Annotated in this window: 51 protein-coding genes (2 of these 51 running past the window's edge); 29 read left to right on the forward strand and 22 right to left on the reverse strand. The window is 70.3% G+C overall.

The annotated features are described in order from the left end of the window. Positions 1 to 303: the 3' portion of a hypothetical protein gene (locus AB0L91_RS26250; RefSeq protein ID WP_365014431.1), read on the forward strand. The gene continues 9 nt to the left of window position 1, outside the view; 303 of the gene's 312 nt are visible here — the last part of the coding sequence; the start codon falls outside the window, past its left edge; it ends in the stop codon at positions 301 to 303. Positions 304 to 308: 5 nt separating this feature from the next. On the opposite strand, the gene AB0L91_RS26255 is transcribed toward AB0L91_RS26250, so the two are convergent. Beyond that, positions 309 to 779 (reverse strand): NUDIX domain-containing protein, encoded by a 471-nt coding sequence (locus AB0L91_RS26255; RefSeq protein ID WP_365014434.1) that lies wholly within the window; start codon positions 777 to 779, stop codon positions 309 to 311. A gap of 4 nt (positions 780 to 783) precedes the next feature. Beyond that, on the reverse strand, positions 784 to 1,524 hold the full coding sequence (locus AB0L91_RS26260) for an XRE family transcriptional regulator (RefSeq protein ID WP_365014435.1): 741 nt from the start codon (positions 1,522 to 1,524) through the stop codon (positions 784 to 786). 484 nt (positions 1,525 to 2,008) lie between these two features. On the opposite strand from AB0L91_RS26260, the gene AB0L91_RS26265 reads away from it, so the two are divergent. Then, complete coding sequence (locus AB0L91_RS26265) at positions 2,009 to 2,353, forward strand: hypothetical protein (RefSeq protein ID WP_365014438.1); 345 nt, start codon at positions 2,009 to 2,011, stop codon at positions 2,351 to 2,353. 136 nt (positions 2,354 to 2,489) lie between these two features. On the opposite strand, the gene ilvD is transcribed toward AB0L91_RS26265, so the two are convergent. After that, positions 2,490 to 4,172 carry a dihydroxy-acid dehydratase gene (gene ilvD / locus AB0L91_RS26270; protein WP_365014440.1) on the reverse strand — a complete coding sequence of 561 codons (1,683 nt, stop codon included), beginning with the start codon at positions 4,170 to 4,172 and terminating at the stop codon, positions 2,490 to 2,492. A gap of 217 nt (positions 4,173 to 4,389) precedes the next feature. Here ilvD and AB0L91_RS26275 point away from each other — a divergent pair, with 217 nt between their 5' ends. The 3 genes from AB0L91_RS26275 to AB0L91_RS26285 all read left to right on the forward strand — a co-directional run bounded on the left by AB0L91_RS26275 (position 4,390) and on the right by AB0L91_RS26285 (position 11,877). Beyond that, positions 4,390 to 5,331, forward strand: coding sequence for a methionyl-tRNA formyltransferase (locus AB0L91_RS26275; protein ID WP_365014443.1), 942 nt, complete (start codon positions 4,390 to 4,392; stop codon positions 5,329 to 5,331). Positions 5,332 to 5,407: 76 nt separating this feature from the next. Beyond that, a complete protein-coding gene (locus AB0L91_RS26280; protein WP_365014446.1) occupies positions 5,408 to 11,335 on the forward strand; it encodes an amino acid adenylation domain-containing protein in 5,928 nt (1,975 codons plus the stop codon). Positions 11,336 to 11,475: 140 nt separating this feature from the next. Then, positions 11,476 to 11,877 (forward strand): hypothetical protein, encoded by a 402-nt coding sequence (locus AB0L91_RS26285; protein WP_355279641.1) that lies wholly within the window; start codon positions 11,476 to 11,478, stop codon positions 11,875 to 11,877. 54 nt (positions 11,878 to 11,931) lie between these two features. Here AB0L91_RS26285 and AB0L91_RS26290 read toward each other — a convergent pair whose 3' ends face one another. Both AB0L91_RS26290 and AB0L91_RS26295 read right to left on the reverse strand, forming a co-directional pair. Continuing rightward, positions 11,932 to 12,555 (reverse strand): hypothetical protein, encoded by a 624-nt coding sequence (locus tag AB0L91_RS26290; RefSeq protein WP_365014448.1) that lies wholly within the window; start codon positions 12,553 to 12,555, stop codon positions 11,932 to 11,934. Beyond that, the gene (locus AB0L91_RS26295) at positions 12,545 to 13,114 is read right to left on the reverse strand and encodes a TetR/AcrR family transcriptional regulator (protein WP_365014449.1); all 570 of its coding nucleotides are present in this window, start codon (positions 13,112 to 13,114) and stop codon (positions 12,545 to 12,547) included. The genes AB0L91_RS26290 and AB0L91_RS26295 overlap by 11 nt, the downstream gene beginning before the upstream one ends. A 116-nt stretch (positions 13,115 to 13,230) precedes the next feature. Here AB0L91_RS26295 and AB0L91_RS26300 point away from each other — a divergent pair, with 116 nt between their 5' ends. Then, on the forward strand, positions 13,231 to 14,631 hold the full coding sequence (locus tag AB0L91_RS26300; protein WP_365014452.1) for an MFS transporter: 1,401 nt from the start codon (positions 13,231 to 13,233) through the stop codon (positions 14,629 to 14,631). A gap of 46 nt (positions 14,632 to 14,677) precedes the next feature. Here AB0L91_RS26300 and AB0L91_RS26305 read toward each other — a convergent pair whose 3' ends face one another. Continuing rightward, positions 14,678 to 16,483: an ABC transporter ATP-binding protein gene (locus AB0L91_RS26305; protein ID WP_365015287.1), complete on the reverse strand. Its 1,806-nt coding sequence runs from the start codon at positions 16,481 to 16,483 to the stop codon at positions 14,678 to 14,680. A gap of 95 nt (positions 16,484 to 16,578) precedes the next feature. Here AB0L91_RS26305 and AB0L91_RS26310 point away from each other — a divergent pair, with 95 nt between their 5' ends. After that, positions 16,579 to 17,028, forward strand: coding sequence for a MarR family transcriptional regulator (locus tag AB0L91_RS26310; protein ID WP_365014455.1), 450 nt, complete (start codon positions 16,579 to 16,581; stop codon positions 17,026 to 17,028). Here the strand turns inward: AB0L91_RS26310 and AB0L91_RS26315 are convergent. Beyond that, the gene (locus AB0L91_RS26315) at positions 17,022 to 17,795 is read right to left on the reverse strand and encodes a GTP-binding protein (protein WP_365014458.1); all 774 of its coding nucleotides are present in this window, start codon (positions 17,793 to 17,795) and stop codon (positions 17,022 to 17,024) included. The genes AB0L91_RS26310 and AB0L91_RS26315 overlap by 7 nt on opposite strands. 102 nt (positions 17,796 to 17,897) lie before the next feature. On the opposite strand from AB0L91_RS26315, the gene AB0L91_RS26320 reads away from it, so the two are divergent. Both AB0L91_RS26320 and AB0L91_RS26325 read left to right on the forward strand, forming a co-directional pair. Next, positions 17,898 to 18,353 carry an OB-fold domain-containing protein gene (locus tag AB0L91_RS26320; RefSeq protein ID WP_355279626.1) on the forward strand — a complete coding sequence of 152 codons (456 nt, stop codon included), beginning with the start codon at positions 17,898 to 17,900 and terminating at the stop codon, positions 18,351 to 18,353. After that, entirely contained in the window at positions 18,337 to 19,539 is a 1,203-nt protein-coding gene (locus AB0L91_RS26325; RefSeq protein ID WP_365014461.1) for a lipid-transfer protein, read from the forward strand. The genes AB0L91_RS26320 and AB0L91_RS26325 overlap by 17 nt, the downstream gene beginning before the upstream one ends. A 48-nt stretch (positions 19,540 to 19,587) precedes the next feature. On the opposite strand, the gene AB0L91_RS26330 is transcribed toward AB0L91_RS26325, so the two are convergent. Both AB0L91_RS26330 and AB0L91_RS26335 read right to left on the reverse strand, forming a co-directional pair. After that, positions 19,588 to 21,099 (reverse strand): aldehyde dehydrogenase family protein, encoded by a 1,512-nt coding sequence (locus AB0L91_RS26330; RefSeq protein WP_365014464.1) that lies wholly within the window; start codon positions 21,097 to 21,099, stop codon positions 19,588 to 19,590. Between the two features lie 14 nt (positions 21,100 to 21,113). Then, positions 21,114 to 22,229 (reverse strand): NDMA-dependent alcohol dehydrogenase, encoded by a 1,116-nt coding sequence (locus tag AB0L91_RS26335; protein ID WP_365014467.1) that lies wholly within the window; start codon positions 22,227 to 22,229, stop codon positions 21,114 to 21,116. A gap of 131 nt (positions 22,230 to 22,360) precedes the next feature. On the opposite strand from AB0L91_RS26335, the gene AB0L91_RS26340 reads away from it, so the two are divergent. Beyond that, complete coding sequence (locus tag AB0L91_RS26340) at positions 22,361 to 23,962, forward strand: helix-turn-helix domain-containing protein (protein ID WP_365014469.1); 1,602 nt, start codon at positions 22,361 to 22,363, stop codon at positions 23,960 to 23,962. A 3-nt stretch (positions 23,963 to 23,965) separates the two neighbouring features. Here the strand turns inward: AB0L91_RS26340 and AB0L91_RS26345 are convergent, their stop codons facing one another. Genes AB0L91_RS26345 through AB0L91_RS26355 form a run of 3 tightly spaced genes read right to left on the reverse strand, consistent with a single transcriptional unit; the run spans position 23,966 to position 27,020 of the window. Beyond that, the gene (locus tag AB0L91_RS26345; RefSeq protein ID WP_365014471.1) at positions 23,966 to 25,528 is read right to left on the reverse strand and encodes a multicopper oxidase domain-containing protein; all 1,563 of its coding nucleotides are present in this window, start codon (positions 25,526 to 25,528) and stop codon (positions 23,966 to 23,968) included. Further along, positions 25,525 to 25,905 carry a hypothetical protein gene (locus tag AB0L91_RS26350; RefSeq protein WP_365014474.1) on the reverse strand — a complete coding sequence of 127 codons (381 nt, stop codon included), beginning with the start codon at positions 25,903 to 25,905 and terminating at the stop codon, positions 25,525 to 25,527. Before AB0L91_RS26350 ends, AB0L91_RS26345 begins: the two co-directional genes overlap by 4 nt. Beyond that, positions 25,902 to 27,020, reverse strand: a complete 1,119-nt coding sequence (locus AB0L91_RS26355) for an amidohydrolase family protein (protein ID WP_365014476.1) — start codon at positions 27,018 to 27,020, stop codon at positions 25,902 to 25,904. Before AB0L91_RS26355 ends, AB0L91_RS26350 begins: the two co-directional genes overlap by 4 nt. Before the next feature lie 182 nt (positions 27,021 to 27,202). Between AB0L91_RS26355 and AB0L91_RS26360 the strand changes: the two genes are divergently transcribed. Together AB0L91_RS26360 and AB0L91_RS26365 are read left to right on the forward strand one after the other, a co-directional pair. Next, positions 27,203 to 28,114 carry a sigma-70 family RNA polymerase sigma factor gene (locus tag AB0L91_RS26360; RefSeq protein ID WP_365014479.1) on the forward strand — a complete coding sequence of 304 codons (912 nt, stop codon included), beginning with the start codon at positions 27,203 to 27,205 and terminating at the stop codon, positions 28,112 to 28,114. Between the two features lie 104 nt (positions 28,115 to 28,218). Continuing rightward, the gene (locus tag AB0L91_RS26365) at positions 28,219 to 28,755 is read left to right on the forward strand and encodes a DUF732 domain-containing protein (RefSeq protein ID WP_365014482.1); all 537 of its coding nucleotides are present in this window, start codon (positions 28,219 to 28,221) and stop codon (positions 28,753 to 28,755) included. Positions 28,756 to 28,798: 43 nt separating this feature from the next. On the opposite strand, the gene AB0L91_RS26370 is transcribed toward AB0L91_RS26365, so the two are convergent. Continuing rightward, positions 28,799 to 29,422 (reverse strand): carbonic anhydrase, encoded by a 624-nt coding sequence (locus AB0L91_RS26370; protein WP_355279583.1) that lies wholly within the window; start codon positions 29,420 to 29,422, stop codon positions 28,799 to 28,801. A 180-nt stretch (positions 29,423 to 29,602) separates the two neighbouring features. Here AB0L91_RS26370 and AB0L91_RS26375 point away from each other — a divergent pair, with 180 nt between their 5' ends. The 5 genes from AB0L91_RS26375 (at position 29,603) to AB0L91_RS26395 (ending at position 34,040) form a co-directional block, all read left to right on the forward strand. Next, a complete protein-coding gene (locus AB0L91_RS26375; RefSeq protein WP_365014486.1) occupies positions 29,603 to 30,244 on the forward strand; it encodes a fasciclin domain-containing protein in 642 nt (213 codons plus the stop codon). A 122-nt stretch (positions 30,245 to 30,366) separates the two neighbouring features. After that, complete coding sequence (gene sigK / locus AB0L91_RS26380; protein WP_355279578.1) at positions 30,367 to 31,014, forward strand: ECF RNA polymerase sigma factor SigK; 648 nt, start codon at positions 30,367 to 30,369, stop codon at positions 31,012 to 31,014. After that, entirely contained in the window at positions 31,011 to 31,745 is a 735-nt protein-coding gene (locus AB0L91_RS26385; protein ID WP_365014490.1) for an anti-sigma factor, read from the forward strand. The genes sigK and AB0L91_RS26385 overlap by 4 nt, the downstream gene beginning before the upstream one ends. Positions 31,746 to 31,794: 49 nt before the next feature. Further along, positions 31,795 to 33,336, forward strand: a complete 1,542-nt coding sequence (locus AB0L91_RS26390) for a molybdopterin-dependent oxidoreductase (protein ID WP_365014492.1) — start codon at positions 31,795 to 31,797, stop codon at positions 33,334 to 33,336. Between the two features lie 128 nt (positions 33,337 to 33,464). Further along, positions 33,465 to 34,040 carry a hypothetical protein gene (locus AB0L91_RS26395; RefSeq protein ID WP_365014493.1) on the forward strand — a complete coding sequence of 192 codons (576 nt, stop codon included), beginning with the start codon at positions 33,465 to 33,467 and terminating at the stop codon, positions 34,038 to 34,040. A 22-nt stretch (positions 34,041 to 34,062) separates the two neighbouring features. Here AB0L91_RS26395 and AB0L91_RS26400 read toward each other — a convergent pair whose 3' ends face one another. From AB0L91_RS26400 to AB0L91_RS26420, 5 genes are all read right to left on the reverse strand, one after another. Beyond that, positions 34,063 to 35,358 carry a cyclopropane-fatty-acyl-phospholipid synthase family protein gene (locus AB0L91_RS26400; protein WP_365014496.1) on the reverse strand — a complete coding sequence of 432 codons (1,296 nt, stop codon included), beginning with the start codon at positions 35,356 to 35,358 and terminating at the stop codon, positions 34,063 to 34,065. A gap of 54 nt (positions 35,359 to 35,412) precedes the next feature. Continuing rightward, a complete protein-coding gene (locus tag AB0L91_RS26405; protein WP_365014498.1) occupies positions 35,413 to 36,726 on the reverse strand; it encodes a DUF1254 domain-containing protein in 1,314 nt (437 codons plus the stop codon). 105 nt (positions 36,727 to 36,831) lie between these two features. Continuing rightward, on the reverse strand, positions 36,832 to 37,569 hold the full coding sequence (locus AB0L91_RS26410; protein WP_365014501.1) for a VOC family protein: 738 nt from the start codon (positions 37,567 to 37,569) through the stop codon (positions 36,832 to 36,834). Between the two features lie 34 nt (positions 37,570 to 37,603). Beyond that, positions 37,604 to 40,651, reverse strand: coding sequence for a protein kinase (locus tag AB0L91_RS26415; protein WP_365014504.1), 3,048 nt, complete (start codon positions 40,649 to 40,651; stop codon positions 37,604 to 37,606). A gap of 152 nt (positions 40,652 to 40,803) precedes the next feature. Then, complete coding sequence (locus AB0L91_RS26420; protein WP_365014507.1) at positions 40,804 to 41,412, reverse strand: hypothetical protein; 609 nt, start codon at positions 41,410 to 41,412, stop codon at positions 40,804 to 40,806. 269 nt (positions 41,413 to 41,681) lie between these two features. Here AB0L91_RS26420 and AB0L91_RS26425 point away from each other — a divergent pair, with 269 nt between their 5' ends. The 4 genes from AB0L91_RS26425 (at position 41,682) to AB0L91_RS26440 (ending at position 43,796) form a co-directional block, all read left to right on the forward strand. After that, the gene (locus tag AB0L91_RS26425) at positions 41,682 to 42,320 is read left to right on the forward strand and encodes a hypothetical protein (protein ID WP_365014510.1); all 639 of its coding nucleotides are present in this window, start codon (positions 41,682 to 41,684) and stop codon (positions 42,318 to 42,320) included. Positions 42,321 to 42,328: 8 nt separating this feature from the next. Next, positions 42,329 to 42,475 (forward strand): hypothetical protein, encoded by a 147-nt coding sequence (locus tag AB0L91_RS26430; RefSeq protein WP_365014513.1) that lies wholly within the window; start codon positions 42,329 to 42,331, stop codon positions 42,473 to 42,475. 143 nt (positions 42,476 to 42,618) lie between these two features. Then, positions 42,619 to 43,173 (forward strand): hypothetical protein, encoded by a 555-nt coding sequence (locus tag AB0L91_RS26435; protein ID WP_365014516.1) that lies wholly within the window; start codon positions 42,619 to 42,621, stop codon positions 43,171 to 43,173. A gap of 110 nt (positions 43,174 to 43,283) precedes the next feature. Beyond that, positions 43,284 to 43,796, forward strand: a complete 513-nt coding sequence (locus AB0L91_RS26440; RefSeq protein WP_365014518.1) for a hypothetical protein — start codon at positions 43,284 to 43,286, stop codon at positions 43,794 to 43,796. A 20-nt stretch (positions 43,797 to 43,816) separates the two neighbouring features. On the opposite strand, the gene AB0L91_RS26445 is transcribed toward AB0L91_RS26440, so the two are convergent. After that, positions 43,817 to 44,470: a TetR/AcrR family transcriptional regulator gene (locus AB0L91_RS26445; RefSeq protein WP_365014521.1), complete on the reverse strand. Its 654-nt coding sequence runs from the start codon at positions 44,468 to 44,470 to the stop codon at positions 43,817 to 43,819. A 106-nt stretch (positions 44,471 to 44,576) separates the two neighbouring features. On the opposite strand from AB0L91_RS26445, the gene AB0L91_RS26450 reads away from it, so the two are divergent. Continuing rightward, a complete protein-coding gene (locus AB0L91_RS26450; protein ID WP_365014524.1) occupies positions 44,577 to 46,025 on the forward strand; it encodes a carboxylesterase family protein in 1,449 nt (482 codons plus the stop codon). 232 nt (positions 46,026 to 46,257) lie between these two features. Here AB0L91_RS26450 and AB0L91_RS26455 read toward each other — a convergent pair whose 3' ends face one another. After that, positions 46,258 to 47,589, reverse strand: a complete 1,332-nt coding sequence (locus AB0L91_RS26455) for an MFS transporter (protein ID WP_357349023.1) — start codon at positions 47,587 to 47,589, stop codon at positions 46,258 to 46,260. A gap of 158 nt (positions 47,590 to 47,747) precedes the next feature. Between AB0L91_RS26455 and AB0L91_RS26460 the strand changes: the two genes are divergently transcribed. Beyond that, positions 47,748 to 48,935 carry a helix-turn-helix domain-containing protein gene (locus AB0L91_RS26460; protein ID WP_365014527.1) on the forward strand — a complete coding sequence of 396 codons (1,188 nt, stop codon included), beginning with the start codon at positions 47,748 to 47,750 and terminating at the stop codon, positions 48,933 to 48,935. 36 nt (positions 48,936 to 48,971) lie between these two features. Here the strand turns inward: AB0L91_RS26460 and AB0L91_RS26465 are convergent, their stop codons facing one another. After that, a complete protein-coding gene (locus AB0L91_RS26465; protein ID WP_365014530.1) occupies positions 48,972 to 50,132 on the reverse strand; it encodes a zinc-binding dehydrogenase in 1,161 nt (386 codons plus the stop codon). A gap of 138 nt (positions 50,133 to 50,270) precedes the next feature. Next, complete coding sequence (locus tag AB0L91_RS26470; protein WP_365014532.1) at positions 50,271 to 51,818, reverse strand: long-chain-fatty-acid--CoA ligase; 1,548 nt, start codon at positions 51,816 to 51,818, stop codon at positions 50,271 to 50,273. A gap of 124 nt (positions 51,819 to 51,942) precedes the next feature. On the opposite strand from AB0L91_RS26470, the gene AB0L91_RS26475 reads away from it, so the two are divergent. The 6 genes in view from AB0L91_RS26475 to AB0L91_RS26500 are tightly spaced (at most 17 nt apart) and all read left to right on the forward strand, a layout consistent with a single transcriptional unit that may run on beyond the window. Next, positions 51,943 to 53,121 (forward strand): lipid-transfer protein, encoded by a 1,179-nt coding sequence (locus AB0L91_RS26475; RefSeq protein WP_365014534.1) that lies wholly within the window; start codon positions 51,943 to 51,945, stop codon positions 53,119 to 53,121. Beyond that, positions 53,121 to 53,579: a MaoC family dehydratase N-terminal domain-containing protein gene (locus tag AB0L91_RS26480; protein ID WP_365014536.1), complete on the forward strand. Its 459-nt coding sequence runs from the start codon at positions 53,121 to 53,123 to the stop codon at positions 53,577 to 53,579. The genes AB0L91_RS26475 and AB0L91_RS26480 overlap by 1 nt, the downstream gene beginning before the upstream one ends. After that, complete coding sequence (locus tag AB0L91_RS26485; RefSeq protein ID WP_365014539.1) at positions 53,576 to 53,983, forward strand: MaoC/PaaZ C-terminal domain-containing protein; 408 nt, start codon at positions 53,576 to 53,578, stop codon at positions 53,981 to 53,983. Before AB0L91_RS26480 ends, AB0L91_RS26485 begins: the two co-directional genes overlap by 4 nt. A 17-nt stretch (positions 53,984 to 54,000) precedes the next feature. Beyond that, a complete protein-coding gene (locus tag AB0L91_RS26490; protein WP_365014542.1) occupies positions 54,001 to 54,831 on the forward strand; it encodes an SDR family oxidoreductase in 831 nt (276 codons plus the stop codon). A gap of 13 nt (positions 54,832 to 54,844) precedes the next feature. After that, positions 54,845 to 55,990, forward strand: coding sequence for an acyl-CoA dehydrogenase family protein (locus AB0L91_RS26495; RefSeq protein ID WP_365014544.1), 1,146 nt, complete (start codon positions 54,845 to 54,847; stop codon positions 55,988 to 55,990). 17 nt (positions 55,991 to 56,007) lie between these two features. Next, positions 56,008 to 56,233: the 5' portion of a TetR/AcrR family transcriptional regulator gene (locus AB0L91_RS26500; protein ID WP_365014547.1), read on the forward strand. 935 nt of this gene lie beyond the right edge of the window; only the first 226 of its 1,161 coding nucleotides appear in the window; its start codon is at positions 56,008 to 56,010; the stop codon falls past the right edge of the window.

Below are 56,233 nucleotides of genomic sequence, written 5' to 3' on the forward strand. Positions count from 1 at the left end.
CGGGTCGACCTGTACGTCATCGCCCGCCTCGATGACGGCGATGCCGCAGTCGATATCTATTGCAGCGAGGTCTCTTTCGGCCACGCGTCCGACGGCGCGGTGTGCGGTCACACCACCGCGAACTTGTCGAGGACACTGCTATTGGCACCGGACGCTTCACCGGATCTCGACGGACTCGACCGGACGATAGCCGCTGCCGGGTATAGCCGTATCGGCGATTGGCGTGAATGCGTCACGGCCGCCGGCGTCGTGCGCTATTTCGCCGATGCGACAACCGGTCTTCATGCGGTGATGGACGGCTGACTCTTTCAGCCCAGATACGGCGTCCGGCGCCCTTCCAGGTAGTGACTCAGTCTGAGTCGCTGTGTGTGGTGCATGTCGAGGCTGTCCAGTTCGGTGGGGGAGACGAACCGCAATTCGGTGGACTCGTCGGAGATCGCGAGTTCGCCACCGCTCACCCGGGCCAGGAAGCACACGTTGAACTGGCGTCGAACCTCGCCATCGCTGTAGGCGATGATGTGGCGCGGATCGGTGTAGGTACCGACGAGACCGGTGATCTCGATGTCGAGACCGGTTTCTTCCTTGACTTCTCGCACCGCGCAGCCTGGAAGACTGTCGGTCATTTCCATGCCGCCGCCGGGCAGTGCCCAGAGGCCGCTGTCGGCCCGCCGCTGAAGCAGGATTCGGCCTTGCTCGTCGCACACGACGGCAGATGCCGCGACGACAAGGCTGTTCGGTTGTGGTGCGGTCGGGTCGTCGTAGAACTCGGTGCGCGCCATCGGCTCAGCCTTTCACCGGTCTGCCGGTGCGCCAGACCGCGTCGAAACTATCGGTGTAGGTGTCGAACAGGCCACCGTCGAGAGTACGGCGCAGGTGCCAGACCGGCGCTGCGTAGGCGTTCACGCCCCACACGTGGGCATTGACATACATTTCGTCGTCGGCGCGGAAGATGCTGTTGTAGAGCGTTGTCGCGTGAGTCCGCAGCTCGATACCGGGCGTCGTCACCAGTGCGCGGTAGTGCATCAGAGCCAGGCGGCAGCGGGATTCGATACCGTGCCCGAATTTCTCTTCCATACCCCGTTTCCGGACGTCGGCACTGTCGGCGTCGCCCACCGCAATCCGTATCGCACAGCCCGCTTCGGCACGTTCGGTCAACAGGTCGTTGAGCCGTGGATACGCTTCGTGGAGGAAGACTGCCGCGTACACCAGGATGTCGATGTGGTCGCGCGCCGGAGTGAGTAGGTTGACGAACATCGACGCCGAGACATCGGCTCGCCGGTCATAGAGGGCAACGAGCTCGGGGCTGACGGCGCGGGCTGAACGCGCCTGCTGCAGGGCGGGCCACAAGGCGTAGACATCCTCGCCCAAACATTCGGCAGCTTGGATTGCGGTGTGCCGCCGGGGGACTCGACCGAGGTTTACCCAGCGTTCGACGGATTTGGGGTCCACGTCGGTCGCCTCGGCCAGGCGCGCGTGTGTCCACCCGCGCGCGGCAATCGCGTCACGCAATCGCTCGTTCGGCATGGGGACGTTGTACACCTCTGGGGACGTCCTGAAGTGGGAAACGTAGGAGGTTTCGTCGTCCCATCGGGCGGAGAGACGCTGATGTGGCCCCGCCGCCGGATCGAGTAGTCCGCGGCGCCGGGAGCAGTCACCGACGAGGGGAAAGTCATTGTGTGGAGACGAACTACCGGGCAACGCCCAACGGTCGATGCGATACGGGCGAGGCTCGCGCGCGAGAACGCCCGGGCTGCGATGGCCCAGGACGATGAACAGACCGGCCGGAACATCGTTGTCGTGCACTCCGCACCGGGGGTGCGATTCTCGATCGGCGAGGCGCGCAGGACAGTTCAGGCTCATCGCGGCTGTGACCGCACTACCTGCCCGCGAAAGATGGCTGCGATCAATGTCCTGGTCGGCACCGGGCTGATGAGGCTGGATCGACGTGTCGGATTCTGATCACGAGCCGGGGGCTGTCTCGGCGGCTCGGGCGGCAGTCCTCGGTGCGATGCGCGATGTCGTCCGAGCCGACCGGCCCCATGCCGCGGGCTGGCTCAACACCTGGCACGCCGTCGACGAGTCCGGGCACGTCGGACTCGCGATCGCTGATGGGTCGCGTCCCGTCAGTGACCTGTACTCAGACCTGACGGAGGTGATGGCGACAGTCGCAGAACTAACCGCGCCGGACCTGCTGCCACCCGATGCGATCGGAGTCGACGCGCTCCTCACGCCTGCACTGCAGCGCCTCCTGGACGTCGCCGCGCGTGTCGCTCGCGACGGGGGCGCCGCTGCTGTCGATGTCGCTCACGTCGAGATCGCGCTTGACCGCCGTCGAACCGAGAAGGACGGCTGATGGAATTGGTTCGACAGGGGTGCGCGGGCGGGTGCCGGAGGAGGGGCCGCCAGAACAATGAGTGTCGACGTAGCGATTCTGTTGCTTGTGAGGTCGAGGGACGAGCAGCGGGTGCGGTCGGGAGGAGTGCGGGTGGTCAGCCGGTGACGGCGCCGTGGGCGGCGGAGCTGACTAGTTTGCGGTATTTGGCCAGGACGCCGGAGGTGTATTTGGGCGGTAGTGGTTCCCAGCCGATCTTGCGGGCGGCGAGGTCGTCGGGGGCGATCTCGACGTCGAGGATGCGGTTGGCGACGTCGAGGGTGATCGGGTCGCCGTCGCGGACGAAGGCGATGGGGCCGCCGTCGACGGCTTCGGGGGCGACGTGGCCTACGCAGAGGCCGGTGGTGCCGCCGGAGAAGCGGCCGTCGGTGAGGAGCAGGACGTCCTTGCCGAGGCCGGCGCCCTTGATGGCGCCGGTGATGGCGAGCATCTCGCGCATGCCGGGGCCGCCCTTGGGGCCCTCGTAGCGGATGACGACGACGTCGCCCGCCACGATCGTGCCGTTCTCGAGCGCGTCCATCGCGGCGCGTTCCCCGTCGAAAACCCGTGCCGTGCCGCGGAAGACGTCGGAGTCGAAGCCGGCGCTCTTCACGACGGCGCCCTCGGGGGCGAGGGAGCCGTGCAGGATGGTGAGGCCGCCGGACCGGTGGATCGGCCGGTCGAGTGGGCGGATGACGTCACCGTCGAGGCCGAGTTCGATCGAGGCCAGGTTCTCGGCCATGGTCTTGCCGGTGACGGTCATGACGTCGCCGTGCAGCAGGCCCGCGTCCAGCAGCGCCTTCAGCACGACCGGGATGCCGCCGACCTTGTCGACATCGTTCATGACATAGCGGCCGAACGGCTTGAGATCGCCCAGGTGCGGCACCTTCTCGCCGACCCGGTTGAAGTCGGCGAGGGTGAGCCCGACGTCGGCTTCGCGGGCGATGGCCAGTAGGTGCAGCACGGCATTGGTCGACCCGCCGAGTGCCATGACGATGGTGATGGCGTTCTCGAACGCCTCCATCGTCATGATGTCGCGGGCGGTGATGCCCCGGCGCAGCAGCTCGACGACGGCCTCGCCGGACTTGCGGGCGTAGTCGTCGCGACGGCGGTCGGGGGCGGGCGGGGCGGCCGAGCCGGGCAGGCTCATCCCCAGCGCCTCGGCGACCGAGGCCATGGTGTTGGCCGTGTACATGCCGCCGCACGCGCCTTCGCCCGGGCAGATCGCGCGCTCGATGCGATCGACTTCCTCACGCGTGATCAGTCCCTTGATGCAGGCGCCGACGGCTTCGAACGCGTCGATGATGGTGACATCGCGGCCGTCGACATTGCCCGGCATGATCGACCCGGCATAGAGGAAGACGCTGGCCAGGTCCAGCCGCGCCGCCGCCATCAGCATGCCCGGCAGGCTCTTGTCGCACCCGGCGAGCAGGACCGAGCCGTCGAGGCGCTCGGCCATCATCACGGTCTCGACCGAGTCGGCGATGATCTCGCGGCTGACCAGGGAGAAATGCATGCCCTCGTGGCCCATCGAGATGCCGTCGGACACCGAGATCGTGCCGAACTCGAGCGGGTAGCCGCCGCCGGCGTGCACGCCCTCCTTGACGGCCTTGGCCAGCCGGTCGAGGGAGAGGTTGCAGGGGGTGATCTCGTTCCAGCTGGACGCGACGCCGATCTGCGGTTTGGCCCAGTCGTCGTCGCCCATCCCGACGGCGCGGAGCATGCCGCGGGCGGCGGTTTTCTCCAGTCCGTCGGTGACATCGCGGGAGCGGGGCTTGATGTCGATCGGCCGACTGGTCATGCGGATCGCCTTTCCTCGACGGTGCGGCTGCCGTCGATGGCGACGCGGATGGTCGCACCGGGGCAGGTCGCCAGTGATCGGGCCACGCCTGGTAACGACAGTGTAGGGCGCGCGCGGCGCGCCGTTGGTCAGCCGACGGTCGACACGGGTCCGGGCCACACGCAGAGGTCGCCTATGTAAGGTAAGCCTACACATAGACGAAAGTAGGGGCAGATTTATGCGTATCGTGTCGTTCGGTTTCCAAACTTGGGGTCGTAAGACTCTGCAGGCTCTGATCGACTCGGAGCACGAGGTGGTCCTCGCGGTCACCCACCCCGCCGCGGAGTCGTCCTACAAGGCGATCTGGAACGATTCGGTCGAGGAACTGGCCACCGAGCACGGTATTCCGGTGCACCTCACCGAGCGCGCGGACGCCGAGACCATCGCGCTGGTCAAGAGTGTCGAACCCGATGTGATCGTGGTCAACAGCTGGTACACCTGGATGCCCGCCGAGCTCTACGACATGCCGCCGCACGGCACGCTGAACCTGCACGATTCGCTGCTGCCGAAGTTCACCGGATTCTCGCCGGTGCTGTGGGCGCTGATCAGCGGTGCCGAGGAGTTCGGCCTCACGGTGCACCGCATGGACGAGCAGCTCGACACCGGCGACATCCTGGTCCAGAAGCGCCTGCCGATCCCGGCCGGCGCCACCGGCACCGAGCTCGTCCTCGCCGGCATGGAACTGATCCCGGGTGCGGTGCACGAGGCGCTCGCGGCCCTCGAGAACGGCACCGCGGTGTGGACGCCGCAGAACAAGGCCGAGCGCACCTACTTCCACAAGCGGTCCGATCGGGACAGCCGGGTCGACTGGTCTCTGGACGCGGTCGAGCTGGAGCGTTTCGTGCGGGCGCTGTCCGCGCCGTATCCGCGCGCCTTCTCCTACTACCGCGGTGAGCGCATCGAGATCCTCGACGCGGTGATCTCCGAGGCCCGCTACGGCGGCACCGCGGGCCGGGTCATCGTGCAGGAAGGGGGCGGCGCCGTCGTGTGTGGCGCGCAGCCGCACCGGGGTGGCAGCCACGCGCTGGTGATCACCCGCGTCCGCACGGCGGCGGGCACCGAACACGACGGTGCCGAATTCTTCGCTCGCGGTGGCTATCTCACCGACGACCCGGCCTGATTTCCCGGTCCGGCAGCGCCCGGCCGACGGGTCGGGCGCTGCCGACCACCTTTTCTCTCCCAGCTTTCGAGGCACCATGATTCCCCACGGTTCGACCCCTGCTGTCCGCCCGCTCACCGCGGCACAACGCGAGGTGTGGTTCGCCCAGCAACTGCTCGGACCGGTGCCGCTCACCATCGCCCAGTACGTCGACCTGCGCGGACCGTTCGACCTCGCGATCTATCGCCGCGCGGCGCAGCTGGCCGCGCGTGAGCTGGGTGCCTACGTGCGCTTCACGGTCGTGGACGGGCAGCCCGGCCAGGTCCACGACGACGGCCTCGACGACCGGATCGCCGTCGTCGACCGGAGCGCGGAGCCCGACCCGGAGGCCGCCGCCCTGGCCTGGATGCGGGCCGACCAACGCACGCCGTTCGACCTGGTCACCGATCCGCCCATCGTCACCACGGTGCTGCGGCTGAGCTCGGACCGTCACCTGCTCTACACCCGCGCCCACCACCTGGCGCTCGACGGCATGGGCGCCATCCGCCTGCAGCACCTGCTGAGCAAGCATTACACGGCGCTCCTCGATGGCGTCGAATTGCCCGCGGCCGCAGTCGATTCGACGGCTGTGCTGACCGCGGCGGAGGAGAGCTACCTGAGCTCGCGGCGGTATGGGGCCGACCGTGACTACTGGCGCGAGCGGCTCGCCAGGCTGCCCGACCAGGTCACCCTCGCGACCCGGCCGGGTGCGCCCGATCCGCTCCCGATCCACGCGCGCGCCGAGCTGCCCGACGCGCTGGTCGAACAGCTGCGGACGCGAGCAGGCTTCCCCGGTCACGCGCCCGTGCTGGTGGCCGCGTTCGCCGCGTTCCTCGGCAGGCTGACCGACACCGAGTCGGTGGCGCTGAGCCTGCCCGTCACCGCCCGCACCGTCGCCGCGCTGCGCGAATGCGGCGGCATGACCTCGAATATCGTGCCGCTGAGCTGCTCGGGCGATACCGTCGGCGCCGCCATCGCCACCGCGCGGGCCGAACTGGGCGGGGCGCTGCGCCACCAGCGGTATCGCGGTGCCGAGATGGTCCGCGACAGTGGGCGTCGCGCCGAGTCGCTGGGGTTCGGACCCGCGGTCAACATCATGAACTTTCACACCGAGGTGATGCTCGGCGCGGCGCGCGGCACTGTCGAACTGCTGTCCACCGGGCCGGTCGAGGATCTCGCCCTCAATGTGTATCCGGTGGGCGGTTCCGGGCTGCGGGTCGAATTCGAAGCCAACCGGAATCGCTACACCGAGGCCGAGGTCGCCGCACAGCTGGATCGGTTCGTCGGCCTGCTGACGGCGTTCGCCGCCGCGGCCGATGACATGCCGATCGCCGAACTGCCGATCCTCACCCCTGCCGAGGCGGACCTGCTCGTCCCGTGGCGCGGCCCGGCGGCGGCGACACCGGCCACCCTGGGCGCGCTGATCGCCGCCGCCGTCGCGGCGAACCCGGACGGCATCGCCGTCGTCTACGGCGAGAAGCGCTGGACCTACCGCGAATTCGACGCCTGGACCGACCGCCTCGCCGGTGCGCTGCAGGCCGCGGGCGCGGGGCCGGAGACCTTGGTCGCGATGGTCATGGAACGGTCCGCCGCCTCGGTCGGCGCGGTCTGGGCGATCGCCAAGACCGGGGCCGGTTTCGTGCCGATCGACGTGGGTTACCCGGCCGAACGCATCGCCCACATTCTCGGTGACTGCGGTGCCGTCCTCGGCGTCACCGGTGTGGACCACCCGGCGGATCTGCCCGGATCGGTCCGGTGGACGATCGTCGACCCCGACGCGATGCCCGCCGCGCAGCCGCGCCTGCCGGTCGTCGCGCGGCCTGAGCACCCCGCGTACCTCATCTACACCTCCGGCTCGACCGGCGTGCCCAAGGGCGTGCTGGTGACCCACGGTGGACTCGCGAATTTGGCGGCCGAGCGCCGTGAACGCTACGCGTTGCGCCCCGGCGCCCGCACCCTGCACCACGCCTCCCCAGGGTTCGACATGGCGGTCGGTGAGATCCTGTGCGGCCTGGCCGGTGCGGCGACGCTGGTGGTCGCGCCGCGCTACGTCATGGCCGGACCCGACCTGGCCGAACTCATGCGGCGCGAGCGCGTGACCAACGCGATCATCACCCCGGCGGTGCTGGCCACCCTCGACCCCGAGACCCTGCCCGATCTGCGGGTCCTCGGCGTCGGCGGGGAGGCGATCCGCGCCGATCTGGTATCGGCCTGGTCGCGAACCCGGTTGATGCGCAACGGATACGGCCCCACCGAGGCCACCGACATCGCGACCATCGCGGAGCTGACGCCGGACCGTCCGGTGACCATCGGCGCGCCCCTGCGCGGATTCCACGCACTGGTGCTGGACGCACGACTACGCCCGGTGCCGCCCGGCGTCATCGGCGAGCTGTACATCGGCGGCCCGGCCCTGGCCCGCGGCTACCACGGACGGCACGCGCTGACCGCGGCCAGATTCGTCGCCGACCCGTTCGGCCCGCCCGGTGGCCGGGTGTATCGCACGGGTGATCTGGTCACTCTCACCGCCGGTCCGGAGCCCGAGCTGATCTACCACGGCCGCAGCGACTTCCAGATCAAGGTGCGCGGTCATCGCATCGAGCCGGGCGAGATCGAGACCACGCTCACCGGTCTCGCCGGTGTCGGCCGGGCCGCCGTCACCGCGCATCAGGACGCCAGGGGCACCCATCTGGTGGCCTATCTGGTGCCGGACGGTCCCCTCGACGTGGAGCGGGTACGACTCCAGATCGCCGAGCAACTGCCCGCGTATCTGCGGCCGAGCGCCTACCTCGTCCTCGACACCCTGCCGCTGACTCCCAACGGCAAGCTCGACACCCGCAAGCTGCCCGCGCCGGTGTTCGGTCAGGCCGTGTCCCGGCCCATCTCGACGGATGCCGAGCGCGCGGTGGCGGCGGCCTTCGCCGAGGTCCTCGCGATCGAGGTGGACGGCGCCGAGAGCGACTTCTTCGACCTCGGCGGCACCTCGCTCACCGCGACCGCGCTCGCGGCGCGGCTCGGTATCGGGGTCCGCGCCGTCTTCGACGCGCCGACCGTCGCGGCGCTGGCGCTGCGGCTCGCCGATGCCGACGACCCGGTCGTGGACGCCCCGAGGGCGGAGACCCGGCCCGACCAGCTGGCGCCCGCCCCGGCCCAGCTGCGGATGTGGCTGCTCAACCAGCTCTACCGGGATTCGTCGGCGTATCACCTGCCGATCGCGTTGCGCCTCACGGGATCTCTCGATGTGGCCGCGCTCGATGCCGCGCTGCGGGATGTGGTGGACCGGCACGAGGTGCTGCGCACCGTGTATCCCGCCGGCGGCGCCGGTCCGCAGGTGCGCATCCTGACCGTCGACGCGGCGCTGGGTGACGCGCCGCTGACCGCGCGCGCCCTCGACCCGGCCGGGCTGGACGCCGAACTCGCGGTAGCGGTCGCCGCGCCGTTCGACGTCACCACCGACGCGCCGATCCGGCTAACACTGTGGCACCTCGGCCCCGACGAGCACGTGCTCGCGCTCGTCGCCCATCACATCGCCGCCGACGGCTGGTCGCACGGTCCGCTCGTGGCCGACCTGTCCGCGGCGTACACCGCGCGGGCGGCGCGCCAGCAGCCGCAGTGGGAACCGCTGCCGCTGCAATACGCCGACTACACGCTGTGGCAGCACCGACGGCTCGGCGATCGCCACGATCCGCGTTCCACCGCCGCGCGGCAGCTCGCGCACTGGGTGGACGCCCTGGCCGGTGCCCCCGACCGGCTGCCGCTGCCGACCGATCGCGTCCGTACTCCCGGCTCCGGCAGGCCGGGCGGCACCGGCGCGGTGGTCGAGTTCGAGATCGGCGCCGACATCGGGACGGCGCTGACCGAGCTGGCTCGCCGGCACAACGCCACGCCCTTCATGGCCGGGTACGCGGCGTTCGCGGTGCTGCTCGGTGATCTGGCCGGGATCGCGGACGTGACGGTCGGGACCCCGGTCGCGGGCCGTGGCCACCCCGCCCTCGACCGCCTGGTCGGCATGTTCGTCAACACGCTGCCCCTGCGCCTTGCCCTCGATCCGCAGGAACACTTCACCACGCTGCTGGCGCGGGCCAGGGAGGTCGCCCTCGCCGCGCTCGGCAATGCCGATGTCCCCTTCGACCACATCGTCGAAGCGGTGAACCCGGCCAGGGACACCACCAGGCACCCGCTGTTCGAGGCCGTGTTCTCCTACGAGAACCTGCCCGTGGCGCCCTCGCTCGACCTCGGTGGCCTGACCGTCTCGACACTGGATATTCCGTGGGAGACAACCCATTTCGATCTGAGCATGACGCTGCGTGAGCGGCCGGGCACCGGCGGGCTGACGGGCAGCCTGCGCTACGCCACCGACCTCTTCGACGCGGCGACGGTTGCCGGGTTCGCGGCGCGGTTCCACGACCTGCTGACCGCGATCGCCACCCGTCCCGAGGCGACGGTCGGGCAGCTGTCCGGCTCCGTCGCGGCCGCTCCGCCCGAACGCGCGGCAGCGGTCGGTGCCGACACCGTCGCCGCCGCGGCCGGTGACGGCGAGCCCGCGACCGTGCGCGAGCTCGCGGTCGCGCGGGTGTTCGCCGATGTGCTGGAACGGGATTCGGTCGGGATCGACGACAGCTTCTTCGATCTCGGCGGTACCTCGCTGCTGGTCTTCACGCTCCGCTCGGAGCTGCGGACCCGGCTGGGCATCGACGCCGACCCCCGCATGCTGTTCGAAGCGCCGACGCCGCGTGGCGTGACAGCGGCGGTGACGGCCGAGTCCGGTGCTTCGGCGGCCGAACACTGGACCGACATGCTGATCGCCGACGCGCGCCTGGACCCTGCGATCACGGTGCCGGAGTCCTTCCCGGTGCCGCCGCTCGCGGCCGACGAGGTGCTGCTGACCGGTGCCACCGGCTTCGTGGGCATCCATCTGCTGCGCGAGCTGCTCGACCGCACCGCCGCGCGCGTGTGGTGCCTGGTCCGCGCCGAGGACACCGACAGTGTGCGCCGCCGCCTCGAAACGACGCTCCAGCGCTACGGACTCGCGACCGAGGGACTCGCGGACCGGGTCGTGCCGGTGCCGGGCGACCTCGCCGCACCGCGCTTCGGGCTGACCGAGGACACCTGGGCCGAACTGGCCGCGCGGATCGAGGTGATCTACCACAACGGCGCCCGCGTGAACCATCTGGAATCGTATGCCGCCCTGCGCCCGGCCAATATCGCCGGAACCGTGGAGATCCTGCGGCTGGCGGTCGAGGCCAGGGTGAAGACCCTGCATTTCGTGTCCACCGTGTCGGCGGCGGTGGGCGCCGGGCACACCGGCGTCGTCACCGAGCGCACGGCGATCACCGCCGCCGAGGTGCCCCGCAACGGCTATCTGGCCACCAAGTGGGTGGCCGAGCAATTGGTGCTCGCGGCCGCCGACCGCGGACTGCCGGTCGCCGTGCACCGGCCCGGCCTGGTCGCCGGATCGATCAGCAGCGGCGCGAACAGCGCCGACGACGCGTTCTGGACGCTCATCCGGTCGGCCGCCCACCTCGGGGTCGCGCCCGATATCGAATCCGCCGACGTCACCCTGGCGCCGGTGGACTACGTGGCCCGCGCGCTGGTCGCGCTCGCCACCGGGCGGCAGCCGAACACCGAGATCTACCACCTGGTCAACAGCGCGCCCACCAATGTCGGCGACATCCTGAACACCCTGCGCCGCAGCGGGTTCCCCGTCGAGACGGTGTCGGTGGCCGATGCCGCCGAGCGCCTGGCCGGGCAGATCGCCCAGCACGCCGACCTCATGCGCGCGGCCCTCGTCGCCGACAACTACCTCAACGGCGGTGGCGACGCACTGATCGTCGACGACCCCGGCACCCGCGCGGCCCTGGCCGACTACGACGTGCGGTGCCCGGCGATCGATGCCGCTGTCCTGCAACGCTATGTCGACGGATTCATCACCGCGGGCCTGCTGCCGACCCCGCTCGAATCGCCGGAGGCCGCGACGACGCCGCGGTGAGACGGAGCGCGCTGACAGAGGAACAAGCAAGCGCCGGAGTGTGATTCAATGTTCGGTTCGCTCGAGGCAGGACATCGTGCGGACTGTCGCCGACGGGAGTGTTTCGCCGGCACATCGTTTCGCGAAAGGACAGCTTGAAAATGACACGGTCTGCCATCCGGCACATTGTCGCGATGATCGGAGCGGGCGGCGCCGTCGCCGGGGCCGCTGTGGTGGGGGCCGGTGTCGCCGCCGCCGCGGAAGTGCCTGCCTACGGCAATGTCCGCTACGTGTTCTGCTCCGACGTGCAGGCAGGCAACGAGATCACCTACTACGACTCGCTGGGTAAGCGCGACGAGGTGGTGACGCTGACCGAATCCATGGAGGGCGACCGGTGGTGCCGCACCGTCGACGTGCGGTTCCCCAAGGAAACATACGTCTGGTCGGCGATCTCGCACCCCGAAGCCCACTACGCCTACGCCGCGGTCTATGTGAACGGCAAGCTGGTGGCCCGCGACGAGGACCGCTCGAGTTTCGGCTACGCGTCGGCGCAGGCCATGTGATCGGGCGTCGCTGAGTGCGTGCACCGGTTCCGCGCGGAGCCGGTGCACGGGGTACTACCCGGGTTCACCCTGCCGGGCCGGACGTGTCCCGGTGGCGACGGGGATCTCCGGGATCAGGTGGCAGATCAGGAGTTTGAGCGAGAACAGCGGGATGAACCACACCAGCGCCGCCGGGACCGGGAAGACGATCAGATTGATCGAGAACACGGCCATGAAGGCGGCCATGGCGACGGGTCGGCGCAGGTAGGCCGGGATGGATTCGATCAGCAGCGCGGACCCCATCAGCAGCACGGTATTGCCGAGGAACCACCTCGGATCGCCGAGCAGCCACAGGCCGACGACGGCGAGATGCAGAGTGTGGACCGCGACGAAGGTCAACCGGCCCCGCGACGACCGGCTGCGGTGGTACCAGCGTTTGGCGGAGTTGGTGGCATTGGTGAGCACGCCCCCGACGAGGTCGAGCACGATGACGACGAGCACCACGCGTTCGGCAAGGCTCCACCCGTCGAGCTCCGGCCGGCAGTAGGCCAGGAGCAGCAGGACACAGACGCCGCCGCCGAGGTATTCGACCGCCGACTCCGCCCGGGTCTTGCCGGGGCCCATGAACTGTTCGATGCGCCCGGCCCAGCCGGGGGACGTCGGGGGAATCGTCCAATCGGGGTGCAGATCAGTGCGCATGGCGGGGCTCCCACAAGCCGGCGAGCAGGTCGAAGATCTGGTCGGGATCGGCGCCGCCCGCCAGGGCCCAGTGGTCGCCGACGCGCAGGACCGCGGCCGTGGCCGCGGTGAGGAGGTCGCGGTCGATGTCGGTGCGGACGATGCCGAGGTCGATCCCGTTGGCGAGCACCTCGGTCAGCCAGGCGTTGTCCTCGTCGGCCGGGACCCGGGCCAGCGCGGCGTCGGCGAGCGCGCGGTCGAGCGGATTGTCCTCGAGGAACTGCGTCAGCCCAGCCGAATCCCGGCGGAGGGCGGTCCAGAACTCGGTCACGGTGGTGACCGGTTTCCATGCTCCCAACTGGCGTCGCAGGCGGTCCACCACGTCGGAAAGCACCAGTCCGAGCAGGTCGTCCTTGCCGTCGAAGTACTGGTAGGCAGAGGTTTTCGAGATGCCCGCGGTCGCGATGATCGTGTTGTACGACGCGGCGTCCGGGCCATGACCGGCGAACTCGGTCTTCGCGACCTCGATGATGGCGCGCTGCCGGTCGGGTGGGAGGCGATGAAAACGGGGGAGCGGCATGTACCAATGGTACGCACTACTGGTGTGTACCACTAGTGCACATTGCGCATCGGGCTATCCGTTCGAGGTCGTGACCCCCTACCATGTCGACGACCTGGCGAAGCGGAGGACGGACGATGACGGCCACCGCGACGGTTGTCGGCGGCAGCTGGCGTGAACTGCTCGGCCCCCGCCATCTCGCGGTGGCTACGGTGCTGGCCGGGGGCGTGGGACTGTACGCCACCAACGAATTCCTGACGATCAGCCTGCTGCCGAGCGCGGTCGCCGAGATCGGCGGCCACCGGCTCTACGCCTGGGTGACCACCGTGTACCTGATCGCGTCGGTCGCGGCCGCCACCACCGTGAGCGCGACGCTGGCCCGGCTCGGGGCGCGCCGGTCGTATCTGCTCGGGCTGACCGCCTTCGGTCTGGCCGGCGCGCTGTGCGCCCTGGCGCCGACGATGGAGGTTCTGCTGGCGGGCCGGACGCTCCAGGGCGCGGCGGGCGGACTGCTCGCCGGTCTGGGCTACTCGGTGATCAACTCCGCTCTCCCGCAGCCACTGTGGACGAAAGCGTCGGCGCTCGTCTCGGCCATGTGGGGAGTCGGCACGGTGCTGGGGCCCGCGGCGGGCGGCCTGTTCGCGCAATACGGTTCGTGGCGTTGGGCTTTCGGTGCCCTGCTGATCGCGACCGGAATCATCGCGGCGCTGGTTCCGTTCGCGCTGCCTGCCCAGCCGGATGGCCTCCGGCGAAGCCGGGATCGGATTCCGGTCCGGTCGCTGCTCCTGCTCGCCGTGGCGGCATCGGCGGTCAGCGTCGCGGCGATCGCGGGCCGGCCCGGCGCGACGACAGCGCTGCTCGTCCTCGCCGCGGGCGCGGTCGGGGCATTCCTCGTCGTCGACCGCCGGGCGGCATCGGCTGTCTTGCCGCCCAGTGCGTTTCGGCCCGGTCCACTGAAATGGATCTACCTGACCCTCGGCATCCTCATGGCCACCACCATGGTCGACGTGTACGTGCCCTACTTCGGGCAGCGGCTCGCGCACCTTCCGCCGGTGGCTGCGGGTTTCCTCGGTGTCGCCCTGGCCGTCGGGTGGACGACGAGCGAGATCGTCAGCGCCTCGGTGACGCGCCCACGGGTGATCGCGGGTGCGGTCAGCGCGGCGCCCCTGGTCATGGCGGTCGGCTTGCTGACCGCAGCGGTGAGCCAAGTCAGCGACGCCACGGCGGGCACCATCGCCCTCTGGACCACCGCGCTGCTGCTCACCGGCGTCGGCATCGGCATGGCATGGCCGCACCTGACCGCCTCGGCGATGAGCAGCGTCACCGACCCCGCCGAAGGAGCCCGCGCCGCCGCCGCGATCAACACCGTTCAGCTGGTCTGCGGCGCCTTCGGCGCCGGCCTGGCGGGCATCGTCGTCAACGCGACCGACACCGGCGGGGTCGCACCCGCACGGTGGCTGTTCGCGACGTTCGCGGTTGTCGCCGTCCTAGGACTCGGGGCGTCCGCGCGCAGCGTCCGCCCGGTCCCGTCGAGCTGATCGGTTGGGGGACCACGGTACTCGGCGATGACCGGGACCTGGCCGCTCAGGCCGCCGCGATCTCGGTGGCGCCGTTGAGCCGGGCGTAGCGTCCCGCATCGTCGAGCAGCGTCGTGTGGTCGCCGAGTTCGACGACCCGGCCGTGGTGCAGGACGGCGATCTGGTCGGCGTCGCGGATGGTGCTGAGCCGGTGCGCGATGGTGATGACCGTGCGGCCCCGCGCGACCACGTCGATGGCGGCCTGCACCGCTCGCTCGGTCTCGTTGTCGAGGGCGCTGGTGGCCTCGTCGAGCACCAGGACGCGGGGGTCGCGCAGGAGCGTGCGGGCCAGGGCGATGCGCTGTTTCTCGCCGCCGGAGAACCGGTGACCGCGCGATCCGACCACGGTGTCGTAGCCCTGGGGGAGCGAGACGATCAGGTCGTGGATCTGGGCGGCGCGGGCCGCGCGCTCGATCTCGGCGTCGGTGGCGGCGGGCTCGGCGTAGCGCAGGTTCTCGCGGACGCTGGCGTGCAGCAGGTAGGACTCCTGCGAGACGACACCGACGATGCGGGCGAGAGTGCCCAGTTCCAGGTCGCGGATGTCGATGCCGTCGATGGTCACCCGGCCGCCGGTGGCGTCGTGCAGGCGGGCGACGAGCGAGGCGAGGGTGGTCTTGCCGGAGCCGGTCTCGCCGACGAGGGCGAGCGTCGACCCGGGCGGCACCACCAGCGAGACGCCGTCGAGAACGTCGGGGCCCGCGGCGTCGTAGCGGAAGCTGACGTCGTCGAACCGGACCTCGCCCACGACATCGCGCGGGTCGATGTCGACCGGCCGGGTGGGTTCCTCGATCTCCACGGGAAGATCGAGGTAGCCGAAGATCCGGCTGAACAACGCCATCGAACTGGTGACCTCGACACCCACGTTGAGCAGGCTCATCAGCGGCCGGAAGAGCGCGGCCTGCAAGGTGGTGAAGGCGACCAGGGTGCCGATCGTCATGCCGCCGCTGGTCGCGGGGAACCCGGCGGCGAGGTAGAGCACGGCGGGAATCGCCGCGAAGACGATGTTCATCGTGGCCATCCGCCACCGGCCTGCCAGCTGGGAGCGCACCTCGAGATCGACCAGGTCGTGCGAGGTCTGCTCGAAATGCGCGGAGGCCACCGGACCGGTGCCGAGTGTCTTGCCCAGCAGCACGCCGCTCACCGAGAGCCCCTCCTCGACCTGACCGTGCAGGTCGGCGAGGTGGCGTTGGCGCCGGGCGGTGATGTCGCGGCGGAGCAGGGCCACCCGCCGGGTCAGCCAGATCGCCGGCGGCAGCACCACCAGCGACAGCAGCGACAGCCGCCACGACAGCACCGCCATCGCGATCGACGTGCCGACCACGGTGGTGACATTGCTCGCGATGGCGGTCGCGGTGCTGGTGACCACGGACTGCATCCCGCCGACATCGTTGATCAGCCGGGACTGGACCTCGCCGCCGCGGGTGCGGGTGAAGAACGCCAGCGACTGCCGCTGCAGGTGGCGGAACACGTCGGTGCGCAGGGCATGCATGACCTGCTGTCCGACGGTGGTGGAGATGAGCGTCTGGCCGACGCCGAGCACGGCGGTGAGCACGGTGACGGCGAGCATGCCGCCCACCGCCCAGAGCAGCAGCGCGATGTCCTGGTGCGGCAGCGCGTCGTCGATCACCGCACGCAGCAGGAACGGCGAGGCGAGGCTGATCGTCGACGCCGCCACGATCAGGCCGGTCAGCAGGGCGAGCCGGAGCCGGTACGGCGCGAAGAGCGCGGCGATCCGGCGCGGCGAAACGGGGGACTCGCGCAGTTGGGCGCGGTCGGTGGGGTCGGGGCGACGGGTGCGGCCGCCGCGGGACATGTCTTGGTCTTGCACAGGCAACCCCCTCGGGTTGTGCGGTTATGCTGAGGTTCCCTCACTATCTGGCAGTGTAAACACTTCGAGAGGCCGGTTTTATGCCCGACAACGAGAGCGAGCTCCTGATGCAGGTGGCCAGGACGCTGCGCCGGCGCTGGGCCGCGGCGTACGCGCCGATGGGCCTGACCCCGCATCAGGCCCGCGCACTGCGCGTGGCGGGCGAGCACGACGGTCTCCGGTTGTCGGCCGTCGCCGAGGCGTTGCGGATCAGCCCACGGTCGGCCACGGAGGTCGTCGACGTGCTCGAGCGGGCCGACTTGGTCACCCGCAGGCCGGACCCGACCGACCGCCGGGCGACGCTCGTGGCGGTGACCGCGCTGGGCGCCCGGACGCTCGACACCCTGTCCGCGGCCCGGACGAAGGAGGCCGACGACTTCTTCGCCCGGCTCACCGGGGACGAGCGCATCGCGCTGCGGGGCATCCTGGGCAAGCTCGTCCAGGAGGACACGGCCCCGGCGTCACGATCGAACGCGGTCGGCCCTCAGTAGTCGAGGGCGTGTTCGGGCTGGCAGACGTGCAGGGGTGACGGCAGGTACCGGACGATGGCGTCCAGCAGCGGGCCGACATCACTCCACAGGGCCGCGTCGCACAGGACGGGCGCGGCGTCGCCGATATGGGTGAGATCGCGGACGCGGTCGTACAGCTGCCCAGGAGCGACCACCCCCGCGCCGAGTTCGCTGTCCTGCTCCCGCACCGCGCGGACGAGACGGCGATACCACTGTTCGGCGATGTGCCAATGGCCGCCGTAGAATTCGGCGGCCATCGGTTCGAGCGCCCACATCGGGACCAGGTCGACGACGCCTTCGAACGCCGTGCCGATGCCGTGTGGGATCTGCACCGTCAAGGGCACCGCCCCGTGCGTCCCGGCGATGGTGCGGACGCAGCGGTCGAAGTCCGCGGCCGGGTGATCGAGTCCGGTCACCAGGCACAGCCGGGCGACCTGGTGGTCGTCGGCGACCCGCAGCACTGTCTCGAGCCGGGGCGCGCGCCGCGCCGCCGCGGTCATCACCGCGATCACCCCGTCGGCCATCCGGACGGCGCGTTCCAGCGTCGCGATGGGCGCGTGGCTCGACAGCGGGGTGAGGCGGATCGTGTGCTCGACGCGGTCGGTCGTCCACCGGACCGTGGCCACTGTGCCGGACCCGCATTCGGCGACACGGCCGGTCAGCCGGTGGACGACCCGTTTCGTCTCCTCGGGGTCCCCGATGATGGTGACGTTGCGGATCGTCTGCGGTTCAATGCCTTCGGTGCCCATCGCGTCGCGGTACTCCCATCCGGTCTCACCGTACCTCCGCGCGGACGCCGGTGAAGCGGATTTCCGCCCCAAAGTAGAACGTGTTCCTATACCGTCGGGCTCGTGCAGAAAGAACAACGCCCTGCCGTGGCCGACTGGTTCACCGCGGACGACGGCACCGTGCGTCTGCGGGGGAGTCGCTGTACCGCCTGCGGCACACCGTATTTCCCGCGCAACGCGCTGGCCTGCCGGAACCCGCAGTGCACGGGTCCCCGCAACGGCTCCGAGCTGGAGGATTACCTGTTCTCCACCCGGGGCCGGATCTGGTCGTACGCGGACGCCCGCTACAAACCGCCACCGCCCTATGTCTCGCCCGATCCGTTCGAGCCCTATGTCGTCGCGGCCGTGGAGCTCGAGGTCGAGCAGATGGTGATTCTCGGACAGGTGGTCCGTGGCCTGACGGTGGACGACCTGGCGGTCGGCATGCCGGTCGAGCTGACCCTCGGCGTGCTGTACGAGGACGAGGAAGCGGAGCACACGGTGTGGATGTGGAGGCCGGTCGATGACCGAGACCAGTGATCGCGATATCGCCGTCCTCGGTGCGGGCATGCACCAGTGGGGCAAGTGGGGCCGCAATTTCGTCGAATACGGGCTGGTGGCGGCCCGCGCCGCGCTGGCCGACGCCGGCGTGGACCACCGCGACGTCGGCTACATCGCCGGCGCCGACACGATCCGCAACGGCTACCCCGGCTTCGTCTCCGGCGCGACCTTCGCCCAGGCGCTCGGCTGGACCGGAGCCCGGATCTCGAGCAGCTACGCCGCCTGCGCCTCCGGTGCCCAGGCCATCGCCAACGCGCGGGCCCAGATCCTGGCCGGGCTGTGCGAGGTCGCGCTGGTGGTCGGCGCCGACACCACTCCGAAGGGGTTCTTCCAGCCGGTCGGCGGCGAGCGCCGCGACGATCCGGACTGGTTGCGTTTCCACCTGCTCGGCGCGACGAACCCCATCTATTTCGCGCTGTACGCCCGGCGGCGGATGGCGTTGCACGGCGCCACGCTCGACGACTTCGCGGCGGTCAAGGTCAAGAACGCCCGGCACGGCCTGAACAACCCGTACGCCCGCTATCGCAAGGAGGTGTCGGCCGAGGAGGTCGCCGCCTCGGCGATCGTCTCGGACCCGCTGCGGCTGCTCGACATCTGCGCCACCAGTGACGGTGGTGCCGCGCTGGTGCTGACCTCGATGGACTACGCGCGACGCCACGGCGTCACCGATCCGGTCCGGATCAGCGCGCTGTCGACGGTCACGCCGACGTTCCCGAAAACGGTGCTCGATCTGCCCGATTTCGCGACGGACTCCGCCGTGGCCGTCGAGGCTCCGCCGCGCGAGTTCCGTTCCGCCGTGGCCTACGCGGCCTACGAGGAGGCCGGGCTCGGGCCCGACGACCTGTCTCTCGCCGAGGTCTACGACCTGTCCACCGCGCTGGAGCTGGATTGGTACGAGGACATCGGGCTCTGCGAGAAGGGCGGAGCGGAGCACCTGTTGCGCAGTGGCGCGACGACGCTGGGTGGCCGGGTGCCGGTGAACCCCAGTGGTGGGCTGGCCTGCTTCGGTGAGGCCATTCCCGCGCAGGCGATCGCTCAGGTCTGTGAGCTGACCTGGCAGTTGCGTGGCCAGGCCGAGGGCCGCCAGGTCGAGGACGCGCGCGCGGGCATCGCGGTGAATCAGGGCCTGTTCGGCCACGGATCGGCGATCATCGCCACCCGCTGAACCGGCACGGCTCCGGCACCGATCGAGTCATCGGTGCCGGAGCGCGGGTCAGCCGAGGTAGGTGTTGATCGTCTTCTGCTCGGTGTAGGCGTCGATCGCCGCGGCGCCCAGCTCGCGGCCCCAGCCGGACTGCTTGTAGCCGCCGAAGGGCAGCGCGGCGTCGAAGGCGTTGTGCGCGTTGATCCATACCGTGCCCGCCTTGATCTGGCGGGCGGTGCGATGCGCCTTGGACACATCGCTGGTCCACACCGAGGCGGCCAGTCCGTACGGGGTGTCGTTGGCCGCCGCGGCCACGCCCTCCTCGGCGTTGAACGGGGTCGCCACCACGACCGGGCCGAAGATCTCCTCGCGGTACACGCTGAACGAGGCGTCGACATCGACGAACACCGTCGGTTCGACGAAGTAGCCGCTCTCGCCGTGACGGCGCCCGCCGGTCAGCGCCCGGGCCCCGGCGCGTACGCCGGCGTCGAGATAGCCGAGGACCCGGTCGAGCTGGGTCTGCGAGACCAGCGGGCCGACGTCGGTGGCCGGGTCCAGGCCCGAGCCGATCCGGCTCGCCGCGGCGGCCTCGGCGACGCCCTGGGTGAATTCGTCGAAGATCTTGTCCTCCACCAGGAGCCGGGTGCCGCTGGTGCAGGTCTGGCCCTGGTTGAACAGGAACCCCGACGCGGTGCCGGGGATCGCCAGGTCCAGGTCGGCGTCGGCGAAGACGACCTGCGGGCTCTTGCCACCGAGCTCGAGGCTGACCTTCTTCAGATTGCCCTTGGCGGCGTCGACGATGAGCTTGCCCACCTCGGTCGAGCCGGTGAAGGCGATCTTGTCGACGTCGTCGTGGGCGGCCAGCGCGGCACCGGCGTCGCCGTAGCCGGTGACGACATTGAGCACGCCGTCGGGCAGCCCGACCTCGGCGAGGATCTCGGCCAGGCGCAGCGCGGTGAGCGGGGTGTCCTCGGCGGGCTTGAGGACGACGGTGTTGCCGGTCGCCAGGGCGACGGGAATCTTGAACGCGGCCATCAGCAGCGGGAAGTTCCACGGGACGATCGCCCCGCATACGCCGATCGGCTCGCGCAGGGTGTAGGCGTGCCACTGGGTACCGGGCGCCCAGGGTACCGAGATCGGGATGGTGCGGCCTTCGATCTTGGTGGCCCAGCCCGCGTAGTACTGGAAAAGCTCGGCGACCCAGGTGATGTCGACCGCCTGGGCGACCCCGGCGGACTTGCCGTTGTCCAGCGATTCCAGCTGGGCCAGCTCCTCGGCGTGGGCATAGATCGCCTCACCGGCGCGGAACAGCAGCCGCTGGCGCTGGGCCGGTGTCCACAGCGACCAGTCGCCCTCGAACGCGGCCCGCGCCGCGCGCACGGCGCGGTCGACATCGACGGCCTCGGCATGGGCGACCTCGGTCAGCACCTGTCCGGTGGCCGGGTCCCTGGTCTGGAAGGTGCGGCCCGAGGCCGCGTCGACCCACTGGCCCCCGATGAACAGTTGCTTCGGGCGCGACAGCCAGTCGCGGACCTGCGGCAGCACCGGGGTGAGGGTGGTGGGTTCGAGTACTTCGGTCATGTCTTGCCTCCCTGTCAGGAGTGGTCGTGCACGAGCACGCCACGGATGTTCTGGCCGTTGAGCAGGTCGTCGTAGCCCTGGTTGATCTGGTCGAGGGTGTAGGTGCGGGTGATGAGCTCGTCGAGTTTCAGGTCGCCGCTCTGGTAGAGACCGAGGATCTTGGGGATGTCGACGGTCGGGTTGCAGTCGCCGAAGAGGCTGCCGCGCAGTTCCTTCCGGAACAGCGTCATGATCGAACCGGGGAGCTGGATATTGATCTCGTCGAGCTTGTTGAGCCCGGTCAGCACGACCTTGCCGCCCTTGCCGACGGCGTCGAAGCCCGCGCGCACGATCTCGGCGGTCAGCAGGTCGGGGATCAGGATCGCGGCGTCGGCGCCTTGGCCGCGGGTCAGGTCGTTGATCGTGGCGAGCGCGTCACCGGCGTCGGCGAAGGCGTGCGTGGCGCCGAGTTCGAGGGCACGTTCGCGCTTGTTGTGCAGCGGATCGACCGCCACGACGTAGCGCGCGCCGGCGAAGCGGGCGCCCTGCACCGCGTTGATCCCGAGCCCGCCGATGCCGAAGACGACCACCACATCACCGGGCTTCACCTCGGCGGTGTTGACCGCCGAGCCCCACCCGCTGGGCACGCCGCAGCCGACCAGCACCGCCTTGTCCAGCGGCAGGCTCTCGTCGACCGTGACGCAGGAGTTCTGGTGGATCACCCCGTACTGGCTGAACGTGCCGAGCATGCACATCGCGCCGTACTCACCGGCCGGTCCCCGCAGCGGGAAGCGGCCACCGGGCAGATAGCCCTCCAGGATCGTGGCGCCCATATCGCAGATGGACTGCTGACCGTTCGAGCAGTAGCGACAGGTGCCGCAGTTCGGAATGAACGAGCACACCACGTGATCGCCGGGCTTGACCCGGGTCACGCCCGGCCCGACCTCTTCGATGATGCCCGCGCCCTCGTGCCCGAGCACCATCGGCAGCCGCGCCTCGAGGTCACCGTGCGCGATATGGACATCGGAATGGCACAGCCCGCCATAGAGATACCGGATGAGTACCTCTCCCTCGCGTGGCTTGTCGAGTTCGAGCTCTTCGATCTCGATCGGCTTGCCGGGTTGGTAGACGACCGCGGCCTTGGTTTTCATGGCGGGTTCTCCTGATCCTCGTCGATGCGCCCCGTCCGGAGTGACGGGAACCACATTCGCAACGGGGGGAGCTCGCGACTGTTCAGAAATTGGACAATCGTGACCCCGGTCACGATTGCTACGGTGGACGCATGCACCCCGAGGTGAAGCGGGAACCGATCGCGGCGTCCTGGCATCGAGCGACGATGGCGGGTCTGGAGCCGGGCTCGGTGCTGGACACGATCAGCTATGTCGACATCGACGACGCCAGTCCGCTGATGGCCGCGGCCGCGGTCGTGCTCGACGACCTCGAGCATCGGCTCGACGGCACCGACTTCACCACGATCGTCGTCGACCGGGAGGGCCGCATCGCGCACCAGTGGTGCGGTAACCGCGGCGCCCGCCAGGTCTTCGACGATCTCGGTGTCGATGTCGGCGCGTCCCTGCTGGAAGAGGTGGTCGGCACCACCGCACCGGGCGTCGCCCTGGAAACCCGCACCAGCATCGCCGTCAACGGCGACGAGCACTTCGCCGTTCCGCTGCGCCACATGAGCTGCTACGGGCACCCCATCTTCCACCCCACCACGCGCCGGATCGAGGGCGTGCTCGACCTGTCCACGGTCGCCCCGGAAGCCAGCCCGCTGCTGCTGCCCCTGGTCGCCCGCGCGGTCGCCGACATCGAGCAGCGGCTGCTCGACGGTTCCCGCGTCTCGGACAAGGAGCTGCTCGCCGCGTTCCAGGCCGCGGGCACGCGCCGCCGCGCGGTGCTGGCCATCGGGCGTGACCTGCTCATGTCCAACCAGGCCGCCGCCGATCTGCTCGGCGCGACCGACGTCGCGCTGTTGCGCATGATGGCCCCGGATGTGCGCCGCGGTTCCGTCTTCGACCTGACACTCGAGTCCGGGCTGGCGGTGCGGGTCGAAGCGACCCGCGTCGGCGGGCCGTCCGGGGGCACCCTGCTCAATGTCGAACCGCGGGAACGGGCGAGCGTCGCCTACTCCCGCCGCGCGCTCGACCCCGGCGATCCGCTGCTGGTCGCGGGCCCGCCGGGGTCCGGGCGCTCGCGCGCCGCGCGCGAACACGCCACCGAACAACCGGTCACCGTCCTGACCGCCGCCAACGCCCTGCTCGACGGCAGCGACGTCTTCGCCCGCGACTTCGCCGCGCTGGTCCGCACCCGGCAGGGCACCGTCTGCATCGACGGCCTCGACCTGCTGCCCGACGATCTGATCGACCTCGTCGCCACCCACGTCGCCGACCGGCGGGTACCGCGCGTCGTGCTGGTCACCGGAGCGGTGGACACCCTCACCGGCCGCGCCGCCGCGCTGGCCGCGGAATGCACCGACCGCGTCGAACTCGGCCCGCTGCGCAACCGTCGCGGCGAGATCCCGGCGCTGGTCGCGGCGATGCTGCGCGAAGCGGGTGCGGACAGCTCGCTGTACTTCACGCCGGGCGCGCTGTCGGCGCTGTCGGCCCACGACTGGCCCGGCAATCTGCGCGAACTGCGCGCGGTCGTCACCGAGGTCGTCCGGCATCGGCGCACCGGCGCGGTCGTCCTCGCCGACCTCCCCGAGGCCTATCGCACCCAGCAGCCGCTGCGGCCGCTGATGCCCATTGACCGCGCCGAGCGCGACGTCATCGTCGAGGCGCTGCGCAAGTTCGACGGCAACAAGGTCAAAACGGCTCAGGCCCTGGGTATTTCGCGCACCACGCTCTACGCGAAGATGCGCGCCCTGCGGATCACCGTCTACTGACCACTACGTCACCACGAAGTCGGCCATCATCGCCATGTCCTCGTGTTCGAGGTTGTGGCAGTGCAGCATGAACGGGCCGGGGTAGTCGGTGAAGCGGACCGCCACCTCGACGGCTTCGGCGGGGCGGACGTCGACGGTGTCCTTCCAGCCCGCGTCGAAGGGTCCGGGCGGGCGATTGTTCCGGGAGATGACCTGGAACGGATCCAGGTGCACATGGACCGGGTGGTGGAAATCGGTGATGAAGCGCCAGATCTCCACGGTGCCCAGACGTGGGTTCGCCAGCGCACGACCGGGTTCGTAGGGAGCGCCGTTGATCGACCAGCCGGCCGGGCCCAGCTGGAACAGGAAGGTGCGTTCGGCGACGGCGGTGGCGGGATCCAGGCGCTCCATGGGCGCGAGCCGATCGGGGACGGTGGTGTCGTCGCGTCGCGGCGGACCCGTGACGTCGAAACGCAGGACCTCGGCGGTCGGTCCGGTGTCGAGGGCGTTGCGCAGCCGGACCGAGGTGCCGGGCGGGTAGGCGGCGAAATCGATGATCACGTCGAATCGTTCGGCCGGGGAGATGTCGATGTGGTCGTGCCGGAGCGGTCGGTCCAGCAGGCCGCCGTCGCTGCCGATCTGCACGAAACCGCCTCCCGGACGAGAAGAGTCGAGGGTCAGCCGGTAGCGGCGGGCGTTGGAGGCATTGAGCAACCGGAATCGGTAGCGCACCGGCGACACCTCCAGCCGCGGCCACGGCGCGCCGTTGACCAGCACCACGTCGCCGAGAATCCCGTTCATGTATCGATCGGTGACTCCGGGCGTGCGCAGCTCCGGATCGACCAGCGGATAGGCGAACGAGCCGTCCGCGGCGAAGGAGCGGTCGCTGATGAGCAGGGGGATGTCCCGGTCGCCGCGGGGGAGTGGCAGCGCGTCCTCGACCTCGTCGCCGATCAGGTGGAACCCGGCCAGCCCGCGCCAGACCGCCGGACCGGTGAAGCTGTGCCGATGGTCGTGGTACCAGAGCGACGCGGCACGTTGACGATTCGGATACCGGTAGGTGCGTTCGCCGTGGGCGAGCGCGCCGGTCGAAGTGGCGACTCCATGACCGTGGTTCGGCGGGGGCGCGGTGCTCGTGCCGACCGGCAGAACCAGATCCATCGGGTAGCCGTCGCTGTCGGCAGGGGTGTGCCCGCCGTGCAGGTGCACCACCGTCGGATGGGGAAGCTCGTTGCGATGACGCACCGAGGTCGCCCGACCGGACCTCGCCCGGATGGTCGGCCCGGGAAAGCTGCCGTGGTAGGTCCACGCCTCGGTGCGCAGCCCCGGCAGGATGTCGAGATGCGTGGTGCGCTGGGTGATCTCGTAGTAGTCGGTGGAGAGATCGGACCGGACGGGCGTCAGCTCCGGTGGAATCGGCAGCCGCGCCTGGAACGGTCGCGGCAGCGGCGCGGCGCTGGGCAGCAGCCGACCCGGCTCACCGGGTCGCACGAGTTTCGGTACCGCCGCCCAGCCCGCGCCGCCGAGCGCGACGGCCGCTCCCACACCGGCTCCGGCCCGCAGGAATCCACGTCTGCCGATGCTCATCGCCGCCACCGCCACGCCCAGTTCGTCAGCAGCGCCGTGCCGATGGCCAACCCGACCGCGAGCGGAATATGCACCGCCAGTACACGTTCCTCGCCGAGGGGGATCAGTGCCGCCGCGATGGACAACTGGAGCACCGCGGTCCGGGCGGGCCACGCGGGCCCGCCGCCCTTGCGCCACAGCAGAATCGCGCAGCCGAGCTGGCCGAGAAACACCAGAGCCACGATGCCGCCGTTGCGGCTGTGCATCGCCAGGGCTTCGAAGTGCCCGGCGAGGAAACCGCCCGCGAGGGCGGCCTGCGCGAGCACCAGGACCGCCGCTGTCGTCACCGTCGCCCGGAACAGCGGCAGCGGCCACCGGGCGACGACCGCCGCGGTCATCGGCGGGCCTGGCGCACGCCGCGCCGCCACACCTCGGCGATCGCGGATGTCGCGGTGATATCGGTCGTCGGATCACCCTCCACGAGAAGGAGATCCGCGCGCAGGCCGGGTGCGATGCGTCCCCGATCGGACAGCCCGAAGCGATCGGCGGTCCTGCTGGTCGCGGCCGTGAGCACTTCCAGCGGGTGCAACCCCGCCGCGGTCAGCAGCTCCAGCTCCCGATGCAGGCCACTGCCGTGGGCGGGCACGTACGGGGTCGCGTCGGTGCCCGCCAGCAGGGGCGCCCCGGCCCGATGCAGTGCCCGGGTCACGCGCATCGCGTCGTCGAACGAGCCGGGCGCCGCGCAGTCGGCGGTGTGCTCGCGCTGCCCGGTGATGGCCTCGAAGTACACCAGGGTGCTCACCACGAACACGTCCTGCGCGGCGATCCGGTCGGCCAGATCATCGGTGCCGCTGGTGACATCGGTCCACACGTGGGCGAGCCCGTCGACACCGGCCGCCAGCGCGATCAGCACGTCGGACTCGGTGATCGCGTGCGCGATGACCTGCAATCCGGCGTCATGGGCGTGGGCGGTCAGCGCTCGCGCGGTCCGCTCCGACAGCACCGGCAGGCTCGTGCCGTGCACGCTGCCGTCGTCGATGACGATCTTGAGGTAGTCGGCGCCCTCCGCCAGCCTGGCCCGCACGAAATCGGCCGCCTGCTCGGGGCCGGAGATGGTGTCGAACGGTGCGAGGCCGAGCGCGGCGATCTCCGGTGCGGCCAGCAGCTGACTCGGATGGCCGCCCGGCGCCGTGGCCAGGGTGCCCGCGCTGCGGAGATCGGCGACGTCGTCACGCCGCGCGGCCGCCCGCTGCGCGGTCAGCACGTCGGGGAGACAGAACATGTCGAGCTCGGTGGTGACACCGAACGCGAGCGCTTGGGCCAGGTCGCCGTCGAAGACGTGGGTGTGGGCATCGATGAGACCCGGCAACAGGGTGCGGCCGGACCCGTCGATCTCCACCTCGGCGGACGCGTCGTCGGTGGCGACGATCCTGTCGTCGTCGAGCAGCACCGTCGTTCGATCGATGCGCCGCTCGCCGTCGAAGACACGGACATTGCTGATGCGGGTTCGCATGGGAGCTCCTGGTCGGGGATGGTGGAAGAGATTTCGCCGACGAGGAGTGCGCGCTGCGGGCAGAACGTGACACCGAGGGGCGATCCTGTGGGGTGGATCACAGATTCCGGCGCGCTTGTCACACTCGGCAGTGCCGCACGCCTCTTCGTAGAAAGACCATCCCGCCGGACCGGAGGACCGCCATGACCGATGCCGTCGACACCGCCACCGAGACCTTCCTCGGCTACCGCGAACTGCTGTTCTCGGTGGTCTACAACATGCTCGGCAGCGTCGCCGACACCGAGGACGTCCTGCAGGAGGCGTGGCTGGCGTGGCAGGCCCGCGTTCGCGGTGGCGAGCCGATCGACAATGTCCGCGCCTATCTCACCCGGATCGTGGTGAACCAGGCGCTGGCCCGGCGGTCCGTGCTGGCCCGGCGCCGCGAAGACTATGTGGGGCAATGGCTTCCGGAGCCACTGCTCGACGCCGACACCGCCGTGGGCGACGGCGCGGCGAGCGTGGTGCGCGCCGAGTCGTCGTCGATGGCGATGCTGGTGGTCCTGGAGTCGCTGACGCCGCTCGAGCGGGCGGTGTTCGTGCTCAACGAGGTCTTCGCCTATCCGCACACCGAGATCGCCGACATGGTCGACCGCTCACCCGCCGCCGTCCGCCAGCTCGCCCATCGCGCCCGGGCCCACGTCCAGGCGCGCAGGCCGCGCACCCGGGTGGACCCGCGGGTCACCCGGGAGGTGACCGAGCGTTTCGTCGACGCCGCGATGGGCGGCGACCTCGAGAAACTCCTGGCGGTCCTGGCCCCGGAGGTCACCCTCTGGACCGACGGCGGCGGCACCGGACCCGCCACCTCGTTGCAGCCGGTCTACGGGCGAGCCGCGGTCGCCGAGGTATTCCTCGCCGTCGCCGCCGGTGGCCTCGACGGCTACCGGGTGGGCTGGCGCACGGTCAGCGGTGATCCGTGCGCGGTGATCTTCGACGGCGCCGCGCCGCTGGCGGTCGTCGTCCTCGATGTCGCCCCCGACGACACCGTCCTCGGGATCTACTCGGTCACCAACCCCGCCAAGCTGACCCGGGTGCACGATCCGGATCCGACGCACTGATCCCCGGGCCGAGCCCGCTCGTGCGGTAGTCGGGAGTCGTTGATAACGCCGGTGCGGTGGATGGCGATCTTGAACCGCTGTTCGTCTCGCACCGAAGGAGATTCGTGACTCAGCCTCCGATACCACCGCAGTATCCGTCCGCGCCCAACCCGGCCTATCCACCGCAGCCGCCGCGCCGTACCAACACGACCCTGTGGGTGGTGCTCGCGGTGCTGGGTGTCCTGCTCCTGGTCTGTGGTGGGTGTGCCACCTCGGTGTTGCTCGCCGCGGGCGACGTCTCCGACGTCGGCCGGTCGACGGTGAGCACTCCGCCCGCCGGGGGACCGGCCGAGCCGCCACCGGCGTCGGGCGCACCCCGCTCCAGCGCGCCTCGCACGGCGCCCTCGACACCGAACGCGTTGAGCAACAGCAAGATCCCGGAGAAGCAGGACGAGTTCATCGCGACCCTGGATCGCGAAGGGATCTACTACTCGTCCCGCCAGGCCGCGCTCGACATGGGGGTGGCGATCTGCGAGGAACGGGCCGCGGGCGCGACCGATGTCGAAATGGCGACCGCGCTCACCGAGAAGGGGTATTCCAGCCGGGACGCCGCCTATCTCGTCGTCGCGGCGCAGATGCAGTTCTGTCCCGAATACGCCTGACGCGGCCGTGCCGGTCCCCGGGGGAGGGGACCGGCACGCGCCGTCAGGCGATCTCGCCGATGTCGCCGATGACGCTGCGCAGCTGGGCGCGCCCGTCGGCGAGGTTGTAGGTCACACAGGCGATGGCCAGCGCGCCGGCCTCGACGCGCTCGGAGATCGTCGACGACCGCTGCATGAGCAGGCGCGCTGTCTCCTCGACGTGGCGGGCTTCCAGCTCGTCGACATTGGTCAGGCCCTCCCGGCGCCCGAGCAGGATCGACGGCGTGACGCGCTCGACGACGCTGCGGATGAACCCACCGGGCACCGTCCCGTTGTCGAGGGCGTCGATGGTGGCGGCGACCGCGCCGCAGGAGTCGTGGCCGAGGACGACGATCAGCGGCACCTGCAGCACGCCGACGCCGTACTCGATCGAACCGAGCACCGAGCTGTCCACCACGTGTCCGGCGGTGCGCACGACGAACATGTCCCCGAGCCCGCGGTCGAAGATGATCTCGGCGGCGACCCGGGAGTCACCACACCCGAACAGGATCGCCGAGGGCTGCTGGCCACCGGCCAGCTTGGCGCGATCGGCGGCACCCTGGCTGGGATGCTGCAGGGTATCGGTGACGAAACGGTCGTTTCCATCACGCAGGGACTTCCACGCGGCTACAGGATTCGAATGGGGCATAAGACCCATACTGCACGAATCGCGGCCCGCGGGGGGATGGGCCCCGCCCACCTCGGCACCCACCGCGGGTCGGGATCCGGATTCCGACCCGAGCCATCCGGCCGGGTGGGCTGGCCGAACTCCGTTGCATCCATCCCAGCGCGGCAGCTCGCCGCCCTTCCGGAAGCGACGGAAACGACCATGCGATCCCTGCGCAGCACACTCCTTGCGGCAGCACTTCTCGGCTCGGTGCTGGGCGCCGCCGCCTGTTCCGACGACGATTCGGCCACCTCGGCGGCGACGTCCTCCGCACCGATGACCACCTCCGCCGCGAACGGAACCGGCGCCTCGGACCTCGTCGGCCCCGGCTGCGCCGAGTACGCCGCCCAGGTTCCCAGCGGCCCGGGCTCGGTGAGCGGGATGGCCCAGGACCCGGTCGCCGTCGCCGCGTCCAACAACCCGATGCTCACCACCCTCGTCGCGGCGGTGTCGGGGAAGCTCAACCCGCAGGTCAACCTGGTCGACACCCTCAACGGCGGCCAGTTCACCGTCTTCGCGCCCGTCGACTCCGCCTTCGCGAAGGTCGATCCGGCCACCGTCGAAGCGCTGAAGACCGATTCGGCCACGCTCACCCAGATCCTGACCTACCACGTGGTGCCGGGTCAGCTCTCGCCGTCGCAGGTCACGGGCACCCACAAGACCGTCGAGGGCGCCGACGTCACGGTGACCGGTTCCGGTGACAACCTGCAGGTCGACGGCGCGTCCGTGATCTGCGGCGGGGTGCGCACGGCGAACGCGACGGTCTACCTGATCGACAGCGTGCTCCTGCCACCCGCGGCGTGAGGTCGACGATGGTCACGCCGCCGAGGGCCGTAGAGTCACGAGAGAAAGTCTTCGGTGGCGCCCATCCGTACCGCGGGGCTGGCCGAAGTCCCTCTCATGCTGACGCACGCAGGGACCACACGATGACGAACCGTCCGGGCTCCTCGCCGATCCGGCTGCGCGTGGTCGCCGACCCGGCGCCCGCCTGCCCGGCGCCGACCCGGACCGACCACGCGGTGCAAGCGCGCCTGGTGACGCTGCTCGGCGAGATCGCGTCCGGGGACCGGACGGCCTTCGCCGAGTTCTACCGGGCCACCAGCCCGCGGGTGTTCGGGCTCGCGCTGCGGGTGGTGCGCAACCACGGCGCCGCCGAGGACATCGCGCAGGAGGTGTTCCTGCAGGCCTGGTCGCTGGCGGGCGAGTACGACGCGGGCAAGGCCAGCCCGATCGGCTGGTTGATGATGCTGACCCACCGCCGCGCAGTCGACCGGGTCCGCGCCGAACAGTCCGCGACCAGCCGTGACCTGGTGTTCGGGCACACCCACCTCGGCCGTGACCACGACATCGTGGCCGAGGAGGTGACCCAGCGGCTCGACGAGCAGTCGGTCCAGGACTGTCTCGCGACGATGACCGACCTGCAGCGTGAGGCGGTGGCGCTGGCCTACTACAGCGGGCGCACCTACGCCGAGGTCTCCGAGACCCTGGACGTGCCGTTGCCGACGGTGAAGAGCCGGATCAGGGACGGCTTGAAACGACTCGAAAACTGTTTGACCGGAGGGAATTCCCGATGAGCGAGACAGATCGGCGGACCCCTCGGCCGTGGCTCGACGACCCCTATCCCTACGCCCTCGACGCGCTCGATCCCCGACAGCGGCGCGCCGTCGACGACGAACTCGCCGCGGCGGATCCCGAGCGCGCGGCGGCGTTCCTCGACGCCGTGCACCGCATCAGGGAGACCATGGCCGCGTTGACCGTGTCCGACTCGGTGCCGCCGCCCGCCCGGCTGGAATCCGCGCTGCTGCGGGCACTGGACCAGCTCGATCCGCAGGCGCGTCCGCTCGCCCGGCGGGACCCGCTCGGCAATCGCCGGCGGTGGCGCCGGCTGGCCGTCGCCGCGGCCGCGGTCGTCGCGGTCGGCGTCGGCGCCGGGGTGGTGGTCGTGCTCGACCGCGCGAACGACGACACCGGCGCGATCACCGCGCAGCAGGTCCTCGACGAGCCCGACAGCCGGGAGTCGTCGGTCGCGATCACCGGCGGCGGCGAGATGACGGTGCATCAATCCACGGCACTGGGCGCCGCGGCGGTGTCGTTCCACGACATGCCCGCACTGCCCGCCGACCGCGCCTACCAGCTGTGGCGGGTGCCCGCGGGCGGCGCGCCCCGCTCGGTAGCGGTCATGGACGGGCCCGCCGCGGTGGTGACCGCCGTCGACACCGCCGACACCCTCGCGGTGACGGTCGAACCCGCCGGTGGATCGGCCGGTCCGACCACCCCGGCGATCGTCAGCATGACCGTCGGCTGACCCGCACACGGCGGGCCACGCCGGCACTCGACCCCTCAGGAGTGACAGCATGGTCCGCCGTATCGCGCCCTCCCCGCGGCCGCCGGGGCGCATCGCCGCCGCGTCGGCGGCGATGGCCGCCGCTGCGACGGTGATCGGTGTCGGGCATCTCGTCGCGGTGTTCGTCGATCCGGCCGCCTCCCCGTTCTTCGTCCTCGGGGACACCGTCGTCGATCACACGCCGAAGTGGTTGAAAGACAGTGCTATCCGCTGGTTCGGCACGAACGACAAACTGGCGCTGGCGATCACGATGGTCGCGGTGATGGCGGCCGCCGCCGCGCTGATCGGGCTGCTCGCCCGCCGCAGCCCGGCGGCCGGTGCCGCGGTCCTGGGGGCGCTGGGGGTGGCTGTCGCCGTGCTCGCGGTGCGCCGGCCGGGCGCGGGCCCGGACTTCGCGCTGCCCGCACTGGCGGGAACCGGCGCGGGAATCGCCGCGCTCTGCGTGCTGTTCGTCGTTCCGGCCGCTCGGCGGCCCGGCGACGGGCTCACCCGGCGTGGCTTCCTGCTGGCCGTCGCGGGGGTGACCGCCGGGGCGATCGCGGCGGGTGCCGCCGGACGGGTCATCGGTGCCCGGCTGCGCGATATCGGTGCCGACCGTGCGGCTTTCGTGCCACCGCGCGTCGCCGATCCGGCACCGCCGGTCCTGCCCGACATGGACCTTCCGGTGCCCGGCCTGACCCGGTTCGTCACGCCGACCGCGGAGTTCTATCGCATCGATACGGCGTTGCAGCTGCCGTCGCTGACCCGTGCGCAGTGGCGGCTGCGCGTCCACGGGATGGTGGACCGGGAGATCGTGCTGGACTTCGACACCCTGAGCGCTCGCCGCGCTGTCGAATCCCTGATCACGCTGACCTGCGTGTCGAACGAAGTCGGCGGCACGCTCGCCGGGACCGCCACCTGGACCGGCTATCGTCTCGCCGACCTCCTGGCGGAGGCGGGGCCCGCGCCCGGCGCCGACATGATCCTGTCGCGCAGCGTGGACGGTTTCACCGCCGGAACCCCGCTGGCCGCGGTCCTCGGCAACCCGGACGCCCTGCTGGCGGTGGCCATGAACGGCGCGGCGCTGCCCGTCGCGCACGGCTATCCGGTACGGATGATCGTGCCCGGTCTCTACGGTTACGTCTCGGCCACCAAATGGGTCGTCGACCTGGAACTCACCCGGTTCGACCTGGCCCGCGCGTACTGGACCGAGCGCGGCTGGTCGGAACGCGCACCCATCAAGACCGCGTCGCGGATCGATGTCCCCGCCGCGTTCGCGACCCTCGCCGCCGGGCCGGTGACGGTGGCCGGAGTCGCCTGGGCGCAAGGACGGGGGATCACCGCCGTCGACGTACAGGTGGACGACGGGCCGTGGCAGCCCGCCACCCTAGCCACGGCCTACTCCCTCGACACCTGGCGTCAGTGGACCTGGAGGTGGGAGGCCACGCCGGGAACCCACACGCTGCGTGTCCGCGCCGTCGACGGCGCCGGCGTCGTCCAGACCGAGGCCCGCACCACCCCGTTCCCCGACGGCGCCACCGGCAGGCACACCCGGGTGGTGACCGTGCGCTGAGCACGCGAGTCCACGATCTCCACCCATCTCCCGACGGGCGCGGCGCGAACTCCCTCCGCACCGCGGGCACATCCGGTCCGAGGGTGTGCCGACGCGCCCGTCGGAGCACGGACCCATCAGGAGGAACTGTGAACAGTGAGCTGGGCGAAGTAGTCGTGGCGAGCACCGTCCGCGACGGCGACAACGAGATCGGCGTGGAGATCGCCGATCCGCGGCAGGACACCATGACGCAGGACTGGCACTGCACCTATCGCGTCGCGGGCACGCGCACCCATCGCGTCCGCGGCCCGGACCGGTTGGCGGCCGTCTACGCGGCGCTGATCGATATCCCCGGTGCGACAGCCCGATTCGGCTCCACCGACCTCGTGGCCGACCCGCATCGGCGGCGCGACCCCGTGGCAGGCCGCCCGCGCGGCGGCACCTCCGGGGCGACCGCCCGCGAGTTCGGTCCGCCGCTGGGGGCGCGTGCCGTCGACACCGCCACCGGACCGGTGGTGATCGTGCTCGGTCGCCCCCGCCGGGACCCGTCCAGCCCGCACACCTGCCTGTGCCCGTTCCGCATCGACGATCGCACCGAGGTCTTCGGACAGGGATTCGACGACCTGCACGCCGTGCTGGCGGCGATCCGTGGGGCGAGCGCCATCCTGGGAATTCCGCGTGACTGGCCCGCGGGCGCGCAGGCCCGGACGACCCGGAGCGGATGAAGCGCGGCAGCGGGATGCGGGATCACCCCGTCTCCTGCTCCCAGAGCCGTCGGGTCGGGGGCATGGCGGCCTCGCCCCTCGCTTCCGGGACGACGCCGAGGACCTGGTGGATGCCGAGTCCGCCGTCCTCGAAGCCCAGCGCGGAGGCGGCCATATAGAGCCGCCAGACGCGTGCTCGTCCCTCGCCGACGAGGGAAACCGCCTGCTCCCACTCATTTTCGAGATTCGCGACCCACTGGCGCAGGGTGCGCGCGTAGTGCTCGCGCAAGGACTCGACGTCGCGAACCTCGAATCCGGCGCGCTCCATGGCCAGGACGACCTCGCCCACATCGAGGAGTTCGCCGTCCGGGAAGACGTAACGCCCGATGAAGGAGCGGTTCCGCATGGTGGAGCCGCCCGGCGAGGAGATGGCGTGGTTGAGCAGCCGCCCGCGCGGGTGCAGCAGGGCGCGCAGGGTGTCGAAGTACTCGGCGGCGCGCCGGGACCCGACGTGTTCGAACATGCCGATCGAGGAGATGGCGTCGAATTCCTCGCCGCGCAGGTCCCGATAGTCGGCGAGCCGGATCTCGACACTGCCGGACAGCCCCGCCTCGGCGACTCGCCTGCGAGCGAGGTCGACCTGAGCGCCGCTGATCGTGACGCCGACGACCCGCGCCCCGTAGGTGGCGGCCGCGTGCATCGCCATCGATCCCCACCCGCATCCCACGTCGAGCAGGCGCATCCCCGGCTGCTCGGCCAACCCCAGCTTGCGGCAGACCAGGTCGTGTTTGGCGCGCTGGGCCTGCGTCAGCGAGCCGTCCTCGCCCGGGACGAACCGCGCGCACGAGTAGGTCATGCTCGGGCCGAGCACCAGCCGGTAGAAGTCGTTGCCGACGTCATAGTGATGACTGATCGCCGCCGCGTCGCGCCGTTTGGTGTGCAACGCTCCGCGCCGCGGTCGCGCCTCCTCCGGCGGCGGTGGCGGGCGGCGGCCGAGCGCCCCGAGCCGCCGCGCCGCGCCGATCGCTTGCCAGGCCGCGCCGATGCCGAGGCGGGCGTCGTTCGGTGCGGTGGACTGGAGGGCGCGCAACATCGTGAAGATGTCGCCGTCGAGATCTACTGTGCCGGAGACGAAAGCGCGCGCCAGGCCGAGTTCGCCGGGCGCCCAGATCAGGTGCCGCAGCGCCACCTCGGAGCGCACGCGCAGGGTGCCGGGGCTCGTGCCCTCGGGCTGGATCGTGCTGCCGTCCCAGAACGCGAGTCCCACCGCGGGGTGTGGACCCAGGGTGGCGTGCAGCAGGGGTTCGAACGCGGCGGCGACCGTGGTCTGGTTACCCATTCGACCACTATGGCCCGCGTCGCCCCGCGGGGACGGCAGCGACGCGGGCGGCGGTCAGTCCCGGCGCCGGTGCACCGGTGGTGGGGCCCACGTCCCGTCGAGCGCTTCGGCGCGCGGCGCGTAGAGGCGCATGGTGATGCCCAGTGGCCCGCTCGGCGCGGGCAGCCAGTTCGCTTCCCGGTCGGGTCCCGGGTTCTTCCGGGAGACGTGGATGTCGAGTGAGCCATCCGGGTTGTACTGCAAGGGATCTCGGTCGCCGATGGCGAAGCGATCGAGTTCGTTGGGGATCTGGAACCCTTCGGCGTCGTACATGGTGATCGACCAGAACGCCGCCGCCGGCGGCAGTTTCCCCGCGTCGAAGTGGATCAGGTACTCGTTGTCGCCGACGAGCGGATCGCCGTCGGCGTCGGCGGCCAGCAGCGGATAGATCGCGTCTTCGGGCGGGTTGGCGCCCAGGCCCGCCAGCGTGATGGCCGACCGGGTGAAGTAGTTGTTGCCGTAGACGCCGATCGTGCCCAGCACACTGACCCACCCGTTGACCGGCTGGGCGAGTTCCATCGGCGCCGCCAGCACCGCGGCGCGCGCCGCGGTGACGCCCGCATCGATCGCGGCGCGGTCCGCGGCGGAGAACCGGGACGCGTCGAAGTCCCGGCCGGGCACGATGCCCAGCAGCGCGATGCGCGCGAGCTGGGAGAAATCGGTGCTGTGCGGCGGGTCGACCCGCAACGCCGTGGCGGCCCGCTCGAAGAACTCCGTGGCCGACATCGCGTTGACCTGCCGCAGCGGCTCGGTCTCGGTGACCAGGGCGGGGTCCGGCTGAAACGGTGCCGGATCTCCCAGTTCGGTGATCCGCAGTCCGTCCTGGAACTCGCGCACCGCCGCGTAGTCGGCGGGCCCGTTGGTCTGGGTGCGACCGATCATCCAGGCGTGCGGGGTCGGGGAGTGGATCACCGGGACTCCGGCGGGTAGCTCCCCGCCGTACCCGGGCCCCACGACGACGAAGTCCTGTTCGGCGGTGCCGGTGGTCCGCTTGCCCGGGTTGGCGAAGACATCGGTCCAGGCATCCAGGATCGGGAGCATGTAGAACCGGTCGCCGCTGTCGGGAACGTGGACGCGGACCGGGCCGCGGGTCAGATCCAGCCAGGCAGAGGAGTACAGCGTGTCGAAATTCGGCCGCACGACCGCGCGAAAATCGACGTCGGGGAAGGAGCGCATGTGATGGAACCGGTTCGGCGGTCCGAAACCCGGGGTGGAGTCGGCGGGGGAGTTCGTCTGCTGCTGGCGGGTGACATCCATCGTCACCAGCGAGTACAGGTAGACATACGCTTCGTAGCTCAGCGTTTGCAGGTCACTGGACAACACGCTCATGACGCCTCCATCGTGGATCGCGATCCAGCCGGGACGAGCCTCTTTCCGAACGTAACAGCGGGGAGTCACGACCCCATCACAGGGCGTTTGCCAGATCGCGGGACATCACGCTGGGGTGAGCACGCAGAATTCGTTGCCCTCCGGATCGGCCAGAACGGCCCACGGCACATCACCCTGGCCGATGTCGAGGTCGGTGGCGCCCAGCATCCGGAGGCGGTCCACCTCCGCGGCGTGGTCGTCGCCGGGGTAGGGCCGCAGGTCGAGATGGAGACGGTTGCGGACGGTCTTCGGCTCCGGTTTGCGGAGGAACTCCAGGTAGGGGCCTATGCCCGCGGCGGACCGCAGCGTCGCGAAGTCGTCGGACACCTCGTGCACAGTCCAGTCCATCGCCTCGCCCCAGAATCGGGCCATGGCCCGCGGATCGCCGCAGTCGACGACCACCGCGGCGATCGGCCCGGTGTCGCGGTAGACCGGTCGAGGCTCCAGCACGCAGAACTCGTTGCCCTCCGGGTCGGCGAGAACCGTCCAGGGCACGTCGCCCTGGCCCACGTCCGCGGGCGTCGCACCGAGCGCGACCAGCCGCGCGACCAGCTCCGCCTGCTCGGTGCCGGAGCCGGTGGCGAGGTCGATGTGCACGCGGTTCTGCACCGTCTTGGGTGCCGGATCGATCACGATGTCGAGACAGACCGCGGCGGGATCGGGATAGGAGAAGCCGACGGGCTCGAGATTGGCCACCCCGGGTGCCTCGCTGTCCATCCGCCAGCCGAGCGCCGCCGCCCAGAATCTGCCGAGCGCGACGTCATCGCGAGCCTTCAGATGGATCTGGACCAGCCGCATAGCCATGGGACCCGAGTCTAGGGTTGGCGTCACGCCGCGGCTATTCGTGCCGGCGCGGTGTCGGAGCGGTGGCGCGCTCGCCGAGCGCGTACTCGACCGCGGCGTCGAAAGTCATCGCCGCGCCCCGGCGCAGGCTCGTCTCGAATACCCGCGAGCTCAGCGCGTCCCGGCAGGCGAGCTCGCATTCCGTGCGGTGGCGCAGGAGCGCGGGGAAGACGAACGGGGAGCTGCCGGTGACACCGGCCAGCGAGTCCGCCGCTCCCATCAGCACTGTCGCGCGCCGGTGCCGGTCGCGCTCGGCGGTGATCCACGCCAGCTCTTCGACGCAGGCGGCGGCGACCAAGGGATCCGGCACCTGCCGGGCCGCTCGAATGCCCTTCTCCAACAAGTCCACCGCGCGGTAGGTCGCCGCTGCGCGCCAGGCGACATACCCCGCCGCCGCCAATGCCCACGAGCGGAGCATCGTTTCGCCCGCGGCCTCGGTGGTGGTGAGCACCTGGTCGAAGCAGTCGGTCGCCCTGGCCGCGCCGCCGAGCAGGACACACGACCATCCCAGCGAGATCAGCACGTCCAATCGCATGCTGAGTTCGTCCAGCGCGGTGTAGATCTCGAGGGCGCCGGTCAGGAGTCCGTCGGCGCGCGCCGGATCGGCGTCGGCGGTCATGAGCACGGCGCTGCCCTCGGCGTGCATGTGCAAGGCGCCGACCAGTGGGTCGGTGGACTGCTCGGCGAGCTGCCGGAGCTGGGCGAGTCTGTCGGTGGCTTCGGTGAAGTCGCGTTGCAACACCGCCATCGCCACGGCGGCGTGCAGCGCCTTGGCCTGTTCGGTGAGCGGCGCACCGGTCGACAGGCCGGCCAGCGCCCGGGCAGACCAGCGGCGGCCTTCGCTGAGCCGTCCCCGCATCATCCAGAAGGGATAGAGGGCGTTGGTCATCCGCACCGCGGTCTCGTTCGCCGCGGAGACGGCGGATTCCAGTGCGGCGCGCACATTGGGCAGTTCGCGCTCGAGCCGGGCGACCCACGTGAGCTGGTGCGGGCCGATCCACTCCGTCTCCGCGCGCAGCACCAGGTCGAGAGCCCACTCACGGTGTCGCCGTGACCATTCCGCGTACTCGCCACTGTCCTGGGCCCGCTGCCTGCCGTACTCCCCGACGGTCTCCAGCATCCGGAACCGAACCGTGTCACCGAGGTCTTCGCGGATCACGATCGACTTGTCGACCAATCCGGAGACCGCGTCCAGCATGTCCGCGGCGGCCGGATCGTCGCCACAGAGCCGGGCCGCGGCATCGAGCTCGAAGCCCCCGGCGAACACCGACAACCGGCGCCACCAGCGCTGCTCGTCCGGAGTGCACAGGTCATAGCTCCAGCCGATGCACCAGCGCAGGGTCTGCTGCCGCAGCGGGGCACCACGGCGGCCGCGCGTCAACAGACCGTAGCGATCGTCGAGCCGGGACAGGATCTGCTCCGGCGACAGTGTTCGGAGCCGGGCCGCGGCGAGTTCGATCGCCAGCGGGAGCCCGTCGAGGCGGGCGCAGATCCGGGTCACGCAGGCCCGGTTGCTCTCGGCGATGCCGAATCCGGGCACCGCCGCGGCGGCTCGTTCGGCGAACAACGCCAGGGCGCTGTCCCCGGCGGTGCTCGGCGTCGGCGCGAGCGCCGGGTCGGGAATCGTGAGTGGTGGCACCGCGAGCACCGCTTCGCCGCCGATGTCGAGCGCTTCGCGGCTGGTCGCCAGGATCCGCAGGTGCGGGCAGGCGCCGAGCAGGGTTTCGGTCAGCGACGTGACGGCGTCGATCACCTGCTCGCAGTTGTCCAGCACCAGCAGCAGACGACGGGCGGACAGATAGCCCGCCAGCACGTCGACGGTCGGTCCGGCCCCTCGGCCCCGCAGTCCGAGGGCGCCGGCGACCACGTCGACCAGCAGGGCCGGATCGCGCACCTCACCCAGCTCCACCAGCCACACGCCGTCGGCGAAATCTCCCATCACCTCATGCGCGACATGGAGGGCGAGCCGTGACTTCCCGACTCCGCCGATCCCGGTGAGCGTCACCAGGGACGACCGCGCCAGCAACTGCGTGACCTCGGCCAGCTCGGTCCGGCGACCGACGAAACTGGTCAGCTCGATCGGCAGGTTCCCGCCGTCACGCGCCGCCGCGGGCTCGGGTGGCCCGGTCGGCGCGGATCCGGGTGCGGACCGCACTGGCATCCGGTCGACCGGGAAACCGTGGCCGCGCTGCGCCTCGCGGAGCCGCTCGCCCATCGTCGCGGCGTCGGGCCGATCGGCGGGATCCCGCGCCATCGCGTCCTCGATGACAGCGCACACGTCGTCGGGAAAACCGCTGCCGCGCAGTGGGGGAGCGGGTTGCTCGGTGATCCGCAGGAATTGCGCGACCAGCTGTTCCCCGCTGCGCCGCTCGAAGGCCGCGTGCCCGGTCAGCACGCAGAACAGGGTGGCCCCCAGACTGTAGACATCGGCGGCCCGGCTGGGCGCGTCCCCGGTGAGGACCTCGGGAGCGGTGAAGGCCGGGGAACCGGTGATGACCCCGGTGGTTGTCTCGAATCCGCCGGTCATGTGGGCGATGCCGAAATCGGTCAGTGCCGGCTCGTCGTAGTCGGTCAGCAGGATGTTCGCCGGTTTGATGTCGCGGTGCAGTATGCCGGTGCGATGTGCCGTCTCGAGCGCGCCCGCGAGTTTCACGCCGAGGTGGAGCACGTCCTGGAGCGGGAGCGGGCCGTCGCGGTGCAGGCACTGCTGGATCGAGCCGCGCTCATAGTACGGCATGACCAGATACGGGTGACCGTGCTCGGTGGTGCCGACCACCAGCAGGGACACGATGTTCGGATGTCCGGTCAGCTGTCCCATCGCCTGCTGTTCGCGCAGGAACCGGTCATGGTTGTCGTCGAGCTCCTCGGTGATCACCTTCACCGCCACCGTGCGCTCGACGCCGACCTGCCTGCACCGGTAGACCGCGCCGAACCCGCCCCGCCCGATCTCCTCGGCGTCCTCGAAACCGGCAGTGCTCAGCTCCGTGATGACATCGAACCCGGCATCACGCTGTGTTCGGGACGGATCATCGCTGTCGGCCATCGGCTACTCGGATCTACCAGGGACAGAGTCAGGATATCCCGCCGACGGGTGCCTTCGTGGCTGGTGCTCGACCCAGGGAGGAGCGGCCGTCTACCGTGCGATTCGCGCCGCTCGGGAGGGTCGATCCGCGAGCGGCGCGGCATCGGCGTCGGTCAGGGCTGACCGCTGACGACGGCGGTGACGGCGTCGAGGAAGGGCTGACCGCCCATCGCGTAGCCACCGGCGATCGCGCCGAGGACCAGGCCGACCGGGCCGGTGATGATGCTCAGGAAGCCGAAGCCGAGGACCGTGCCGATGAGGCCGCCGAGCAGGCCGCCGACGACCACGCCGACCACATTGCGGTTGATCTCGTTCGTCAGCTGGGACATGGGGCTGATGGTCTGCATCTCGCCGATCTCGGTGGCGTTCGCCTGCGGGGTGAGCACCAGGTGGCGCCCGTTGTCGGAGATCGTCTGCGCGACCCGCATCTTCGCGCCGGAGATCTCGTAGGTGAGCGGGATGTGGGTGACGACCTCGCCCGCGTCGGAGGTGAGGGTGACCGCCGTGTTGTCCGCGGTGGTGGTGAAGGTGCCGCCGGTGACGGTGGTGGTCAGCACGCGGGAGAACTCGGTGAGGGTGGCCTCGTAGCGCACGGACCGGTCGACCCCGGACGTGGTGGCCTGGGGCGTCGGCGCGGCAGGCTCCGCGGCGGCGGCACCGGAGGTGATCCAGACGGCGGTGCCGACCAGGAGCGCGGTAGCAGGGAAAAGACCGAGTTTCATCAGGGATTTCCTTTACGCATGACGAAGACAGCCCGGCCGACCGGCGTGCCGCGGGGCACGAACCGTGGTGTCCGCCAGTGAGATCGGGCAGACCCTAGCACCCTTTTTCCCCGGATAGTTATCCGTGCTCATTTGGGCGCCGGACCAGCTTTCCGCTGTAAAACTGCGCAGATTCACAATTCGACACGTTCGTGTGCGGCCGTGTATGAACTGTCAAGCAGTGGGGCGTCGGTCGGGAGGCGTCCAGCGGACGAGTAGGAACAACACAGATGGCGCGTCGAAAGAACTTGGCCGTGGCTGGCGTGTCGGTGGTGGCGGTGTTTGCCCTGGCAGGGACGTTCTACGGGGCGCTGTCGGTGATCGCGGGGCTGGGCGCGCGGATGTCCGGACCGGCAGATGACGATTCTGCCGCAACAACTTCCTTTACCGAGGTTTCGGGAACTCAGCCGCTGGGTACTATTCTCGAGCTGTCCGGTGGAGTCGCGTCCACATTGAGTAAATCCGCGTCCCGGATTCCCCGCGTGGATCTGAGCGTCGGCGATTGTGTGGATTTGGGTGCGGCCGATATTCAGCAAGCCGCGTGCGGCAGCGCGAATTCTCACTACAAGGTCACGGAATTGGCGGCGGCGGGCGCCCACTGCCCCGGCGACGTCGACCGTTCCCAACCCCGCACCCTCCCCGGCGGTCTGCAGGAGACCCTCTGCCTCGACATCGATTGGACGGTCGGCGGCTGCGTCGACCTGTCCGGTGGTGCGGTCCGGCACGTGGAATGCGCTGCCGACGTACCCGGTCGGGTCCGCGTCCTGGAAATCCGTCACGACACGACCGACGTGAACGTCTGCACGGCGGGCGACCGCGGCGTCGTCTACGGCCAGCGCCGCTACGTCGTCTGCGTCAGCTCCCGCTGAGCGATACCGTGCGGGCTCGGACCGACGACGAGCACGAAATCCGTGCCGCGCTGGATATTTCGGGCGATGTCGCCATCACGCTGTGCGACGTGCGCGATCGGGAATCCGCCAAGCAGGTCCTGATCCGTCTGATCGAACACCTCATGGCGGGGTGATCGTTGGACGGTGTCTACCCCGCGCGTGGCCGTACCCTGTTGAGGGCCTGCATGTTTGGTGGCCGTAGCCCGTAGGATGGAGCCTGATGGACCACACGGACCCTTTCCCTCGACCTGTTCCGTTCACCGTGCCGAAGCTGCTTGTGGGCCTAGGGCTGTTACTTGTCGTCGCCGCGGCGATCGCCTCCTTCACTTTCACCTCCACCCTCGCGCGGATCGCGGGCGTCCCCGAGGACCTGACCTGGCTGTGGCCGGTCGTCGCCGGGCTCACCGTCGCGCTGGTGGCCTGTACCTTCATCACCCTCGTGGGTATCCGTGACGAGAAGGCCACCTCGCTGGTGCGGGTCTACGAGCTGCTGCTCGTCGCCGCCGTGCTGGCGAGTGTCTTCGGGAACGTGATCGCCATCGCCAGGGAGCCGATCGAGCTGGGCACCTTCGGGATCGCGACCGTCGTCGCCATCCCGCCGGTCTGCCTGATGATCTGCGTGGGCAACTACCTGCTGCTCACGGCCGTCGTCCCCGTCCGCATCGTCGCCGCGATCCCCGAGGACGACTGGCGGCTGCGGGCCCTCGGCATCCCCAGCCCGTCGGCGCCGCCGAAGGAGCCGGGCGCCGCGCCGAACGAGAGCGCCTCCTGGTGGGACCAGTACCGCAGCGAGGCCAGGACCCCACCGACGACCCCGAAGGCCCGGACCTAGGCGGCCCGAGCCGGGTCGAAGACGAGTCATGGGTGTCTTGATGCAGAATGTGAAGGTGAAGGAAAGACCTGAGAGGAAGTTCGGAGTGTCCGCCGCTGTGGGATCGATGGGTGTCGCGACGCCTGTTCGCGGTTAGTTCGATGTCGGACCAGGAAGCCGGGTCGGGGCCTGGTGGAAATCGATTCGACGCGGTGGAGCAGCTGCGTCGGAAGTGGGAAGAGTCGAAGGCCGCCGACGGTGGATCCGGTGCGGCCGAGGCCGGGGCGTCGAATGTCGTCCGGCTGCCGCGACGGCCACGGCGCGGCCGTGAGGACGCCGGCGAAGCTCGGCGCCTGCCCTGGTCTCCGGAGGCCGTGTACGACCCGGCGCCGACCCGCCCGGTGACTCGCGCGGAGTTGCAGGGGGAGACCGGCTCGTGGTCTGCCGACGCGCAGGGGCGGCCCGTGCCGCCGGGCGGCGGGAGTGTCGAGCACGAACGCAATGTCATCGACTTCGGCGCGTCGCGCCGGAAACGCGCCGGGACGGAGTCGTCGCCCGCGGGGCAACGGCCGACCATGAAGCCACGCAGGGTCGGGCCGGTCGAGCGGAAAACGGGCGGCGAACCGGGCTCCTCGGAGCACTGACGCGCGATTCCCGGCCGGTGTCACCCGGCGCGGACGATGTCGCGCGCGAACCCGGCGTACTGGGCGGTGACCTGGTCGGGGCGGTAGTTCAGGTTCGGGTCGTACCAGTTGGCTACCCGCATGTCCATACTCGCGATCGCGATGGCCGCCAGGTACGGATCGTCGACCGTGAACTCCCCGGCGTCCGCGCCGTCCCGGATCGTGTCGACGAGCAGCTGAAAGCACTTGTCGCGCATCGTGAGCGCCGGTTCCGCCCGCTCGGGGGCCAAGGCGTGGAGTTCGTTGTTGACGACGACCGCCAGCGGTGCGTAGTCGATGTGCAGCCGGACGTGGGCTTCGACCAGGGCCGTCAGTCGCGCGGTCGGCGCGGCGACGTCGGCCGACGCCGCGCTGAGCCGGTGCCACATCTCCTCGTGCCCGATCCGGACCAGCTCGACGAGCACGTCGTCCTTGGACGGGTAGTGCGCGTACAGGGTGGCGGTGGTGATGCCGACGGCCGCGGCGAGTTGCCGGATGGAACTGCCGTGGAAGCCGTGCTCGGCGAACAGGGCCAGCCCGGCTCGCAGGATCGCGCCCCGGGTCCCGGGCGGGGTCGCCGCCTCGGGCAGCGTCGGCGCCTCGGCGGCCAGCCTGCGCTGCCGGAGGGCGATCTCCCGCACGTCGGGTCCTGGCATGCCCACTCCTTGTCTCCCTGACGATCGATCGGTTGACAGTGTACCGGCCCGTCTGTGACCCTGATCACGAAGCCGATCGATCGATCGGTAGGGAAGGTGGGTCAGGATGACGAAGACCGTGGCGGAACCGATCGTGTCCACCAGTGGCGGACGGATACGGGGCCGCACCAGCGCCGATGGTGTGACGAGCTTTCTCGGCATTCCGTACGCCGCCCCGCCGGTGGGTCCGGCGCGATTCCGGCTGCCCGAACCGGCGATGCCTTGGACCGGCGTGCGGGACGCGCACGAGTTCGGGCCGACCTGCCCCCAGCTGCCCTATCCGGGACCGATGCAGGCCCTCGTCGGCGGCCCGGCGATCGCGGGCGAGGAGTGCCTGAACCTCAATGTCTGGACACCGGACCCGGCAGGCGCCGGCCTGCCGGTGCTGGTCTGGATCCATGGGGGCGCGTTCACTCGGGGCGGGAACTCGCATCCGCTCTACGACGGTGCCGCGTTCGCCCGCGACGGTGTGGTGCTGGTGTCGATCAACTACCGGCTCGGTATCCCTGGCTTCGCCGTGCTTCCCGGCGCCCCGCTCAATCGCGGCCTCCACGACCAGGTGCTGGCACTGCGCTGGGTGTCGGAGAACATCGCCGCGTTCGGTGGCGATCCCGGCAATGTCACCGTGTTCGGCGAGTCCGCGGGCGCGATCAGCGTGGCGTGTCTGCTGACCGCCGCGCCCGCCGCCGGCCTGTTCCACCGCGCCGTCCTGCAGAGCGGCAACGCCTCGGCGGTGGCCACCGCGACGGATGCCGCCCGAGTGACCGCCGAAGTCGCGCAGTTGCTGGCCACCTCCGCGACCGCGGCGGACTTCGGCGAGCTGTCGCCGGAGCACCTGCTGCAGGCTCAGGCCGACGTGGGAACGGCACTGGCGCTCGACCCGGATCCGTCGCGCTGGGGTGCCTCGGTGATCGCGGGCGGAGCCGGTCTGATGAGCATGTTCCCGGTGATCGACGACGATCTCGTGTCCGGTGCGCCGCTGGACCTGGTGTGTGCGGGCACGCGGCGCGGCGTTCCGCTCCTCGTCGGCACCAATGCCGAGGAGTTCCGCTTCTTCGCGGTGCCACTCGGGCTCGTGGCCGGGCTCGACGAGCAGACGCTGCCCATGATGCTGGCCCGCGCGGGCATCGGCCCGGCAGCCGTCGCCGCGTGGACGCCGCGGCGAGCGAACCCCGCGCCCGGCGATGTCTTCTGCGAGATCGTCACCGACCGGATCTTCGGTGAACCCGCCCGGGAGCTGGCCGAGGCCGCAGAGGGTTCCGGCTATCTCTACGAATTCGGCTGGTCCACCGAGGTACTGGGGCTCGGCGCGTGCCACGCGCTGGAACTGCCGTTCGTCTTCGACACCCTCGACCGCGCACACGCGCTGACCGGCGAGCACCCGCCGCAGCGGCTGGCCGACGAGATGCACCGCGCATGGGTCGATTTCGCCACCGACGGCGAGCCGGGATGGCCTGCTTACCGCGCCGACGCACCCGTCACGCACACCTTCGATGCGCCGGAGGGACACCGATGACATCCGCGCCGCCGGTATCCACCTGGTGCCGGCGACCCAGCGCCCCTCCGTGGCGATGGTGTCGTCTCACCACCCGATTCGCCCACGGGTCAGCGGTGGTGCCGGTGGCCGCCCTCTGCATGGTCCGGGCGATCACCGGCCGATGAGCAAGGGGCGCAACGGATTCGCCCGGGGCACCGTGTCACAGGCGCAGCGGTCCCGGGCGAAGCGTCGGCTCAGCCGGTCGATCGGGTCAGCGCTCGTGGCCGTCCTGGGTGTGCATTCCGGCGAGCAGCCGGATGCACACCACCGCCAGCAGCGAGAGCCCGATCAGCATGAGCGACAGCGCGGTCGTCGAGCCGGTGCGGTCGAGCAGCTCGACGGCGATCAGCGGGGTCGCGGCGCCGCCGATCACCGACCCCAGCTGGTAGCCCAGCGATGCTCCGCTGTAGCGCACCTCGGGCGGGAACAGCTCGCCGAAGAACGCCGCCAGCGGGCCGTACATCATCGTCAGGAACGTCATGCCGACGGCGAGCCCGGCCGTCAGGCCGAGGAAGGTCTTGGTGTCCACCAGGGTGAAGAAGGGGAAGGCCCACAGCGCGGTGAGCAGCGCGCCCGCGGTGTACAGCGGCCTGCGGCCGACACGGTCGGACAGCGCCGCGAACAGCGGCATGCAGACGAGCAGCAGGGTGGTCGCCAGGCTGAGCGGCAGCAGGACATCGGCCATCGTCAGTTTCAGCGTGCGCGTTCCGTAGTCGAGCATGAACGTGATGTAGAGGTAGAACGTCGCGTTCACGACGATGAAGGCGCCGCCCGCCAGCGCCACGCGTCCCCAGTGCTCGCGCAGTACGTCGAGCACCGGCGACTTGCTGATCGACTGCGCCGACGCCGCCTGCTCCGCCGATGCCCGCTGCAGGTTCTGGAAGGCGGGGGTTTCCTCGAGCCGGTGGTGCACGTAGAGGACGACACCGACGAACAGAATGCTGATCAGGAACGGGATGCGCCAGCCGTAGCTGCGAAAGGCCTCGGCGCCCAAGGACACCGAGAGCAGGAAGTAGGCCGACACTCCGAGCAGCACGCCGATGGGCACGCCGAGCTGGGCGAAGCTGCCGTAGAACCCGCGCTTGTGCGCCGGTGCGGATTCGGTCGCCATCAGGGCGGCGCCGCCCCATTGGCCGCCGACCGCGAGACCCTGGGCGAAGCGCAGCAGGGTCAGCGCGACCGGGGCCGCGATGCCGATGGTGGCGTAGGTCGGCAGCAGTCCGATGAGCGCGCTCGCCACCGCCATCAGGGTCAGGGCGGCGATGAAGGCCTTCTTGCGGCCCACCCGGTCGCCGAAGTGACCCCACACGACGCCGCCGACCGGTCGCGCGATGAAGCCGATGCCGAAGACGCCGAAGGAGGCCAGCACGCCGGTGACCGGGTCGGTGCTGGGGAAGAACAGCTTGGGGAACACCAGCGCCGCCGCGGTGCCGAAGAGGAAGAAGTCGAACCACTCGACACTGGCGCCGACGAGGCTGACCAAGGCCACTTTGCGGACATCGGCCTCGTTGACTGTGGGCGGGCGCCCTGAGCTCGTCGTCATCGCCGGTCTCCTTCGATTGTGCGCATCCACCAGGGCGGATGCCGTTCCACTGGTACCGCTCGAACGCTAGGTTCCCGGCCCGCGCAGGTCAGTGGTCGTGCGAACACCGAACGGCGGCCCACAGTGTCGGCCGTCACACTCGACAAAGGGAGTCATCAATGCTCGATTCGGTCGATTCCGCGGATACCGCGCTGGTGCGCGAAGTGGTCGGCCGGGTCCGGCGGGAGTTGCCGGCGATGGTCGACCACATCACCGGCCGGATGTTCACCGAGATCCCGTTCTATCGCGGCGGCGGGGCGGGCACCGTGGCGGAGGTGCGGGCCCGATTGCGGGTGAACCTCGAGGCCGGACTGTCCAGCCTGCTCGGCGTCGGACACGCGCCGGGGCCACCCGCCGAGACCGGCAGGCTCCGGGCCGGACAGGACGCGCCGCTGGCCGACGTGCTGTGCGCCTATCGCCTCGGCTATCTGGTGCTGTCGAACGCCGTCGTCCGCGCCGGTGCGCAGGCGCCGGCGGTCCCCGCGGAGATCGTCATCGAGCTGCTGCAGGCGCTGTTCCGCAACCACGGCCTCGACGCCGACGCGATGGTCGACGCCTATCGCGAGGAGGCGCACTACCTGATGTCGCAGCGCGAGCGCGAACGCGCGGCCTACATCGACGTCCTGGTCTCCGAGGATCCCGGGCTGGCCACCCTGCTCGAAGTCGCTCGCGCGCTACGCCTTCCCGTCGACGGGTCGTTTCTGGCGATCGCCACGGTGAGTGATCGCGGCCAGGACCCGATGCCGCGGGTCGTGTCGGCATTGGCGGCGATCGACGTGACGATGGTGTGGCGGATCCGCTACGACACCGCGGTCGGGGTGCTGTCGGTGCGCAACCCGGCCCGTGCCGACCAGGCGATGGCGGTGCTGCGGAGACACACGACCGGTCCGGTGGGCGTGAGCCCGGTCTTCGGGTCACTGCGGCAGACCGCCTGGGCGCTCGGCCTCGCCGAACTGGTGCGCGACGGCATGCCGGGCGCGCCGACGGTCGAACAGTTCGAGAACACCCCGCTGAACGTGCTCGTGGCCGGCGGCCGCGACGCCGCCCGCACCACCGCGCGGACGGTGCTCGGCGGCCTGCTGGACGCGCCCGGCGAGACCCAGCAGACCCTGCTCGCCACGCTGCGGGAGTGGGTGGCGGCCGCGGGCTCGGCGGACCGCACCGCGCAGCGGTTGCACTGCCATCCGAACACCGTGCGCAAGCGGCTGCGCCGGCTCGAGGAACTCACCGGGCGCAGCCTGGCCGAACCCGGCGGCATCGCCGAGCTGGTCACCGCCTGCCACGCCTGGACCCAACTCCGTCGCTGACCTCGGCCCGCTGAGGCGGTCGATTCCTCGCCGGGCTCAGAGCGTGACGTTGTCGCTGCGCGGATCGATGAGGATCTTGGCGTGGTGGTCCGGGGAGCCCAGGGCGGTGAAGGCCGCGTCGACGCCGTCGAGGCCGACGGTGCCGGTGATCAGCGGGCTGGGGTCGACGGTGCCGTCGGCGATCATGTGCAGGGTGTCGCGGAACTCGCCGGGGTCGTAGCCGAGGACGAACCGCAGTTCGATCTCCTTGTTGATGGCGTTGGCGGGATGGAACGTGTCCTGCTGCATGCACACACCCACCACCACGACGCGGGTCGACGGCGGTGCGTCGGTGAGGATCTGGTCGATGATGCCGGGCACGCCGACGCATTCGAAGACGACGGGACCCGCCGGGCCGCGATCGAGGGTGTGTGCCGCGCGGAACAGGTACCACCACGGCACCTTCGGTACCCGGCGCACCCGTTCCATGACGTCGAAGGCGAGATTCAGCAGATCCGGAGCGCCGGCGATGCGCGGCGGCTTCGGCGCCGCCGCCCAGGCGGATTCGGTGGTCGGATCGACCACCACATCGGCGCCGCAGGCACGGGCCAGCTCCCGGCGGCGCGCCGAGAAGTCGCTGGCGACCACGGTGCGCACGCCCGCTGCCTTGAGCATGGTGACGACGGCCAGTCCGATCGGTCCGCAGCCGATGACGAACGCGGTCTGGCCCTTGGTGATCCGGCTCTTGCGCACGGCGTGCCAGCCCACCGCCATCGGCTCGGTGAGCGCGGCGAGGTCGGGGGAGAGCCCGTTGGGCACCGCGAAGGTCACCGACTCCTGCGTCAGCACCTGTTCGGCGTACCCGCCGGGAGCGTGCACGGACAACCCGGTGAGCTGCGGTTCGCGCTCGCTGCGCAGGATGGGCATCGCGACCACCGGCGTGCCCGGCTTCCAGCGCCGGTGGGTGCGCGGGCCGTATTCGGCGATCTCGCCGGTGAACTCGTGTCCGAGGACGATCCGCTGGTCCGACCGCATGAAGCCGCTGTAGCCGGTGGCGACGGCCAGGTCGGCGAGCTCGTCGCAGTGTGTCCGGGCGTGCAGGTCCGAGCCGCAGATACCGCAGCGGGTCACGGTGACGAGGATCTGGCCCGGCCCTGGTCGCGGGGTCGGCAGGTCCTCGACGCTGAATTCGCCTTTGCTGACCACCGTCGCGCGCATGAGTTCCTCCTAGGCGAGTGCCGGGGCGTCCCCGGGCCCGGGTGGCTCGCGGCGATTCCGAGCCGTCTCGGTCGCCATCGTAGCGCCGGCGGTCGGCCGGGGCGGATGATCGCCCCGGCCGATTCCGGGCGGCGGTCCCTAGTGGACCGCGCGGTCGGCATCCGCCCAGTGCAGCTTGCGCAGATCGCGCTTGAGTACCTTGCCCGCTCCGGAAACCGGTAGCGCGTCAAGGAATTCCACGCTGCGCGGCAGCTTGTAGTTGGCGATGTGCTCGCGACAGAACTCCCGGATGTCGGCCTCGGCCGCGGTCTGCCCCGGCGCCAGGACGATCACCGCGTGCACGCGCTCACCCCAGTCCTGATCGGGCACGCCGATGACCGCGACCTGGGCGACGGCCGGATGCTTGGCCACCGCGTTCTCGACCTCGACCGAATAGACGTTCTCGCCGCCGGTGACGATCATGTCCTTGAGCCGGTCGACGACGAAGACGTAGCCGTGCTCGTCCATGTATCCGGCGTCACCGGTGTGCATCCAGCCCCCGCGCAGCGCCGCCGCGGTCTCGTCCGGCCGGTTCCAGTAGCCGGACATCACGTGATCGCCCCGGACGACGATCTCGCCGATCTCGCCACGCGCCAGTTCGGTGTCGTCCTCCCCGACGACGCGGACCTCGGCGTGGACCGCCGCGCGCCCGCACGACCTGGTCAGCGCGGGATCGTCGTGGTCCTGCGCGGTGAGCAGCGTGGCGACCGGCGCGAGTTCGGTCATCCCGTAGGCCTGGGTGAAGCGCGCGTTCGCGAGCACGGCCCGCGCCTTGGCCATCACCGTCTCGGAGATCGGTGACGCGCCGTAGAGCACGCGGGTGAGGCTGGACAGGTCCGCGTCGGCCGCGGCGGCGGAGTCGACGAGCAGCTGGATCATGGTCGGTACCAGCAGCGCGTCGGTCACCCGGTGGGTGACGATGGCGTCGACGGTGGCCGCCGGGGTGAACGACGGCACGATCACGTGGGTGGCGCCGGTCAGATTGCCGACGTTCCACGCCGCGATGTCGGCCAGGTGGAACATCGGCGCGACGTGCAGCAACATGCCGCCGCGGGTGAGCATGTCGGTGGTGACCAGACTGCCCATCGCCGAGGTGAGACAGGCCCGATGCGACAGCATCACGCCCTTGGGGAAACCCGTGGTACCGCCGGTGTAGAAGACGCCGAAGAGCGCGTCGCCGCCGCGCCGGGCGTCGGGGATCGGCGCCGTGGCGGCGAGGAGGTCTTCGTAGGCGAGCATGCCCTCGGGTGTCGGACCGTCGCCGGCGAAGACGACCGTGCGCAGGTTCGGCGCCGCGGCGCGCAGCGCGTCGACGGCGCCGGCGAAGGCGTCGTCGACCACGAGGACATCGGTGCCGCAATCGACGAGCGAGTAGGCGACCTCGGCCGCGCTCCAGCGGATGTTGACCGGGTTGACCACCGCGTCCGCCCACGGCACCGCCAGCAGCAGTTCGTGGTAGCGGTCGCTGTTGAGGGCGTAGATCCCGACGCGATCACCGGACCCGACACCGAGCGCGCGCAGTGCCCCGGCTAGCCGTGCGATGCGATCGACCGATTCGGCGACCGTGCGGCGGCGGGTGCCGAAGATGGTCGCGATCCGGTCGGGATCGCGTTGCAGCGCCGCGTGCAGTGATTGCGTGATGTGCACGGCCAACTCCTCTGTTGTGAATACCGATCTGTGTGATCTACGTGACACTGTTGCCGCTCTTGAGGGAATGTCAAGGGTCGTGTAACCATGAAGTGAATATTGATTCGCCAAGTGAGGTGGTGGTGTGATGCAACGGGTGCAGGTCGCCGGAGTCGGGATGGTGCCGTTCTCGACGCCGAGCAGGAGTGAGCCCTACGACGTCCTGGCGGCGGACGCGGTCCGCAACGCCCTGCGCGACGCCGGGATCGGTATCGACCAGGTGCAGCAGGCCTACGCGGGCTACGTCTACGGCGACTCGACGAGTGGTCAGCGCGCGCTCTACAGCGTGGGCATGACCGGTATCCCCGTGGTCAATGTCAACAACAACTGTTCGACCGGATCGTCGGCGCTGTGGCTGGCACGCCAAGCCGTCGCCAGTGGTGCCGCCGAATGCGTGCTCGCCTTCGGGTTCGAGCAGATGGAACGCGGCGCGCTCGCCATGAAATGGCCCGACCGGCCGAGCCCGTTCGTCGACTTCATGGCGGTGGCGCATCAGCACAACGGTCCGAGTGAAGCACCGTTCGCCGCGCAGCTGTTCGGCGGAGCCGGCGCCGCGTACGCCGAGAAGTACGGCACCGATCCGGCGACCTTCGCGATGATCTCGGTCAAGGCGCGCACCCACGCGAAGAACAATCCGTTCGCCGTGTTCCGCGACGCGGTGACCGTCGAGCAGGTGCTCGAATCGCCGCAGATCTTCGGTCCGCTGACCCGGTTGCAGTGCTGCCCGCCCACCTGTGGCGCGGCCGCCGCGATCATCACCAGCGAGGACTTCGCCCGGCGCCATGGCCTGCGCACCGACGTCGCCATCACCGCGCAGGCGATGACGACCGATACCCCCGACACCTTCGACGATCTGCCCAAGCTGGTCGGCTACGACATGGCCCGGCGCGCGGCCGATCAGGTCTACGAGGCGGCGGGCGTCGATCCCGCCGACATCCGGGTGGTCGAACTGCACGACTGCTTCACCGCGAACGAACTGCTCAGCTACGAAGCGCTCCGGTTGACCCCCGAGGGCACCGCGGAGAAGTTCATCCGCGACGGCGACAACACCTACGGCGGCCGCGTGGTCACCAACCCTTCGGGCGGACTGCTGTCGAAGGGACATCCGCTCGGCGCGACCGGTCTGGCCCAATGCGCAGAGCTCACCTGGCAATTGCGCGGCCAGGCCGAAGCGCGGCAGGTCGACGGTGTGACCGTGGCGTTGCAGCACAACATCGGCCTCGGCGGCGCCGCCGTGGTCACGCTGTACGAGAAGGTCGGCTGATGGCGGTCGATATCGAGCGCGCGCTGGCGCTGACCCTGCCCACCTTCACCGTCGACGTCGAGCGCGGCCGGTTGCGCCTGTTCGCGCGCGTCATCGGCGAGACCGACCCGATCTACACCGACGTCGAGGCCGCGCGGGCGGCGGGGCACCCGGACCTGCCCGTCCCGCCGACCTTCTTCTTCAGCCTGATCCTCGAAGCACCGTCGCCCTTCGGCTATTTCGACGAGCTCGACATCGACCTGCGCCGGGTCCTGCACGGCGAGCAGGCCTTCGAGTACGTCGCCATGGCCTACGCCGGGGACACCGTCGAGATCAGCGAGCGCGTCGTGGACGTGACCGTCAAACGCGGTGGCGGCCTCGAGTTCGTCACCAAGGAGACCGAATTCCGCCGTGGCACCGAGCTTCTCGCCAAGGCGACCAATGTGGCCGTCGTCCGCAACCCGGAGGTGACCGCGTGAGCACCGCGCTGCTGAACGTCGGCACCGAGCTGCCGCCCCTGGCTCTGCCGCCCATCTCCCGCACCACGCTGGCGTTGTTCGCCGGTGCCAGCGGGGACCACAATCCGATCCACATCGATCTCGACAACGCGCACTCCGCGGGCTTCGACGACGTCTTCGCCCACGGCATGCTCTCCATGGCCTACCTCGGCCGGCTGCTGACCGGCTGGGTGCCCCAGCGCGACATCCGGTCCTTCGCGGTGCGATTCACCGCGATCACCCCGATCCACGCGGAGCCGACCTGCACGGCGACGGTCACCGCCGTCGCGGACGGACTCGCCACCCTCGATCTCGCCGTCACCCTCGCCGACGGCACCTCCACCCTGCTCGGCACCGCGGTCGTCGCGGTGCCGGGAACCTACTGATCAGGAGTCACACCAGTATGGGAACACTCGACGGCAAGGTCGCCATCGTCACCGGATCCGGTCGCGGCATCGGACGTGAGATCGCGCTGAAGTTCGCCGCCGACGGTGCGTCGGTGGTCGTGAACGATCTCGACAAGGACCCGGCCGAGCAGACCGTGGCCGACATCCGCGCCGCCGGCGGCACCGCGGTCGCGTGCGCGGGCAGCGTCACCGACGACGACTTCGCCGACCGGTTCGTGCAGACCGCGGTCGACGAATTCGGCGGCATCGACATCATCGTCAACAACGCGGGCTACACCTGGGATACCGTCATCCAGAAGATGACCGACGAGCAGTGGGACGCCATCCTCGACGTCCACCTCAAGGCGCCGTTCCGCATCCTGCGCGCGGCCCAGCCGATCATCTCCACCGAGGTCAAGCGGGCCAGGGCCGCCGGGGAGACCGTGCCGTGCCGCAAGGTCGTCAACATCTCCTCGATCGCCGGGCTCGGCGGCAACGCCGGTCAGGTCAACTACGCCGCGGCCAAGGCCGGCATCACCGGGCTGACCAAGACCCTGGCCAAGGAATGGGGCAGGCTCAACGTCACCGTCAACACGGTCGCCTTCGGCCTGATCACCACGCGACTCACCGAAGCACCCGCCGACGGCAGCGCCACCATCGACGTGGGCGGCCGGGAACTCGCCGTCGGCGTGAACCCGGCACTGCTCGACGCCATGTCCCAGCAGATCCCGCTCGGCCGCGCGGGCACCCCGGCCGAGGCGGCGGGTGCCGTCTATCTGCTGTGCCGTCCCGAATCCGATTACGTCAGCGCCCAGACCCTGGTCTGCGGCGGCGGCTACACCATCTGAGAGGGGATCCACGATGGACCGGGAGATCTTCGAACCCGAGCACGACGCCTATCGCGACAGCGTCCGGCAGTTCCTCGCCAAGCACGTCGTGCCCGGCTACCAGGAGTGGGAGCGGGCGGGCATCGTTCCGCGCTCGCTGTTCACCGACATCGCCGAACTCGGCGCGTTCATGGCGGTGCCCGAGCAGTTCGGCGGTGCTGGGGTGCGGGACTTCCGGTTCAACGCGATCCTGATCGAGGAGGCCGCGGCGGTCGATGTCGCCCCCGCGGTCCTCGGTCCGACGTTGCAGGCCGACGTCTGCATGCCGTATCTGCTCGAGCTGACCAACGACGAGCAGAAGGCGCGCTGGCTGCCCGGCGTCGCCAGCGGCGAGACGATCGTCGCGATCGCCATGACCGAGCCCGGGACCGGCTCCGACCTCTCCGGTATCCGCACCAAGGCGGTCCGTGAGGGCGACCACTACGTGCTCAACGGGGCGAAGACCTTCATCACCAACGGCATCAACGCCGATCTGGTGATCACCGCGGTGCGCACCGGCGAGCACCCACACCGCGGCCTCAGCCTGATCGTGGTCGAGCGCGATACCCAGGGATTCGCCCGCGGGCGCAACCTGGAGAAGGTCGGCATGCACGCCCAGGACACCGCGGAGCTGTCCTTCACCGACGCGCGGGTCCCGGTGGCCAACCTGCTGGGCGAGGAAGGTACGGGCTTCTTCGGGCTCAGCAACAACCTGCCCCAGGAACGGTTGGCGATCGCCGTCGCGGCCATGGCCGGTGCTACCACCGCGCTGCGCGAGACGATGGACTACGTGCGGGAACGCCGGGCGTTCGGGCGCGCGATCGGCGATTTCCAGGCGACCCGGTTCCGGCTCGCGGACCTGGTCACCGAGGTCGAGATCACCCAGACCTACGTCGACCGCGGCATCACCGCGCTGAACGCGGGCCGATTGAGCGCGGTCGACGCGGCCAAGGCCAAGCTGTGGGCGACCGAACTCCAGAGCCGGGTGATCGACGCCTGCGTGCAGTTGCACGGTGGCTACGGGTACATGCTCGAATACCCGATCGCCCGGGCCTATCTCGATTCGCGGATCGCCCGCATCTATGGCGGCACGAGCGAGATCATGAAGGAGATCATCGGCCGATCGCTGCGGTTGGGCTGAGCGGTAGCATCCCCGTGGTGTCCTCCCCGTCCGCCGCTGTGCGCCGCAAACGTCCGGCCAACCGTCGCGAACTGATCGTCGACGCGGCCGCGTCGCTGTTCGCCGACAGTGGTTTCGAGAACGTCGCGATGAGTGATGTCGCGGCCGCTGTCGGCGTCGGCCCCTCGGCGCTCTACCGCCATTTCACCGGCAAGGACGACCTGTTGCGCGCCGCCATCGAGCAGACGCTCGACCGGTTCGCGA

It is taken from the genome of Nocardia sp. NPDC051833, from assembly GCF_040681225.1.
Taxonomy (GTDB): Bacteria; Actinomycetota; Actinomycetes; order Mycobacteriales; family Mycobacteriaceae; genus Nocardia.

Excerpts from the sequence above, each read along its gene's own strand:
- AB0L91_RS26265 (WP_365014438.1), top strand. The coding sequence starts at position 2,009 with ATGCGCGATGTCGTCCGAGCCGACCGGCCCCATGCCGCGGGCTGGCTC.
- AB0L91_RS26445 (WP_365014521.1), bottom strand. The coding sequence starts at position 44,470 with ATGCCAGGACCCGACGTGCGGGAGATCGCCCTCCGGCAGCGCAGGCTG.
- AB0L91_RS26310 (WP_365014455.1), top strand. The coding sequence starts at position 16,579 with ATGCCCGACAACGAGAGCGAGCTCCTGATGCAGGTGGCCAGGACGCTG.
- AB0L91_RS26495 (WP_365014544.1), top strand. The coding sequence starts at position 54,845 with ATGGACCGGGAGATCTTCGAACCCGAGCACGACGCCTATCGCGACAGC.
- AB0L91_RS26400 (WP_365014496.1), bottom strand. The coding sequence starts at position 35,358 with ATGGGTAACCAGACCACGGTCGCCGCCGCGTTCGAACCCCTGCTGCAC.
- AB0L91_RS26330 (WP_365014464.1), bottom strand. The coding sequence starts at position 21,099 with ATGACCGAAGTACTCGAACCCACCACCCTCACCCCGGTGCTGCCGCAG.
- AB0L91_RS26420 (WP_365014507.1), bottom strand. The coding sequence starts at position 41,412 with ATGAAACTCGGTCTTTTCCCTGCTACCGCGCTCCTGGTCGGCACCGCC.
- AB0L91_RS26460 (WP_365014527.1), top strand. The coding sequence starts at position 47,748 with ATGCTCGATTCGGTCGATTCCGCGGATACCGCGCTGGTGCGCGAAGTG.
- AB0L91_RS26375 (WP_365014486.1), top strand. The coding sequence starts at position 29,603 with ATGCGATCCCTGCGCAGCACACTCCTTGCGGCAGCACTTCTCGGCTCG.
- AB0L91_RS26290 (WP_365014448.1), bottom strand. The coding sequence starts at position 12,555 with ATGCGCACTGATCTGCACCCCGATTGGACGATTCCCCCGACGTCCCCC.
- AB0L91_RS26425 (WP_365014510.1), top strand. The coding sequence starts at position 41,682 with ATGGCGCGTCGAAAGAACTTGGCCGTGGCTGGCGTGTCGGTGGTGGCG.
- AB0L91_RS26255 (WP_365014434.1), bottom strand. The coding sequence starts at position 779 with ATGGCGCGCACCGAGTTCTACGACGACCCGACCGCACCACAACCGAAC.
- AB0L91_RS26390 (WP_365014492.1), top strand. The coding sequence starts at position 31,795 with ATGGTCCGCCGTATCGCGCCCTCCCCGCGGCCGCCGGGGCGCATCGCC.
- AB0L91_RS26260 (WP_365014435.1), bottom strand. The coding sequence starts at position 1,524 with ATGCCGAACGAGCGATTGCGTGACGCGATTGCCGCGCGCGGGTGGACA.
- AB0L91_RS26385 (WP_365014490.1), top strand. The coding sequence starts at position 31,011 with ATGAGCGAGACAGATCGGCGGACCCCTCGGCCGTGGCTCGACGACCCC.
- AB0L91_RS26295 (WP_365014449.1), bottom strand. The coding sequence starts at position 13,114 with ATGCCGCTCCCCCGTTTTCATCGCCTCCCACCCGACCGGCAGCGCGCC.
- sigK (WP_355279578.1), top strand. The coding sequence starts at position 30,367 with ATGACGAACCGTCCGGGCTCCTCGCCGATCCGGCTGCGCGTGGTCGCC.
- AB0L91_RS26410 (WP_365014501.1), bottom strand. The coding sequence starts at position 37,569 with ATGGCTATGCGGCTGGTCCAGATCCATCTGAAGGCTCGCGATGACGTC.
- ilvD (WP_365014440.1), bottom strand. The coding sequence starts at position 4,172 with ATGACCAGTCGGCCGATCGACATCAAGCCCCGCTCCCGCGATGTCACC.
- AB0L91_RS26455 (WP_357349023.1), bottom strand. The coding sequence starts at position 47,589 with ATGACGACGAGCTCAGGGCGCCCGCCCACAGTCAACGAGGCCGATGTC.
- AB0L91_RS26280 (WP_365014446.1), top strand. The coding sequence starts at position 5,408 with ATGATTCCCCACGGTTCGACCCCTGCTGTCCGCCCGCTCACCGCGGCA.
- AB0L91_RS26315 (WP_365014458.1), bottom strand. The coding sequence starts at position 17,795 with ATGGGCACCGAAGGCATTGAACCGCAGACGATCCGCAACGTCACCATC.
- AB0L91_RS26340 (WP_365014469.1), top strand. The coding sequence starts at position 22,361 with ATGCACCCCGAGGTGAAGCGGGAACCGATCGCGGCGTCCTGGCATCGA.
- AB0L91_RS26350 (WP_365014474.1), bottom strand. The coding sequence starts at position 25,905 with ATGACCGCGGCGGTCGTCGCCCGGTGGCCGCTGCCGCTGTTCCGGGCG.
- AB0L91_RS26355 (WP_365014476.1), bottom strand. The coding sequence starts at position 27,020 with ATGCGAACCCGCATCAGCAATGTCCGTGTCTTCGACGGCGAGCGGCGC.
- AB0L91_RS26480 (WP_365014536.1), top strand. The coding sequence starts at position 53,121 with ATGGCGGTCGATATCGAGCGCGCGCTGGCGCTGACCCTGCCCACCTTC.
- AB0L91_RS26465 (WP_365014530.1), bottom strand. The coding sequence starts at position 50,132 with ATGCGCGCGACGGTGGTCAGCAAAGGCGAATTCAGCGTCGAGGACCTG.
- AB0L91_RS26370 (WP_355279583.1), bottom strand. The coding sequence starts at position 29,422 with ATGCCCCATTCGAATCCTGTAGCCGCGTGGAAGTCCCTGCGTGATGGA.
- AB0L91_RS26490 (WP_365014542.1), top strand. The coding sequence starts at position 54,001 with ATGGGAACACTCGACGGCAAGGTCGCCATCGTCACCGGATCCGGTCGC.
- AB0L91_RS26405 (WP_365014498.1), bottom strand. The coding sequence starts at position 36,726 with ATGAGCGTGTTGTCCAGTGACCTGCAAACGCTGAGCTACGAAGCGTAT.
- AB0L91_RS26450 (WP_365014524.1), top strand. The coding sequence starts at position 44,577 with ATGACGAAGACCGTGGCGGAACCGATCGTGTCCACCAGTGGCGGACGG.
- AB0L91_RS26285 (WP_355279641.1), top strand. The coding sequence starts at position 11,476 with ATGACACGGTCTGCCATCCGGCACATTGTCGCGATGATCGGAGCGGGC.
- AB0L91_RS26305 (WP_365015287.1), bottom strand. The coding sequence starts at position 16,483 with ATGTCCCGCGGCGGCCGCACCCGTCGCCCCGACCCCACCGACCGCGCC.
- AB0L91_RS26415 (WP_365014504.1), bottom strand. The coding sequence starts at position 40,651 with ATGGCCGACAGCGATGATCCGTCCCGAACACAGCGTGATGCCGGGTTC.
- AB0L91_RS26360 (WP_365014479.1), top strand. The coding sequence starts at position 27,203 with ATGACCGATGCCGTCGACACCGCCACCGAGACCTTCCTCGGCTACCGC.
- AB0L91_RS26345 (WP_365014471.1), bottom strand. The coding sequence starts at position 25,528 with ATGAGCATCGGCAGACGTGGATTCCTGCGGGCCGGAGCCGGTGTGGGA.
- AB0L91_RS26325 (WP_365014461.1), top strand. The coding sequence starts at position 18,337 with ATGACCGAGACCAGTGATCGCGATATCGCCGTCCTCGGTGCGGGCATG.
- AB0L91_RS26335 (WP_365014467.1), bottom strand. The coding sequence starts at position 22,229 with ATGAAAACCAAGGCCGCGGTCGTCTACCAACCCGGCAAGCCGATCGAG.
- AB0L91_RS26300 (WP_365014452.1), top strand. The coding sequence starts at position 13,231 with ATGACGGCCACCGCGACGGTTGTCGGCGGCAGCTGGCGTGAACTGCTC.
- AB0L91_RS26275 (WP_365014443.1), top strand. The coding sequence starts at position 4,390 with ATGCGTATCGTGTCGTTCGGTTTCCAAACTTGGGGTCGTAAGACTCTG.